The organism is Pseudoalteromonas sp. OF7H-1, from assembly GCF_022347825.1.
Classification (GTDB): Bacteria; Pseudomonadota; Gammaproteobacteria; order Enterobacterales; family Alteromonadaceae; genus Pseudoalteromonas; species Pseudoalteromonas maricaloris.
The window spans coordinates 115,343-173,013 of record NZ_JAKRFX010000006.1 but is presented as its reverse complement, the minus strand read 5'-3'; the positions used below and the strand labels follow the sequence as shown (position 1 = coordinate 173,013).

Annotated in this window: 54 protein-coding genes (1 of these 54 cut by a window edge); 38 read left to right on the top strand and 16 right to left on the bottom strand. The window is 42.7% G+C overall.

Going from position 1 to position 57,671, the window contains the following annotated elements:
• The 8 genes from glnS to MHN30_RS09720 form a co-directional block, all read left to right on the top strand.
• Nucleotides 1–1,639 carry the 3' portion of a glutamine--tRNA ligase gene (glnS, locus tag MHN30_RS09755; RefSeq protein ID WP_130164115.1) on the top strand. The gene continues 26 nt to the left of window position 1, outside the view, so 1,639 of the gene's 1,665 nt are visible here — the last part of the coding sequence; its start codon lies beyond the left edge, outside the window; the stop codon is at nucleotides 1,637–1,639.
• A 56-nt stretch (nucleotides 1,640–1,695) separates the two neighbouring features.
• A complete protein-coding gene (locus MHN30_RS09750; protein WP_239359388.1) occupies nucleotides 1,696–3,522 on the top strand; it encodes a serine/threonine protein kinase in 1,827 nt (608 codons plus the stop codon).
• Between the two features lie 76 nt (nucleotides 3,523–3,598).
• Nucleotides 3,599–4,072: a DUF1203 domain-containing protein gene (locus tag MHN30_RS09745; protein WP_130126367.1), complete on the top strand. Its 474-nt coding sequence runs from the start codon at nucleotides 3,599–3,601 to the stop codon at nucleotides 4,070–4,072.
• A 143-nt stretch (nucleotides 4,073–4,215) separates the two neighbouring features.
• Entirely contained in the window at nucleotides 4,216–5,490 is a 1,275-nt protein-coding gene (locus tag MHN30_RS09740; protein WP_239359387.1) for an RNA polymerase sigma factor, read from the top strand.
• A 131-nt stretch (nucleotides 5,491–5,621) separates the two neighbouring features.
• A complete protein-coding gene (locus MHN30_RS09735) occupies nucleotides 5,622–6,467 on the top strand; it encodes a YciI family protein (protein ID WP_239359386.1) in 846 nt (281 codons plus the stop codon).
• 285 nt (nucleotides 6,468–6,752) lie between these two features.
• Nucleotides 6,753–7,142 carry a YciI family protein gene (locus tag MHN30_RS09730; RefSeq protein ID WP_045988513.1) on the top strand — a complete coding sequence of 130 codons (390 nt, stop codon included), beginning with the start codon at nucleotides 6,753–6,755 and terminating at the stop codon, nucleotides 7,140–7,142.
• 14 nt (nucleotides 7,143–7,156) lie between these two features.
• Complete coding sequence (locus tag MHN30_RS09725; protein ID WP_239359384.1) at nucleotides 7,157–7,510, top strand: DUF1428 domain-containing protein; 354 nt, start codon at nucleotides 7,157–7,159, stop codon at nucleotides 7,508–7,510.
• 54 nt (nucleotides 7,511–7,564) lie between these two features.
• Complete coding sequence (locus tag MHN30_RS09720) at nucleotides 7,565–8,194, top strand: glutathione S-transferase family protein (protein WP_222240485.1); 630 nt, start codon at nucleotides 7,565–7,567, stop codon at nucleotides 8,192–8,194.
• Between the two features lie 90 nt (nucleotides 8,195–8,284).
• Here MHN30_RS09720 and fur read toward each other — a convergent pair whose 3' ends face one another.
• The 5 genes from fur to MHN30_RS09695 all read right to left on the bottom strand — a co-directional run bounded on the left by fur (nucleotide 8,285) and on the right by MHN30_RS09695 (nucleotide 10,731).
• Complete coding sequence (gene fur / locus MHN30_RS09715; RefSeq protein ID WP_010372691.1) at nucleotides 8,285–8,731, bottom strand: ferric iron uptake transcriptional regulator; 447 nt, start codon at nucleotides 8,729–8,731, stop codon at nucleotides 8,285–8,287.
• A gap of 103 nt (nucleotides 8,732–8,834) precedes the next feature.
• A complete protein-coding gene (gene fldA / locus MHN30_RS09710) occupies nucleotides 8,835–9,362 on the bottom strand; it encodes a flavodoxin FldA (protein WP_010604714.1) in 528 nt (175 codons plus the stop codon).
• 14 nt (nucleotides 9,363–9,376) lie between these two features.
• Entirely contained in the window at nucleotides 9,377–9,655 is a 279-nt protein-coding gene (ybfE, locus tag MHN30_RS09705; RefSeq protein WP_010372698.1) for a LexA regulated protein, read from the bottom strand.
• Nucleotides 9,655–9,876: a DUF2788 domain-containing protein gene (locus tag MHN30_RS09700; protein WP_010372701.1), complete on the bottom strand. Its 222-nt coding sequence runs from the start codon at nucleotides 9,874–9,876 to the stop codon at nucleotides 9,655–9,657. Before MHN30_RS09700 ends, ybfE begins: the two co-directional genes overlap by 1 nt.
• A gap of 87 nt (nucleotides 9,877–9,963) precedes the next feature.
• Nucleotides 9,964–10,731 carry an alpha/beta fold hydrolase gene (locus MHN30_RS09695; protein WP_239359383.1) on the bottom strand — a complete coding sequence of 256 codons (768 nt, stop codon included), beginning with the start codon at nucleotides 10,729–10,731 and terminating at the stop codon, nucleotides 9,964–9,966.
• 136 nt (nucleotides 10,732–10,867) lie between these two features.
• Between MHN30_RS09695 and seqA the strand changes: the two genes are divergently transcribed.
• From seqA to MHN30_RS09665, 6 genes are all read left to right on the top strand, one after another.
• Nucleotides 10,868–11,416, top strand: coding sequence for a replication initiation negative regulator SeqA (seqA, locus tag MHN30_RS09690; protein WP_222240481.1), 549 nt, complete (start codon nucleotides 10,868–10,870; stop codon nucleotides 11,414–11,416).
• 13 nt (nucleotides 11,417–11,429) lie between these two features.
• Nucleotides 11,430–13,067 (top strand): phosphoglucomutase (alpha-D-glucose-1,6-bisphosphate-dependent), encoded by a 1,638-nt coding sequence (gene pgm, locus MHN30_RS09685; RefSeq protein ID WP_239359382.1) that lies wholly within the window; start codon nucleotides 11,430–11,432, stop codon nucleotides 13,065–13,067.
• An 82-nt stretch (nucleotides 13,068–13,149) separates the two neighbouring features.
• Entirely contained in the window at nucleotides 13,150–14,184 is a 1,035-nt protein-coding gene (gene astE, locus MHN30_RS09680) for a succinylglutamate desuccinylase (protein ID WP_239359378.1), read from the top strand.
• A 351-nt stretch (nucleotides 14,185–14,535) separates the two neighbouring features.
• On the top strand, nucleotides 14,536–15,753 hold the full coding sequence (locus MHN30_RS09675) for a thiamine pyrophosphate-dependent dehydrogenase E1 component subunit alpha (RefSeq protein WP_039495931.1): 1,218 nt from the start codon (nucleotides 14,536–14,538) through the stop codon (nucleotides 15,751–15,753).
• A complete protein-coding gene (locus MHN30_RS09670; RefSeq protein ID WP_010604720.1) occupies nucleotides 15,753–16,730 on the top strand; it encodes an alpha-ketoacid dehydrogenase subunit beta in 978 nt (325 codons plus the stop codon). Before MHN30_RS09675 ends, MHN30_RS09670 begins: the two co-directional genes overlap by 1 nt.
• 9 nt (nucleotides 16,731–16,739) lie before the next feature.
• Nucleotides 16,740–18,311 carry a dihydrolipoyllysine-residue acetyltransferase gene (locus tag MHN30_RS09665; RefSeq protein WP_239359376.1) on the top strand — a complete coding sequence of 524 codons (1,572 nt, stop codon included), beginning with the start codon at nucleotides 16,740–16,742 and terminating at the stop codon, nucleotides 18,309–18,311.
• Between the two features lie 723 nt (nucleotides 18,312–19,034).
• On the opposite strand, the gene MHN30_RS09660 is transcribed toward MHN30_RS09665, so the two are convergent.
• The 8 genes from MHN30_RS09660 to MHN30_RS09625 form a co-directional block, all read right to left on the bottom strand.
• Nucleotides 19,035–22,103 (bottom strand): TonB-dependent receptor, encoded by a 3,069-nt coding sequence (locus MHN30_RS09660; protein WP_222240473.1) that lies wholly within the window; start codon nucleotides 22,101–22,103, stop codon nucleotides 19,035–19,037.
• Between the two features lie 355 nt (nucleotides 22,104–22,458).
• The gene (locus tag MHN30_RS09655; RefSeq protein ID WP_039495925.1) at nucleotides 22,459–22,707 is read right to left on the bottom strand and encodes a lipoprotein; all 249 of its coding nucleotides are present in this window, start codon (nucleotides 22,705–22,707) and stop codon (nucleotides 22,459–22,461) included.
• A gap of 12 nt (nucleotides 22,708–22,719) precedes the next feature.
• A complete protein-coding gene (locus MHN30_RS09650) occupies nucleotides 22,720–23,544 on the bottom strand; it encodes a CsiV family protein (protein WP_222240471.1) in 825 nt (274 codons plus the stop codon).
• Nucleotides 23,541–27,014 (bottom strand): transcription-repair coupling factor, encoded by a 3,474-nt coding sequence (gene mfd / locus MHN30_RS09645; protein ID WP_239359374.1) that lies wholly within the window; start codon nucleotides 27,012–27,014, stop codon nucleotides 23,541–23,543. Before mfd ends, MHN30_RS09650 begins: the two co-directional genes overlap by 4 nt.
• Nucleotides 27,015–27,030: 16 nt before the next feature.
• Entirely contained in the window at nucleotides 27,031–27,921 is an 891-nt protein-coding gene (locus MHN30_RS09640) for a carbon-nitrogen hydrolase (RefSeq protein ID WP_239359372.1), read from the bottom strand.
• Between the two features lie 5 nt (nucleotides 27,922–27,926).
• Nucleotides 27,927–28,964, bottom strand: a complete 1,038-nt coding sequence (locus MHN30_RS09635; RefSeq protein WP_130126344.1) for an agmatine deiminase family protein — start codon at nucleotides 28,962–28,964, stop codon at nucleotides 27,927–27,929.
• A gap of 114 nt (nucleotides 28,965–29,078) precedes the next feature.
• The gene (locus tag MHN30_RS09630) at nucleotides 29,079–29,645 is read right to left on the bottom strand and encodes a PilZ domain-containing protein (RefSeq protein ID WP_128728098.1); all 567 of its coding nucleotides are present in this window, start codon (nucleotides 29,643–29,645) and stop codon (nucleotides 29,079–29,081) included.
• A gap of 66 nt (nucleotides 29,646–29,711) precedes the next feature.
• Complete coding sequence (locus MHN30_RS09625) at nucleotides 29,712–31,580, bottom strand: methyl-accepting chemotaxis protein (protein ID WP_165384097.1); 1,869 nt, start codon at nucleotides 31,578–31,580, stop codon at nucleotides 29,712–29,714.
• A gap of 164 nt (nucleotides 31,581–31,744) precedes the next feature.
• On the opposite strand from MHN30_RS09625, the gene MHN30_RS09620 reads away from it, so the two are divergent.
• Complete coding sequence (locus MHN30_RS09620) at nucleotides 31,745–32,704, top strand: DUF4382 domain-containing protein (RefSeq protein WP_239359370.1); 960 nt, start codon at nucleotides 31,745–31,747, stop codon at nucleotides 32,702–32,704.
• Between the two features lie 85 nt (nucleotides 32,705–32,789).
• Here MHN30_RS09620 and ald read toward each other — a convergent pair whose 3' ends face one another.
• The gene (gene ald / locus MHN30_RS09615) at nucleotides 32,790–33,911 is read right to left on the bottom strand and encodes an alanine dehydrogenase (protein ID WP_010372751.1); all 1,122 of its coding nucleotides are present in this window, start codon (nucleotides 33,909–33,911) and stop codon (nucleotides 32,790–32,792) included.
• A gap of 139 nt (nucleotides 33,912–34,050) precedes the next feature.
• Here ald and lrp point away from each other — a divergent pair, with 139 nt between their 5' ends.
• From lrp to rmf, 7 genes are all read left to right on the top strand, one after another.
• Nucleotides 34,051–34,530: a leucine-responsive transcriptional regulator Lrp gene (lrp, locus tag MHN30_RS09610; protein ID WP_010372754.1), complete on the top strand. Its 480-nt coding sequence runs from the start codon at nucleotides 34,051–34,053 to the stop codon at nucleotides 34,528–34,530.
• 114 nt (nucleotides 34,531–34,644) lie between these two features.
• A complete protein-coding gene (locus tag MHN30_RS09605) occupies nucleotides 34,645–37,254 on the top strand; it encodes a DNA translocase FtsK (RefSeq protein WP_239359368.1) in 2,610 nt (869 codons plus the stop codon).
• Nucleotides 37,254–37,892: an outer membrane lipoprotein chaperone LolA gene (lolA, locus tag MHN30_RS09600; protein ID WP_069020658.1), complete on the top strand. Its 639-nt coding sequence runs from the start codon at nucleotides 37,254–37,256 to the stop codon at nucleotides 37,890–37,892. The genes MHN30_RS09605 and lolA overlap by 1 nt, the downstream gene beginning before the upstream one ends.
• Nucleotides 37,885–39,225 carry a replication-associated recombination protein A gene (locus MHN30_RS09595; protein WP_239359366.1) on the top strand — a complete coding sequence of 447 codons (1,341 nt, stop codon included), beginning with the start codon at nucleotides 37,885–37,887 and terminating at the stop codon, nucleotides 39,223–39,225. The genes lolA and MHN30_RS09595 overlap by 8 nt, the downstream gene beginning before the upstream one ends.
• A gap of 2 nt (nucleotides 39,226–39,227) precedes the next feature.
• Nucleotides 39,228–39,608 (top strand): fluoride efflux transporter CrcB, encoded by a 381-nt coding sequence (crcB, locus tag MHN30_RS09590; protein WP_239359365.1) that lies wholly within the window; start codon nucleotides 39,228–39,230, stop codon nucleotides 39,606–39,608.
• A 7-nt stretch (nucleotides 39,609–39,615) separates the two neighbouring features.
• A complete protein-coding gene (serS, locus tag MHN30_RS09585) occupies nucleotides 39,616–40,911 on the top strand; it encodes a serine--tRNA ligase (RefSeq protein ID WP_130164097.1) in 1,296 nt (431 codons plus the stop codon).
• A 488-nt stretch (nucleotides 40,912–41,399) separates the two neighbouring features.
• The gene (gene rmf, locus MHN30_RS09580; RefSeq protein ID WP_010372771.1) at nucleotides 41,400–41,570 is read left to right on the top strand and encodes a ribosome modulation factor; all 171 of its coding nucleotides are present in this window, start codon (nucleotides 41,400–41,402) and stop codon (nucleotides 41,568–41,570) included.
• Nucleotides 41,571–41,648: 78 nt separating this feature from the next.
• Here rmf and fabA read toward each other — a convergent pair whose 3' ends face one another.
• Nucleotides 41,649–42,164 carry a 3-hydroxyacyl-[acyl-carrier-protein] dehydratase FabA gene (gene fabA / locus MHN30_RS09575; protein WP_010372774.1) on the bottom strand — a complete coding sequence of 172 codons (516 nt, stop codon included), beginning with the start codon at nucleotides 42,162–42,164 and terminating at the stop codon, nucleotides 41,649–41,651.
• Nucleotides 42,165–42,404: 240 nt separating this feature from the next.
• Here fabA and MHN30_RS09570 point away from each other — a divergent pair, with 240 nt between their 5' ends.
• From MHN30_RS09570 to MHN30_RS09495, 16 genes are all read left to right on the top strand, one after another.
• Nucleotides 42,405–43,259: a 6-carboxytetrahydropterin synthase gene (locus tag MHN30_RS09570; RefSeq protein WP_130164096.1), complete on the top strand. Its 855-nt coding sequence runs from the start codon at nucleotides 42,405–42,407 to the stop codon at nucleotides 43,257–43,259.
• Nucleotides 43,252–44,076: a M23 family metallopeptidase gene (locus MHN30_RS09565; RefSeq protein WP_099029095.1), complete on the top strand. Its 825-nt coding sequence runs from the start codon at nucleotides 43,252–43,254 to the stop codon at nucleotides 44,074–44,076. Before MHN30_RS09570 ends, MHN30_RS09565 begins: the two co-directional genes overlap by 8 nt.
• On the top strand, nucleotides 44,073–44,507 hold the full coding sequence (locus tag MHN30_RS09560; protein WP_010372783.1) for an acyl-CoA thioesterase: 435 nt from the start codon (nucleotides 44,073–44,075) through the stop codon (nucleotides 44,505–44,507). Before MHN30_RS09565 ends, MHN30_RS09560 begins: the two co-directional genes overlap by 4 nt.
• Nucleotides 44,508–44,790: 283 nt before the next feature.
• Nucleotides 44,791–45,156 (top strand): response regulator, encoded by a 366-nt coding sequence (locus MHN30_RS09555; RefSeq protein ID WP_010372787.1) that lies wholly within the window; start codon nucleotides 44,791–44,793, stop codon nucleotides 45,154–45,156.
• A complete protein-coding gene (locus MHN30_RS09550; protein ID WP_010372790.1) occupies nucleotides 45,153–45,734 on the top strand; it encodes a chemotaxis protein CheX in 582 nt (193 codons plus the stop codon). Before MHN30_RS09555 ends, MHN30_RS09550 begins: the two co-directional genes overlap by 4 nt.
• Before the next feature lie 2 nt (nucleotides 45,735–45,736).
• The gene (locus MHN30_RS09545) at nucleotides 45,737–47,035 is read left to right on the top strand and encodes an ATP-binding protein (protein WP_239359364.1); all 1,299 of its coding nucleotides are present in this window, start codon (nucleotides 45,737–45,739) and stop codon (nucleotides 47,033–47,035) included.
• Between the two features lie 325 nt (nucleotides 47,036–47,360).
• Nucleotides 47,361–47,876: a chemotaxis protein CheW gene (locus MHN30_RS09540; protein ID WP_010604740.1), complete on the top strand. Its 516-nt coding sequence runs from the start codon at nucleotides 47,361–47,363 to the stop codon at nucleotides 47,874–47,876.
• A complete protein-coding gene (locus MHN30_RS09535; protein WP_239359363.1) occupies nucleotides 47,876–49,063 on the top strand; it encodes a methyl-accepting chemotaxis protein in 1,188 nt (395 codons plus the stop codon). Before MHN30_RS09540 ends, MHN30_RS09535 begins: the two co-directional genes overlap by 1 nt.
• An 8-nt stretch (nucleotides 49,064–49,071) precedes the next feature.
• Nucleotides 49,072–49,437: a response regulator gene (locus MHN30_RS09530; RefSeq protein ID WP_010604742.1), complete on the top strand. Its 366-nt coding sequence runs from the start codon at nucleotides 49,072–49,074 to the stop codon at nucleotides 49,435–49,437.
• A gap of 10 nt (nucleotides 49,438–49,447) precedes the next feature.
• Nucleotides 49,448–49,732, top strand: a complete 285-nt coding sequence (locus MHN30_RS09525) for an STAS domain-containing protein (protein WP_130164093.1) — start codon at nucleotides 49,448–49,450, stop codon at nucleotides 49,730–49,732.
• Nucleotide 49,733: 1 nt separating this feature from the next.
• Nucleotides 49,734–51,710, top strand: a complete 1,977-nt coding sequence (locus tag MHN30_RS09520) for a chemotaxis protein CheA (protein WP_239359362.1) — start codon at nucleotides 49,734–49,736, stop codon at nucleotides 51,708–51,710.
• A 14-nt stretch (nucleotides 51,711–51,724) separates the two neighbouring features.
• Nucleotides 51,725–53,959 (top strand): methyl-accepting chemotaxis protein, encoded by a 2,235-nt coding sequence (locus tag MHN30_RS09515; RefSeq protein WP_239359361.1) that lies wholly within the window; start codon nucleotides 51,725–51,727, stop codon nucleotides 53,957–53,959.
• An 11-nt stretch (nucleotides 53,960–53,970) separates the two neighbouring features.
• Complete coding sequence (locus tag MHN30_RS09510; RefSeq protein ID WP_010604746.1) at nucleotides 53,971–54,771, top strand: CheR family methyltransferase; 801 nt, start codon at nucleotides 53,971–53,973, stop codon at nucleotides 54,769–54,771.
• A complete protein-coding gene (locus MHN30_RS09505; protein ID WP_239359360.1) occupies nucleotides 54,765–55,265 on the top strand; it encodes a chemotaxis protein CheD in 501 nt (166 codons plus the stop codon). Before MHN30_RS09510 ends, MHN30_RS09505 begins: the two co-directional genes overlap by 7 nt.
• Nucleotides 55,265–56,317 carry a chemotaxis response regulator protein-glutamate methylesterase gene (locus tag MHN30_RS09500; RefSeq protein ID WP_130164090.1) on the top strand — a complete coding sequence of 351 codons (1,053 nt, stop codon included), beginning with the start codon at nucleotides 55,265–55,267 and terminating at the stop codon, nucleotides 56,315–56,317. The genes MHN30_RS09505 and MHN30_RS09500 overlap by 1 nt, the downstream gene beginning before the upstream one ends.
• Nucleotides 56,318–56,371: 54 nt before the next feature.
• Nucleotides 56,372–57,223 carry a lysozyme inhibitor LprI family protein gene (locus tag MHN30_RS09495; RefSeq protein WP_239359359.1) on the top strand — a complete coding sequence of 284 codons (852 nt, stop codon included), beginning with the start codon at nucleotides 56,372–56,374 and terminating at the stop codon, nucleotides 57,221–57,223.
• Between the two features lie 34 nt (nucleotides 57,224–57,257).
• Here the strand turns inward: MHN30_RS09495 and MHN30_RS09490 are convergent, their stop codons facing one another.
• Nucleotides 57,258–57,647 (bottom strand): hypothetical protein, encoded by a 390-nt coding sequence (locus MHN30_RS09490; RefSeq protein WP_239359358.1) that lies wholly within the window; start codon nucleotides 57,645–57,647, stop codon nucleotides 57,258–57,260.
• Nucleotides 57,648–57,671 lie beyond the last annotated feature (24 nt).

Below are 57,671 nucleotides of genomic sequence, written 5' to 3'. Positions count from 1 at the left end.
AAACTTTATTCGCAACATTATTGATGCGGATCTTGCCAGTGGCAAACATGCGTCCACGCACACACGTTTTCCACCTGAGCCAAATGGCTTTTTACACATTGGCCATGCTAAATCAATTTGCTTAAATTTTGGTATTGCCCAAGATTATCAAGGTAAGTGCAACTTACGCTTTGACGATACCAACCCAGAAAAAGAAGACATCAATTACGTTAAGTCGATCCAACAAGACGTACAGTGGCTAGGGTTCGAATGGGATGGCGAAATTTGCTATTCATCAAATTACTTTGACAAGCTCTATAGCTACGCAGTTGAGCTAATCGAAAATGGCAAAGCGTACGTTTGCTTCTTGTCGCCTGAGCAGGCGCGTGAATATCGCGGCACGCTGACTGAGCCTGGCAAAAATAGCCCTTATCGTGACACTTCACCTGAAGAGAACTTAGCCTTATTCGAAAAAATGAGAAATGGCGAGTTTAAAGAAGGGGAATGTGTTCTTCGTGCTAAGATTGACATGGCAAGCTCATTTATGGTGCTTCGCGACCCTATCATCTATCGTGTACGTTTTGCACACCATCATCAAACCGGTGATAAGTGGTGCATCTATCCGATGTATGACTTTACGCACTGTATTTCCGATGCGCTTGAAGGGATCACGCATTCACTTTGTACATTAGAGTTCCAAGATAACCGCCGTTTGTACGACTGGGTGCTAGATAACATCAGCATCGAGTGTCATCCGCAGCAAATCGAGTTTTCTCGTTTAAACCTTGAATACACGGTGATGTCGAAGCGTAAGCTCAATGACTTGGTTGTTAATAACCATGTTGAAGGGTGGGATGACCCGCGCATGCCGACAATTGCAGGGCTTCGTCGTCGTGGTTATACACCAGCTGCAATTCGCGAATTTTGTAAGCGCATTGGCGTAACCAAAATGGACAACATGGTTGAAATGGGCATGCTAGAAGCGTGTATCCGTGACGACTTAAACGAAAATGCACCACGCGCAATGGCGGTACTTGACCCTGTTAAGCTAATCATTGAAAACTTTGATGCAGATAAAGTTGAAATGCTACAAGCGCCTAATCACCCAACATTAGACATGGGTGAGCGTGAGCTACCGTTTACCCGCGAAGTCTACATTGAACAAGAAGATTTCCGCGTAGAAGCGAACAAAAAGTTCAAGCGTTTGGTGCTAGGTAAAGAAGTGCGTCTTCGTAATGCTTATGTGATTAAAGCTGAGCGCATTGAAGAAGACGAAAACGGTAATATTACGACAATCTATTGTAGTTACGACCCTGATACTTTGGGTAAAAACCCAGAAGATGGTCGCAAGGTGAAAGGCGTAATTCACTGGGTATCTGCTTCACATTGTATTGAAGCGCCAGTGCGTCAGTATGACCGCCTATTTACTGTGCCAAACCCAGCGGCTGCTGAAGATTTCACGGAAGTGTTAAACCCAGACTCTTTGGTAACCATTGCAAATGCCAAACTTGAGCCAGCGCTTGCAAACGCTAAACCTGAACAAGGTTATCAGTTTGAGCGTTTAGGTTACTTCTGTCGTGATAACAAGTCAGAAGCGCTAATGTTTAACCAAACTGTTGGTCTACGTGATTCGTGGGCTAAGATAGAACAGCAAGGTTAATACCCAATGAGGTCGGCTAATGCCGACCTTTTTTATTGCTTTTTCTGCGTACAATTATGTCTGAAAAATCCATCCAACACTTCTATATCAACGAACAGCAGTCCATCTACTTACTGTCTCATCATGATGCAAAAAAGCACCGTCAATGGCTGAATATCTGTAAAAAACAATTGAGCCAACTTGGCTATAAACATGTTGAGGTAATTGGCTCCGGTGCATTTGGCTTCGTATTTGCTGGTACAAGTGATATGGGGAAAGACTGGGTGTTTAAATTTTCTCGGATCACACTTGCCCAAAGTGTGCGTGATAGGCTTGAAGATGAAGGCTATATGTTGTCGCAAATTGACAACCCGATGGTGCCAAACTTCTATGCCTTCGAGCGAGTAAAAAAGCAAGGCATTTTAATGATGGAGCGTGCCCCTGGTGAAGACTTAGAAAAGATTTCACTCAAAAAGGGCCGTTTTAAAGCGCATGAGTTGGTGAGCCTCGCGCTAAAACTCAGGAATGTGTTGGTTGATTTGCGTGAGCGTCGCAATGGCATGTCTCCTCAGCCTATCGTTCATGGAGATATTAAGCCATCCAATATCGTTTGGGATGAAGCTTCCGATGGTTTCTCTTTGGTTGATTGGGGAAGCTCTGTCTATGCTCAGGTGGACGTGTATGGCGAGCCTATCGCGAGCAATATCATGGATTTGATGTCATCTGATGTAAGTACGACTAACGCTCGGATGGGAGATGTGTACTTTATTGGCGATGAGCAAATGTCGGGTGCACAATCTTCTCCTCGCTTCGATGAACAAGGCGTTGCATCGACGATTTATGCACTGGCTAGTGCACAATCATGTCGCTTTGGTGCTCAGGTCATTCCTGCTAGCGCTTTGGGGCTGCCAAAAGTATTTGCGCAGGTGCTGGATGGCATGCTTAGCAAAGACAAAGCAACGAGGGATAATGCAGGGGATTACTTTGTTCGTAATATGCCAGCAATGGCAAAAATGTATTTACCGGATTTAACACTGTCAGAGAAAAAATCCCGCATTCCTTTTTGGACTTACGAAACCACAGTTAAGCCTGAAACAGTCGTCTACAGCTCACGCAAGCAGTTTTTGCGTCGTGCTGACGATAAACACAATCTAAGAGACGTAAACGACGCGCAATTAGATAGATACTATAAAGAGTTTTTGTTTGATACCGGCGATACCGAGAAAGCCTTTTTGGCCTCAATCAGCAGACTGGCAAAATACCCGGTCGTTGGTGGTCTCAGTTTTCACTGGAAAGACACGCAAGTATTTGTTGAGTCGAGTCTTATTTTACATGATGAAACATTAAGCCTTGCATTTAAAGACGCGTTGAATGCCACCGTAATGATTGCGCAGGGGATCAAACAAAAAGGCTTGTTTAAATGCTGTTTGTTCGACGCGCGACAAACCATTCAATTGACTCGTGATGGCACCGGTGCGTTCCAATTTGACCATCTGCCAGAACTCGAGTTTAGCGTTAGCGATATTTCGAGCAATGAAATTACACGCCCGCATTCATACTTTGAAGACGGCAAAGATCCAGACGAGCAACTGCAGCTGCCCAGACAGATAATTCAATGCGTGTTCGAGTTAAATCAGATCCATCATACAGGTTGCATCATTTTTGAATCGTTGCAAGATAGGATGAAAATTCATTATTACTACCGGCTACTTGATGCTAACAAAGAGGCGCAATTTAAGGCGCTACTGACTCGGATCATGCAATATGCGGTTAGTATTCAAGATTATGGCGTAGCAGGGTTTATGAAGCTGCCCTATAAAAATACACGTGAGTTTGCTTTATGCGACCGTCAGCCTGACTTTTTCTTTCCCAAAAACCCCAAAACATTTGTTGTTAACACTTAGGTGTTAGTACCACTTCTGGCCAGTCATTAACTACTAGTTCTTTACACTAATTATAGTGAAAGCAGGAGTGGTAAACATGACAACACAATTTCAAATTAACGCGATTGACTACAAACAATTTAAGCATTTATTTTCTTTAAGTGATGAAGAGCTAGCGGCATTACATGCCAAGAAGCTCGTCGTTGACGCTAAACCCGGCTACCCTTGTCGCGTTTCCCTACAAGAAGCCGAGATTGGGGAGGTGGTGTTGTTATTACATTATCAGCACCATACTACTTTATCGCCATATCGCTCTTCTGGGCCTATCTTTGTGAGGGAAAATGCAGTACTGGCAGAGCCTAAAGTAAATGAAGTGCCAGAAATCTTGCAAACCAGATCACTGTCCATCAGGGCCTACGACAGCTTGGGTGTAATGATTGAGGCGCAAATAGTAAAAGGAATGGAAATTAAAGACTGCCTCCATACCATATTTGACGACCATAAAATCGAATATGTGCATATTCACAATGCAAACCCCGGTTGCTTTAATTGCATCGCGAGCAGAGTATAGGAAAAAGAAGGTGGATCTGCCCAGGCTAAAACCAATCTGCTGAGTCTTTCAGAGTGATGGTGTCAAGTTGAGGCTCTTGCTGATTTATGAAATAGTGACTATACCAATTCAAATGGCGATAACCTAGTTGACGAAGGAAAGTGATGAGCAATCAACTTGCTTGCGATAGCAATGCTATTCGTAAGTCTATAGAAGTGCTGTACAAGCAAGAAAGCCGGAAAATTTACGCCACACTGATCCGCCTTCTAGGTGACTTTGAGTTAGCGGAAGAAGCATTGCAAGACGCGTTTAATGTGGCGTTAAAACATTGGCCTACTCAAGGCATGCCAGAAAACCCAGTCCCTTGGTTAATTTCTACTGGTCGCTTTAAAGCGATTGATGCAATACGTAAACAGCAACGTCAAAGAGAAAAGCTAGAAGTTGCTGCTACTGAAGTGGAGGGGGTTTCTGACATCGCAGGCCAAGCTCAAGAACAAAGCGCTAATGCAATTGAAGACGACCAATTGCGGTTAATTTTTACTTGCTGCCATCCGGCTATTGATCCAAAAGTACAAGTTGCGCTTACTCTGCGGGAGGTCTGTGGACTAACAACAGAAGAAATTGCCAGTGCATTTTTGGTGTCTAACACAACAATGGCACAACGAATTGTGCGCGGCAAAGCGAAGATCCGTGATGCCCGTATTCCGTTCGAGCTGCCAGACGACACTGACTTTAACAACCGACTTGATGCGGTGCTGACAGTTATCTATTTGGTCTTTAATGAAGGATATTCAGCAACACAAGGCGAACTTGCAATACGCAGTGAGCTGACTTCGGAGGCCATCCGTTTAACTCGTTTACTTTATTCTCTAACGCCAGATCCAGAAGTGGCGGGGTTACTCGCCCTGATGCTCCTGAATGATGCAAGAAAGGCGGCGCGCACCAATGCCTGTGGCGACATTATTTTACTGGAAGATCAAGACCGAAACCTTTGGAGTAAAGGTATGATTGCAGAAGGTACGCAGTTGGTCGCTGAAATAATGCGCGCCGGTGAATATGGCTTTTACACCATTCAAGCGGCTATCTCTGCGACTCATGCAGTTGCGACAACCGCAGCGGCGACAGATTGGTCACGGATTGTTGAATTATATGCTCAGCTACACCAAGTAAGCCCGTCTCCTGTTATTGAGCTCAACCAAGCGGTTGCAATCGCTATGAAAGACGGCCCAGATGCGGGTATTACCATTATAGAACGGCTATTTGAGCACAAAGAAATGCAAAGGTACCACTTGGCTCATGCGGCTTATGGCGAACTATTATCTCGTGCTGGCAGAACGGCTAGTGCGATTAATGCATTTAAAACGGCTCTCAACTTAACAACGCAATTACCAGAGCAAAGAATTCTCAAACAAAAGCTTCTCAAGCTCGGTGAAAATTAATTAAGAAAATTTTCCTTACTTTGTCGATCTCTAGAGAATGCATTCGACTAGATTGTATAGAGCACTTTATATATTAACACCGCAGGTAACCTTTGGTTATCCAGCTCTATTTAACAACAGGAGAATTGACGATGAAAGTAATGGTGATTGTAAAAGCGAGTGAAGGGTCTGAAGCAGGGGAGTTACCAACCGCGGAATTAATGGCTGCGATGGGAGAATTCAATAATGCATTAGTTGATGCTGGAATAATGACTTCTGGTGATGGTTTAAAGCCGAGTAAAGAGGGAGTTCGCGTTCGTTTTAAAGGCGAAGAGCGCATAGTAACTAAAGGACCTTTTGCAGAGACTAATGAGTTAATTGCAGGTTATTGGGTATGGGAAGTAACATCAATGGAAGAGGCGCTAGAATGGGTTAAGCGCTGTCCTAATCCCATGAATGAGGAATCTGATATTGAAGTTAGACCGTTTTATGAAATGGCTGACTTTGCAGATATCGATCCCAGCGGCGAAATCCTCGAAGACGAAGAACAATTAAGACAAAAGATTGCGATGCAAACTGCACATGTTTGCAATTATTTGTTTTTTGCAGGGCGTACCGAAGAGGCACTTGAATACTATCAACAGCATCTATATGCCAAAGTCGGTCTGCTTATGCGCTTTAACGAAAGTCCAGATCCTATCCCTGATGGTGCGATACCAGAAAACTTTTCAGATAAAGTAATGCACTGTGAGTTTAGTATTGGCGATATGAAGATTTTTGCATCTGACGGCTGTGGTGATGATGCTCCGTTTGCAGGATTTAGCCTGTCTATAACCATTGATTCTGAACAAGAAGCTCACCGGGCATTCAATGCTCTAGCCGATGGTGGCACGGTCAGAATGCCATTACAAGAAACATTTTGGTCCCCCCTTTATGGTCAAGTCGTTGATAAATTTGGTGTTGCGTGGATGGTGATGTTACCTAGTAATACTAATTAACCTGAGCTGCGGATAATTAATGCCTTTCTAGCAGCCAGTTTTAGCGCTAACTGCGTTGAATTCACTTCCAATAGCCAGCTATTGGTGCGTAAATTCGCCTTGTTTTCCCTAAAACTCTCTGGCTAGACAAGGAAAAAACTAAGTTGTGCTTTAGCAACAATGAGTTGGAACATTCCTTATCCAAACCTCAGGTTAATTAACTTTGAGCACGGAATAGCTAAGTGAAAGCGAGCAGCAAAAGACGCTCGCTATTCAGATACTAATTAATAAGGAGCTGGACACACTATGAAATATGTCGCTTTGGTTTATTACGATGAACAAGCAATGGAAAAGCTCTCACAAGATGAATGGGATGCACTTAACCGTGAATGCATCGCGTGCGGGGAATCATTAAAAGAGCGCGAGCAAATGATAGGGGGTAATGCGTTACTCTCAACTCAAAGTGCGACAACACTACGGATACGAGCGGGTAAAGTTGATATTACCGATGGCCCGTTTGCAGAAACTAAGGAGCAGCTTGCGGGATTTTATTTACTCGATGTTAAAGACTTAAATGAGGCCATCCAAGCGGCTAGCAAAATTCCGCCTGCACGCTATGGCAGCATCGAAATTCGGCCTGTTCGCGAGTTGCAAGACGAGAACAATGTCAGCTATGAAGCACAAAGACGAGAATAATAGAGGGGTCAAAGATGAGTTATATTGATGGTTTTGTATGCGCCGTACCCACCAATAAGCGCGAAGAATATCAAACGCACGCCAGTAAAGCGGCAAAAGTGTTTAAAAAATTTGGGGCAGAACGCGTTGTCGAGGCATGGGGGGATGATGTTCCTGATGGAACGCTTACCTCTTTTCCACTGGCTGTAAAGTGTAAGCCCGATGAAACAGTGGTGTTTTCCTGGATCACTTGGCCTTCAAAAGAAGTCCGTGATGCTGGAATGGCAGAAGTATTTAAAGATCCTATTTGCGATCAAGAAGCTAATCCAATGCCGTTTGATGGCAAAAAGCTTATCTATGGTGGCTTTAAGACCATAGTAGAGTGTTAACCTTAGTTATTAAATTGGGCTGAGTTATCAGTCCAATTGACATGGAGCTGATATATGCCGAACTTTACCATTACCACGTTTGATTGGGTGCCTGAGCTGCCAAGAGGGTATGTCAGGGACATTCGCTTGCGCTGGGCGCTAGAAGAGGCGGGCATACCCTATGATATAGAACTTAGCGCTTTCAATGAACGAGAAAATACGCATTATTTACATCAACCATTTGGCCAAGTTCCTTGGCTTAGCCATGAAGATAAGGAAATATTCGAAAGTGGTGCTGGTCTGTTATACATCGCTGAACATAGCGATGAATTAATATCCACAGAGAATAGGTCATCGGTAATACAGTGGTTATTCGCCGCGCTCAACTCTGTAGAAATGGCAACTCTTCCATGGACAATTTTGAAATTTTCTGGAGATACTTTTGAGAGTGATGGCAGCAAAGCGATAGAGCGATTTTTACATAGTCGCTTGAAACACATGAATGAATATCTTCGGGGAAAAACTTGGTTGGCTGAGCAATTTTCTGTTGCAGACATCGCGATGGCTGATGTACTTCGTTTGGTCGATAGGTTTGATGGGCTAAAACAATATAGCTATTGCCGAAAGTATCTAGAGACTTGCGTTTCTAGAGCTGCTTTTAAAAAAGCATACAAAGATCAGCTGGAATTGTACTCTACGATATAGTGACCATATAAATGGAAGGAGGTGTTTATGCAGCAAATTAAAAAAGCCAGCAATTTGCTGGCTTAATGCTTAAATTGGCGAAAAGGTAGGTTAGTTACCATTTTCCTCAGCGTACTTTTTGCACGCTTCTTTATCTTCACACTCACCGTATAGATATAGTGAGTGATTTGTTAGCTTGATGCCATTGCTGTTCGCGATTTCTTCTTGGCGTGTTTCAATAACGTCATCTTCAAATTCGACAACTTTGCCACATTTTAAACATACCAAGTGATCATGGTGCGTGCTGCCAGACAGCTCGAAAACAGATTTACCGCCTTCAAAGTGGTGACGTGTTACAATACCAGCATCATCAAATTGGTTTAGTACGCGATATACCGTAGCTAGGCCAATTTCTTCACCTTTGTCTAATAAGATCTTGTACACATCTTCTGCGCTGATGTGTTGATTATCAGGAGACTGAAGGATCTCTAAAATTTTGATGCGTGGAAGCGTTACTTTTAAACCAGCCTTTTTAAGCTCTAAGTTGTGATCAGTCATTAAATCTGTCTCAATCTGTTAGTTATAATTTGTCTTAGGTCAATATTCACGACGCTATACCTAAGAATAACTTGCTCGGGCAGCAAGTGCAAAGCAAATGGAATTAATCTTCCAACTCGCTTAAGCACATTTCATCATATACTTGTGCGCACCATTGTTTAACACGTTGCTCTGTTAGCTCAGGTTGGCGGTCTTCGTCTATCCCAAGGCCAACAAACTTACCGTCTTCAACCACAGCTTTTGATGCTTCAAAGTCATAACCGTCAGTAGACCAGTGACCAACTACAATCGCACCGCGTTCAGTAACAATGTCATTAACCATGCCCATCGCATCGAGGAAGTATTCAGCATAATCTTCCTGATCGCCACAGCCAAAGATTGCAACTAGCTTGCCTTCAAAATCGACTTCTTCAAGCTCAGGGAAAAAATCATCCCAATCACACTGTGCTTCGCCGTAATACCAAGTTGGAATGCCGAATAGTAGTAAATCGAACTCAGCAATCTCTTCTTTACTGCTTTTAGCAATATCTTTTACGTCTACGAGCTTTTTGCCCAGCTCTTTTTGAATCATTTTAGCAACGTGCTCTGTATTACCAGTATCACTGCCGAAAAAAATACCTACGCTTGCCATTAATTGCTTACCTTCTATCTATTAACCGCTAACTTTTCTTGTAAGATGGTCTCGATGAGTGCACTTCGACTAATGTTTTGCGACTCTGCCATATCACTTAGCGCTTGATACAACTCTGATGAAACCTTAAATTCTACCCTTTTTAGGCCACGAGCACGATCTCTCTTTATTTGATTGCGCTTGTTAACCTTTAACTGCACTTCTCGTGGCAGTGGATTTGTCTTAGGACGTCCGGGACGTTTTTCATTTTCAAATAGGTCGATAGTCGTTCTATCTGTTTCAGCCTTGGCCATTATCCAACACCTGCGCCTTGCCAAAACACTTGGATCAAGCCTTTTGCTATAAATCCAGAGCAACCTAGAAACAACACCAGCCAAACGATATAGCGTCCGAACTTTGGCACGTCACCTTTTTTCAGTACGTCCTGAATCGCCATACCGATGAAAAAGAATATACCAGCTAGCGCAAACCACAGCCCTAGCGTTTCAAATTCATTTATAAATTGACTGACCATCTGAGCTCTACTCAATACTTAAACGGCGGCTACTATAACATAACCTAAATGCATAAATTAAGTTTATAACGGTAAATTCGATTCGTTTTATTGAAGAAAATCAATAATTGAGCGATTTACCGCTTCGGGCTTTTCTGCATGTAACCAGTGACCCGCACCTTGTATTATTTTTGCTCGCGCATTTGGGAAAAAACGAGCGATGGCATCCCTATGCTCAGGTTGGATGTAGTCAGAATTATTCCCTTTAATGAACAAAGTATTGCACAAACAGGAATGAGTTTCATTAATATTTGATGTGATTGTATCGTATTTTTCAGTAATTACATCTAAATTGAAACGCCAAGCAAGTTTGCCTTCTTCATTTTTTGCCAAACTTTTGAGCAAAAACTGACGCACGCCGACGGTTTCAATATACTGCGACATGATAGTATCTGCTTCACTACGACTTGAAACATCACTTTTTTGCACTTCGTTCAGCGCAGCAATTATTGCATCATGTCTTGAGTGATAATCAACAGGTGCAATATCTAATACGACAAGTTTGTTGATGCTTTCTGGGAATAACTGGGCGAATTGCATTGCCACTTTACCACCCATCGAGTGACCAACGAGGTGTATTTTTTCCAGTTTTAACTCATCCATTAGTGCTTTGATGTCATTTGCCATTATTGGATAGGACATTTGCTCATCATGAAAAGAGCGACCGTGGTTTCTCAAATCGACGTTAATCACATTGAAATGTTCAGCAAGTGCTTTTGCCACCACATTTACATTTTCCAAAGAACCAAATAGTCCGTGCATAACAAATACACTAGGTTTGGCTTGGTCGCCAATTTGTTGATAGTTTAACTGCATAAATCCTCCAAATTTGGCGCTAATTGTGACATTGAAGAGTAAAAATGCAAAGCCATAGAGTAATAAGTTAAATTTGGATATACTAAGTGACAATTGAAATGAGTTGCTCCTAATTAGCATAGATGACAGGAAACGCATGAAAAAGATAGAAATAGATGACGAGCTATATCAATACATTGCAAGTAACACACAAAGTATTGGAGAAAGTGCTTCTGAGATTTTACGTCGTTTATTAAAACTTACTTCTGGGACAGAATCTAAACCCGTCGCACAGCAGGAAGAAAAACAAGTACAAGAAATTGCAGCTGAGTCACAAACAAAAACACCAAGCCAACCTGTAAAGCCAGCAGCGAATGTCTTTAATATTCTAAATAAAGAAGAGCTCGCCATGCAAAAAGGTGTAGTCGGGCGCTTTTTGTTTATCTTATCGGCGCTCCATCGTACACATAAATCCGAATTTAATAGTGTGCTTGAAATTAAGGGCCGCGATAGAATTTACTTCGCTACGAGTAAAAATGCACTACTCGAAAGTGGTAGCAGTATGAACCCGAAAAATATCGCAGACAGCGAATATTGGGTGATGACAAATTCAAATACGACTAGAAAGAAAATGATGCTTCATGAAGTAGCTAAGGTGTTAGGTTACACAGATGAAGCTGCCGAGAAAATTAGAGACTACCTATAAGTAAGGAAATCTTATGGCGATCCATCCGCAAGCTGGCAAAAAGGTATCGAAAGAATTATTGGTAAATGTACCTAAGCTGGTTTCATCGTACTATTTAAATGAGCCTGACTTAGAAGCGCATCCAGAGCATTGTGTCGCCTTTGGCACAAGTGGCCACCGAGGTTGCTCACTTAATTTTAAGTTTAATGAGTCGCATATTCTGGCCATCACTCAAGCGATCTGCGATTACCGTAAAAACAACAATATTTACGGTCCGCTTTTTCTTGGTAAAGACACTCATGCGTTGTCGGAAGCCGCTTTTAACTCGGCTATTGAGGTCTTGGTGGCCAACGAAGTGCAAGTTATCACACAACAAAATGATGACTACACACCAACCCCTGTGATCAGCCATGCGATTGTCTCGCACAATTTAACCAATCCGCACGAGCTTGCAGATGGCATTGTGGTGACGCCATCACATAACCCGCCAGAAGATGGCGGGTTCAAATATAACCCCCCAAATGGTGGACCGGCCGATACCGATGTCACCAAATGGATTGAAGATAGAGCTAATCAGCTACTACTCGAAGATTTGGTTGAAGTTGAATTATTCCCGTTCGCGAAAGCGAGAAGATCTGGATTTATCAAGTATGAAGATCTGCTCACACCATACGTTCAAGACTTGGGTAATATAATTGATATGGAAGCTATTGCTCGAGCTGGAGTTAATATTGGTGTGGATCCTCTTGGTGGTTCAGGTGTTAATTTCTGGCCTGTGATCGCCAAACACTACGACTTAAAGTTAACGGTTGTAAATGACGTCGTCGACCCAAGTTTTGCCTTTATGCCACTTGATAAAGACGGCAAGGTGCGCATGGACTGTTCATCACCTTATGCAATGGCTAATTTGATAGCACTGAAAGATGACTACGATATCGGTATTGGTAATGACCCAGACTTCGACAGACATGGCATTGTCACACCTGATGGCCTGATGAATCCTAATCACTTTTTAGCGGTTGCAATTGACTACCTCATTAAACACCGAGGCTGGAAGAGCTCAGTAAAAATCGGTAAAACATTGGTATCTAGTGCCATGATTGACAAAGTGTGTGGTGCAAACGGCCGAGAAGTTTACGAAGTGCCAGTTGGCTTTAAATGGTTTGTAGACGGGTTAGCAGCTGGAGAGCTCGCATTTGGCGGTGAAGAGAGTGCTGGTGCTGCGTTTTTAAGAAAAGACGGCACAACATGGTGTACAGACAAAGACGGTTTTATTATGGGGTTACTTGCCGCTGAGATCCTAGCTGTTACAGGTAAATCGCCATCTCAGCAGTATCACGCTTTTGAACAAGCATTTGGCGCGCCTGTATACAAGCGTATCGATGCACCCGCAAATACCGAGCAAAAAGCAAAGCTTAAGGCATTAAGCGCGGACAATATTAAGGCGGACAGCCTAGCAGGTGATAAAATTACTCAGATATTAACCAATGCCCCTGGTAACGGCGCGGCTATTGGTGGCCTTAAAGTCGTTACCGAAAACGGTTGGTTTGCGGCGCGTCCATCGGGCACTGAAGATATCTACAAAATTTATCTTGAATCATTTAAAGGTGAAGCGCATTTAGCTGAACTTGAACATGAGGCAAAGACATTGGTTGACTCAGTGATTAGTTAACAAAAAGCTTCTACAAGCCATACTCCTCGTATGGCTTTTTTGTATCCCAATGCGGATTATTCAACAACATCAATTTGGAATTATGACGTACTTAGCAGAATTAAAACAAAGCGGTGACTTTCTTACTATCACAAGAAATAACGAATTTACACTTGAACCCGTAAACTTCACTTTAGATAACGGTACCTTGGTGGAAGTCCATGATACCGGTGTGATCCAGTTTACGCCTGCAGGTGAAACAACGAAAGATATTGTGCTATCGAGCGCTGTGCACGGCAATGAAACCGCGCCAATTGAGATATGTGATGAGCTTATCCAACATATTATTACTGGCAGATTGACATTGGCTCAGCGGGTGTTGTTTATTTTTGGCAACCCGAAATCCATTAATATTGGCCAGCGTTTTGTCGATGAAAATCTAAACCGCCTATTTAACGGTGCACATAATCAAGAAACAGATAATCCCGAAAAGGTCCGAGCACAAAAATTAGAGGGTTACGTTAGGCGCTTTTTTGAACAGGGTGGTAACGAGCGCTATCGTTGTCACTATGACCTTCATACTGCTATTCGGGGGTCTAAAAACGAGAAGTTTGCAGTCTATCCATTTTTACATGGTGAGCCGTGGAAGAAATCACAGCTGCAGTTTTTATTGTCATGCGGTGTCAATACCGTATTAATGATGCGCTCGGCGGCGACAACATTTAGTTATTTTTCTTCTTACCAGTTTGGGGCCGATGCTTTCACTATTGAACTTGGGCAGGTGAAGCCATTTGGTGAGAATAACATGGCGAGCTTTGCAAAAACCAAGGAAACTTTAAAAGCATTAATTAGCCAAGAAAAGGTAGAATATAAAGAATTTAATGCAGATGAGTTCGAGCTATTTACCGTTCATCGTACTATCAATCGTACTCAAGCCGAATTTTCTTTTCCATTCCCTGATTCTGCAGAGAATTTTACAGGCTTTTCTAAAGGTGAATTACTTGCGAAAGACGGAGATAAGCAGTATTTCGCTGAGGTTGAGGGCGAAGCTATTATCTTCCCAAATGCCAATGTTGCTTTGGGGCAACGTGCATTACTAACCGTTGTACCGTTAGAGGTTGATGAAAACTTCATATAAATCATAGATGTAAAATTCTACTTTCCTTCGTATCAAAATCTTTCCAAAAACATTGATGCATTTTCACGGTTATTCATCTAGGATTAGTTGAATAACCGTTTACGTTAACGTAAAGTTGAAACGCTTTAATTTAATTTACTTACTTAAATCGCAAATATTATTCAGTCTTTGATAAGTTGTTAGACCAGTTATTCATACTAACCACAAATGTGATCAAGACCAATTAACACAATCATAAATGCGAGGTGAGTTAAGACTCTTTTCGTCTTACGCAATCTGAAGCCAGATCTCGTATGAGAAAGTCGGGTTTGAACTCCGTAAGTTTGTTATGACAACAAGAGAAGGTAGGTTATGACTAACCCCAATAATATATCCTTAAATATCAGCCACGCGCTGGAATTTATAGATGGTCATGCACTCAATATCCCTACATTAAAGATTTTAAGTGACCAAGGCGATGTTTTAGACGGTGCAACAGCACCAGATATTGATAAAGAAACGGCATTAAGAATTTACTCTACAATGCGGTTTATTCGTTTACTTGACGAGCGTATGCAAGGTGCTCAGCGTCAAGGACGTATTAGCTTCTACATGCAATGTCTTGGCGAAGAAGCTGCTGTTACGGCAAGTGCTGCGGCGCTTAAAGAAGATGACATGATCATGGCTCAGTACCGTGAGCAAGCCGCAATTCACTATCGTGGTTTTTCGCTTGAGCAGTTCATGAATCAGTTATTCTCGAATGAGAAGGACTTAGGCAAAGGCCGCCAAATGCCTGTGCATTATGGTTCTAAAGAATTACATTACCTGACTATTTCGTCGCCGCTAGGAACGCAAATTCCTCAAGCAACGGGCTATGCGTACGGCCAAAAGCTAAAACACATTGATAAAGAAACCGGTGAGCTAACGTCTGAAATTGATAACGTCACGATTTGCTATTTTGGTGAAGGTGCAGCGTCAGAAGGTGATTTCCACGCTGGTCTAAACATGGCAGCAGTGCATGGTTCACCAGTCATCTTCTATGCACGTAATAACGGTTATGCGATTTCAACACCTGCGGATGAACAGTTCAAAGGTGATGGTATTGCCGCTCGCGGTGTTGGCTATGGTATTAAGACCATCCGTGTGGATGGTGCCGATGCGCTTGCCGTTTACGCCGCGACACAAGCCGCGCGTAAAATTGCAGTTGAAAACGGTGAGCCTGTGATGATTGAATCTATTGCATACCGATTGGGTGCGCACTCAACTTCTGATGATCCGTCTGGTTACCGTACTAAAGATGAAGAAGCTGAATTTAAAAATAGTTGCCCGGTAAATCGATTTAAGCAATGGCTTCTAAAACAAGATTGGTTGGATGAAGCCCAAGATGATGCGGAAAAAGAGAAAATCCGTGAAGATATCTTGGCTGCATTGAAGGTTGCAGAGAAAGTACAAAAGCCTGCATTAGAAGATCTGGTCTCAGATGTTTATGACACGCCAATTCCATCGCTGCAGAAGCAATATGATGAATTGAAAGCGCATATTAAAGCTTATCCAGACGCATACCCAGTCACAGCAGGGAGAATTAAATAATGGCTAAAATGAACATGCTACACGCCATTAATTCGGCGCTAGATATCACGATGGCGGAGCATCCGCAGGCTTGTATTTTTGGTGAAGATGTTGGCTACTTTGGTGGTGTATTCCGTGCAACTTCAGGCCTTCAAGAAAAATACGGAAAACATCGTGTTTTTAATACACCATTGACTGAACAAGGTATTTTGGGTTTTGCCAATGGTCTTGCTGCGTTTGGTGCCCCTGCGCTTGCTGAAATTCAATTTGCGGATTATATCTTCCCGGCATTTGACCAAATCGTGAACGAGTCGGCCAAGTTCCGTTATCGCTCAGGTAATGAGTTTGATGTGGGTAACTTAACAATTCGTACGCCATACGGTGGTGGTATCGCAGGTGGTCTATATCATTCACAATCGCCAGAAGCTTACTTTGCGCATACACCTGGTCTTAAAATTGTAGTACCGCGTAACCCGTATCAAGCAAAAGGCCTACTGCGTGCTGCCATTAAAGACGATAACCCGGTTATTTTCTTTGAACCTAAGCGCTTATATCGCGCTTCTGTTGGTGAAGTGCCTGAAGAAGATTACAGCATCGAGCTTGGTAAAGCCGAAGTGATTAAAGAAGGTACTGACATAACGCTATTGGCTTGGGGCGCGCAGATGGAAATCATCGAACAAGCGGCGCAAAAAGCTGAAGAAGCGGGTATTAGCTGTGAAATAATCGACTTAAGAAGCATTCTTCCTTGGGATATGGACACGGTAGCCAAGTCCGTGGTTAAAACAGGTCGTTTGGTCGTGAGCCACGAAGCGCCAATCACGAATGGTTTTGGCGCTGAGATTGCAGCAACCATACAAAAAGAGTGTTTCCTGCATTTAGAATCTCCAATTGAGCGAGTTTGTGGATTAGACACGCCATATCCTCTAGCACTTGAGAAAGAATATGTGCCAGATGCACTTAAAGTGTTCGCCGCTATCAAACGTTCTATGGAATTTTAAGGATAAGTTATGGCTAAAGAATTTATCTTACCAGATATTGGTGAAGGCATCGTAGAGTGCGAAATCGTCGAGTGGTTGGTGGCTGTTGGTGACGAAGTAAAAGAAGATCAACCTATTTGTGACGTAATGACGGATAAGGCACTAGTGCAGATCCCCGCAGTACATGACGGTGTGATCACTAAGCTGCATTACGAAAAAGGTGAAATTGCAAAGGTGCATGAACCTTTGTTTGCAATGGATGTTGCCGGCGAGCAAGCTGCTCAGCCGGAGCAATCAGCACCTCAATCCTCGCCAACAACTTCAACCAGTGCTGTACTAGAAGACTTTATCTTACCAGATATTGGTGAAGGCATTGTTGAGTGCGAAATTGTTGAATGGCTTGTCGCTGAAGGTGATGAAATCAAAGAAGATCAGGCCGTTTGTGATGTAATGACTGACAAGGCGCTAGTGCAAATTCCAGCCAAGTACGATGGTATTGTTGAAAAACTCTATTATCAAAAAGGTGAGATAGCACAGGTGCATAGTCCGCTATTTCAAATGAAGTTGGCGTCATCTCACGCCGGAAAATCAGACGATCCAATCGCTGATGTCCACAAGCCTAAAGAAAGTAATGCACAAGCTGCTACTGCAAACGATGATGCTACGCGCAGTTTGCCGAAAAATGGTAAAGCAATTGCCTCTCCGGCAGTACGCCGCAAGGCGCGCGAAGTTGGTGTTGACCTCTCTGAAGTGCCTGGCTCTGGTAAAAATGGTCGCGTTTATAAAGAGGACATCGAACATTTCCTTGAGCACGGTGTAGGTGGCGCTTCAACCACGAATGAAGCTAGCACCACGGTACAGCCTCAAACGCAAAAGTCGGCTCCTACTTCAGAAGGTGGTAAAAGAGTTGAGCCTCTACGTGGTATGAAAGCGGCGATGGCCAAACAGATGGTGGCCTCTGTTTCGACGATCCCACATTTCACTTACTGTGACGAGATTGACTTAACCGATTTAATTGCCCTTCGTGGTGCTTTGAAAGAGCAATATGCCAAACAAGGCGTGAAGCTGACGATGATGCCATTTTTTATCAAGGCGTTGTCACTCGCTATCAACGAATTCCCAATTTTGAATGCAAAAGTAAATGATGACTGTACGGAAATCACTTATTTTGATGACCACAATATTGGTATGGCGGTGGACAGCAAGCTGGGTCTTCTTGTACCAAATATTAAATCATGCCAAAGCAAATCGATTGTAGAAGTTGCCCAATCTGTTACTGAACTGACAGAAGCGGCGAGAGAAGGGCGTGTATCGCCTGATTCACTGAAAGGCGGTACTATCTCAATCTCAAACATAGGGGCGATTGGCGGTACTGTTGCGACACCGATTATCAATAAACCTGAAGTTGCTATCGTTGCACTTGGAAAAGTTCAGCAGTTACCACGCTTCGATGGACAAGGTAATGTGGTTGCACGCTCTATCATGCAGGTAAGTTGGTCTGGCGACCACCGTATTATTGATGGCGGCACGATTGCACGCTTCAATAATTTATGGAAAACCTTCCTAGAGGAACCCGCTAAAATGATGATGGCAATGCGCTAATCCTTGTTTTTGCTAGTTTCTACTTGTTGTAAAGGGCCTTTACGGCCCTTTTTTATTTGTAAAAATTTAACAGTAGTAAGCGGTAATATTCAAATTTTTTAATTGGAAATTACTGTGAAAGTTATGCTGAAATTGTGTCAATGCAATAGCTGAACATGATTTGGCCGATAAAAATAGCCATTCAATCAATTATAAGGCTTTAAAACTAGGTAAGTTTCACTGATTGAATTACTTGGATTGATTGGCACACCATCTCTGATGTGCGAGACAATTCTTTACAAGGTTGCATAACTCCAAATACCTGCAAGTTATATATTTAACCCTAAATCTTACGTAGTTCAATTTGATTAGTGAATGTGAATTACTTCCCATATACTTCGTTGGAATTGTACTTTGGGTGTAGTAGGTGTGTAGCTGGAAGTCTTATACCAATGCGCTTAACTAAGTGCTCTATTTTTAGGCGAGAGGATCTTGTTAATAACACCGCTTCCGCATCCTGCTTACGCCAAGGTACCTACATCCTGTGGGAAGGCGAAAATTTTGCTATTTAGTTGTTCTAAATGAGAAACTTTTAACGCAGTTAGCGTCAGATTTGCTCCTTCAAATTGAGCAAGTATTAAGTTGTACTGTTAAGATCTCTGTTCATGGGAGCAAAAAGAAGCCTTAAAAAGATGCCATTTCACTCATGAAATGGCATCTAGATTTATAACGCACTAAGAAATTTTAAAACTTGTACGTGAAACCAGCGCTGAATACGCGGCCATAAGTGTATCTAGCAACTGATAGCTCACGAACACTTGGGTACCAATCGAATAGATTATCCACTCGGAAACGCACAACGGCATTATCATTCAGGTAATATGAACCACCTAAAGTATATAAAGTCTGTGATTCGATCTTGTTATACGGATTACCGTTTTGATCGATATAATCATAGAAATTAGTAGAGTCGTTGTTGCGATTACCTTCACCGTAGTACTCAACATCAAAATACACGTTAATGTCTTCGAGAGTATAGTCAAATCTTAAATCACCACGCCAATCTGGGTTGGTGTATTCACCTGTATTGTCTTCGAAGTCGAAGCCGGTATTAGATTCAGCGTCCTTTTTAAGGTTATATAGACGTGAACGAATACCTAACTCACCAGAGTTTTCAGGTAGTAATCCACCAATAAGCGGATATTGGTGCAATGGACGCTTGAACATGACCTCATATTCATATGTCTCGAACTCTTGAAGTGCAGCATTTACATAACCAGATTCAAACGCTTTATCAGCAGGGATCTGGAAATCTGTGCCTCGTCTAAATTTACCACAGAACTCATTCGGGTAATTAGTAGAGTCGTAACATGCATTTAAGATGTCAGTTAGAGTAAAGTCAACAATCGCGTCTTCAATATCGATCTTTATATAATCAATTTTAAAGCTGAAGCCTTCAAACCACTCTGGAGCATAAACAAGTCCAATGTTTAAACCTTCTGCTTTTTCGCTTTCAAGATTTACATTACCGCCAGTTGTACCAACCCTTGACGCATTTCCTGATACCGCCTTATAACCATCTGGTACACCAGCAGCTTCACAGTTAGCTCTTCTTGTCGCTGGGCTTGGACCTTTATCTATATTATTGATATCACATGGATCTGTGCCGAATTGAGAGTCTTGAATTACTGGTAAAAATAGTTCGGTAACAGACGGTGCTCTAACGGTTTCTGAATAGTTAGCTCTAACCATTAGGTCACTGATTGGTTGGTAATTTAGACCTACAGCCCAAACATTGTCTTTACCCGCTGCATCATTGTCAATTCTACGGAATGAAGCGTCAACGCTCAGCGTATTTACAAGTGGAATATCCATGTCACTTGAAACTAGCGGTAGACTGATTTCTGCAAATAAATCTTGTGTAGTATACGAACCTGAAGTAGATGCATTAGCCAAACCACTGTTTAACACATTTGTGCCATCTTCACTAAAGCTTGCTTTTTCTGTACGTCTTTCGTAACCAAATGCTGCAGCTAAATAACCTGCAGGTAATTCGATAATATCACCTGTGGTGAACGCTTGAAGGATATCTTGTTCAACACGTGAATAACCCATTGCAGGGTAGGTGATATAATCAAGAACTTCTTGAGAAGCAGGACCAAATGGGTTGTACGCAACGCACTTGCCAACTTCACCCAGTACTGATTGGGTTTCTGTTACACCAAAACCGCTAGTCGTATATTTGTCGTGATAGCCGTCAACATAGTTGGCTTTACAGTCAATAGCGCCATTGTTGAAACCTACATCGATAGCCGCTAAGAAGCGATTTTCGTTGATGTTAAAGTCTTGAGAGAATATTTTGCTTACACCCTGTTGATAGAAAACATCCCATTTCCATTCGTTTTCCCCCAGTTCAAAATAACCATCAAAGCCAATTTTTATACTTCTTACATCAGATTCATTGGTAATCTTACGTTTACCCAATGAAGTCCAAGCTTTATGCATATAAAACTCACCTGGACCACCAAGGTAGTTCTCAAGGCGATTCCTTGTTTCACTTGGTAAGTAAACATAGTCAGTGTCGAATTTAAGTGCGGCACCAAGACCACTGAATAGACCAGAACTATATTTGTTTGGCTGGTAGCCTTCATTTACCGCATCTGATGAGTTAAAGAAACCTAGTACAGACATGTTGACATCATCTGTAAGCTTATAATTACCTGATATAGTAAAGTTGTAACGCTCAAAACCTTCTCGAGCAGTGTTAGATTCAGCAAGATCTAAGCCGTCACCACCAGAAGACCAAACAGCATTACCTGTAGGTGTTCCTGTGTTGAACGGGATTAATTGTCCGTTACCACTTGGGTCAAATTGTAAAAATGAACCATCTGGCCACGCACCTAAACCCACATTAACTACCGCTGTCGGTCCTGGAGTGATAAGACCAGAGTTTGATAGAATTCCAGCTCTACCATTTGGGTATAAACGACGTTGACCTGTAACAGGGTTGCCATCGGCATCAACTACCGCGTCAGATCCCAAAGGCGTATAACCACTCCATTGATCAACCCATGATGGTAATTCGGATGCTAAGATACTCTTCTGATCTTGGTATTCAAAACTAAAAACTAAGTTGCCTTTATCTTCATTGAAGTTTCCGCCAAATAAACCGCGGAATGACTTATCGTACTTACCCGCTTCATCATAATTCGTTACGTCAGCTGAAAACTCGGCACCTTCATAGTCAGTCTTTAAGATAAAGTTTACAACACCTGCAACCGCATCGGCGCCATAAACCGGTGCACCACCCACTTTAACTACTTCTACTCGCTCAATAAGAGAAACCGGGATATTGTTTATATCTACCTGACTACCTGGTGCACTACCGCCACCTACAGGTGAGTTACTTGAAACAAAACGTGAACCATTAACTAGAGATAAGGTACGTTGAGAACCCAGTCCGTACAAATTAACGGTACTTTGACCAACCCCTTGGGAAGCGGCTTCTTCGTTATTTGAAAGGTTTGCTGTCGCTGCAAGCGCGATACCTGGGACTTCCTCTAACACTGATGCTAAGTTAGTTGTACCTCGTTTACTTATATATTCAGAGTCAATTGTTTCTATAGGTTGTGTTGACTCTAGATCAACTCGAGAAATACGTGAACCTGTTACTTCTATGCGCTCAACTAAGCGATTTTCTACAGCTTGATTTGCGTCTTGTTCTTCTGCGTATACTGCTGGAGATACCGCTGCGATTGTCGCACTTACGGCTAAAGCCGCTTTGATCGACGATGAGAGTGTATTGATTTTCATAATTATTCCTATTTTTTTAGCATATCTATGTATGCAATAGCGACTATATTTAGATTAATTACAAATTTACACACCCAATTGATAATTTACTTTTTCAAAATTAAATTGTTACATTTTATACTTTGAAGCTGGTTTTTACGTGTTTTTTTGGTTTTTTGTTACCAATTGTTAAATCTATTGTTGTTGTATTGGGGAAATTAAAAGTGGGTTGTATTGATTGGTTTACGAATTCAATATTTGTTTAAAGAGAGATAACTTATTTGACACTAATTTTATAACATTATTTAACTACAGAATGATGGAATGCATGAGACTCAATCAATTTATTATTGAGTCTCGATAACGAATTTAAGGTTTATTCAATTCCTTTCTTTGAATAAAGAGTTACTTTATCGGAAAGCAGCGTTACTTTAATGTGCTTGTTTTCGCTTCCCCAAATGCAATTGGTGTGTAGCGTTTTTTCTTCACATTTATCAGCAGAGCCAAGAATGTTCTCAACTTCAGCTTTGTCCATGCCTACTTCTAGCTTGTTGTAGTTTTCCAAACTTACTTTAGAACAGCCGACTAGGGTGAGTAGCGCAGCAGCAGTTAGTAATTTTTTCATAGGGTTGCCCGTCTAATGTTTGTATTTTCTTATTTGAAAGATGACCCCAAGTTTAGGGTGATCTAAGTAATGTATGTCGCCGCTATACACGCGTGTATATTGGGACATACGAGCAGTACGAATGTCGTTGCCGTCTTCGTACTTTAAATCTAAATCTGTGGTCACGTAAAGGTAATGTCTCACGTGAATTTTAATCAAGCCTTCAAGCTGCCAATGCACTTGATCTTTTGATTCTTGAATATTAAAACGGTTCGATAGTGACGAAAACTGATCGTCATTTTCTATTACGCTATAACTGGATGGTGACTCAAACTGTTTGCCAGCAATAATTTCGATATTAGGCGCACGTTTGTTACTTTGTTCAGGGAATCGCCAACCAGTGTGCAACAGTGGCTTGAGTCCTTTACGTTTTAACTCGGCAATTTTGTTAGAAAAATTAAACTGTGACTCATTCAATAAATAAATTGAGTCCATATGTTCTTGTGGCTCAACTTGCGGTGAAAGAGGCAAAGTGCCGAATTTTTCAACATAGTTTGCCTCTGGGTCGCAAGAGCTGGAGCGCGCACCCGACGTTAATCCACGAATAAAATCGTGCTCAGCAAACTGCTCACTGCCTTCTAAGCATAGTTTATAGCCGGTGGTATTAAAACCGTCGAATAATAGTGACTTGATGTTTTTTTGATTGAGCGGCTCAGGTTCAATACTAAAGTCTTCTCGCAAAGAGAAACTAGGCTCTTGCTCAAATGCTATCATTTCTACTTCAAACCAACGGGTGGCATGTGCAGACGCGCTACTTACCAAAGCCGCTAGGATGGCCAGACTTTTTATTGTTTTCATGCTACTGCCTTTTTCTCAAAGTCATCAATCATCGCATTGACCAGTTTTAATCTCTCTTGGCCATTTTTCTCTTCGATCAGGAACTTCAGTTTATTCGCGCCTTCCATTCTATAGGTTGACGGGCTACTTTGTATCAATCCTATGATGAATGTTGGGTTAACTTTTGTATGACTACTGAACTCGAAGAAACCACCTTTGGGGTTTGCTTCGACCTTGTTAATGCCTAGCTGGGTTGCTTTTAGTTTAACAGACTGCACCGCAAAGAGGTTTTTCGCCGCATCTGGCAGCAGCCCAAAGCGGTCGATTAATTCGATTTGCAGCTCATCAAGCTCCGCCAGCGACTTTGTGCTAGCAATGCGTTTATACATGCTAAGGCGAATATTTACATCATGAATGTAATCATCCGGTAGCAGTGCTGGGAACTTAAGATCAACCTCGCTTTGCTGCTGAAGTAGGTTATCGAGTGTCGGCTCTTTACCATTTTTTAAAGCTTCAACTGCTTGTTCTAGCATTTCCATATACAGTGTGAAGCCAACGGTTTGAATTTGACCGCTTTGGTCGTCTCCCAGTAACTCACCCGCACCACGGATCTCTAAATCGTGGGTGGCGAGAGCAAAACCTGCGCCTAAGTCTTCGAGTTGCTCAATGGCCTGTAATCGTTTGACCGCGTCTTTAGTTAAGGCTTGGCTATTCTTCGTGAGTAGGTATGCGTATGCTTGGTGATGGCTTCGTCCTACACGGCCGCGAAGCTGATGTAACTGTGCCAATCCGAGTTTATCGGCTCTATCCATTATGATGGTATTAGCAGAGGGGATATCGATACCGGTTTCAATAATGGTTGTACACACAAGCACGTTATACTTTTGGTGGTAGAATTCGCCCATTAGGTGCTCAAGTTCTTTTTCACGCATTTGTCCGTGGGCAGTGGTGACGTTGGCTTCTGGCACGAGCGCGGAGATATCAGCGGTGATTTTATCTATCGTCTCGACGTTATTGTGGAGGAAGTAAACCTGTCCACCGCGCTTGATTTCACGCAAAATTGCTTCGCGGATAAGCTCGTCGTTGCGCTCTCGCACAAAGGTCTTTACTGCTAATCGTTTGGCTGGCGGTGTCGCGATAATAGAGAGATCACGCATACCACTCATTGCCATATTCAGTGTACGCGGAATTGGGGTAGCGGTAAGGGTAAGAATGTCGACATCCGCTCTAAGCTGCTTAATCTTTTCTTTTTGCCTCACACCAAAGCGGTGTTCTTCGTCAACAATCAACAAACCCAAATCGGCGAACTTGATGTTTTCTTGAATAAGCTTATGGGTGCCTATTACAATATCAATTTTGCCTTCTTCAAGTTTTTGTAACGTCTCTTTTTGTTCTTTCGCTGAGTTAAAGCGCGAAAGCACACCGACTTCAACAGGCAGATCGGCAAAACGGTCTTTAAAGTTCTCGAAGTGTTGTTGGGCAAGGAGTGTAGTTGGTACTAAGACTGCCACTTGTTTGCTATCGTTGACGGCAACAAATGCTGCGCGCATGGCCACTTCGGTTTTACCAAAGCCAACATCACCACAAACGAGTCTATCCATTGCTAGGCTTGATTGCATATCTGCAAGTACGGCTGTGATTGCATTGCGTTGATCGTCTGTTTCTTCAAATGGGAAGCTATCAGAAAAGTCTCGATAGGCACTCGCATCTAGCTTAAATGCATATCCCGGCTTACTTTGGCGTTTTGCGTATATGTCTAGGAGTTCAGCAGCAACATCTCTGACTTTTTCAGCCGCTTTGCGTTTTGCTTTTTCCCAGGCGTCATTACCCAGTTTATGAAGTGGTGCAGAAGCTTCTTCACCTCCTGAGTAACGACTGAGCATATGAAGCGAAGAAACTGGCACATAAAGTTTAGCGTCATTGGCATAGATGATAGTCACAAACTCGGTAGCAATACCCGCTGCATCTATGGTTTCCAGCCCTAAATAGCGGCCTACACCATGATCTAAATGAACAATAGGTTGACCTTCTTTTAACTCAGCGAGGTTTCGGATCAGGGCATCTTGCCCTTGTTCGTATTTATGTTTACGGCGGCGCTTTTGGGAGATCTTAACACCTAAAAGCTCTTGCTCGGTGATGATAGACAGCGATTGTTTATCCAGAAGTTTCACACTGGTAGCAAGTGGAGTGACGACCACACCAACATCTGAGTCGCTAGAGACAAACTCTGCAATGCGTTTATAAGGCTTAAGCTTTAGCCCTGTTGGTTTTAATAAGGTAAGCAGTGACTCTCGCCGGCCCTCTGATTCAACACTGAATAACACCCGAGACTTTTGCTTTTTCTCAGCAGCGATGTAATCGAGGATTTTTTGATATGGATTAGCTTGTTTATGCTCAATGCGAACATCGTCGATTAATTCAGCTGCGACATTGTTATTGCCCGCTTTGGTTCCTAGCATCGCTTGACTAAGCTTTATTCGAGAGAAGCCATTAAGACCTTCAAATAAGGTCTCAATTGGCTGATATAGCTTGGCTGGTGAAAGTAGCGGGCGAAGAGGGTCAACCCGGCGACTTTCGTAGCGTTTAGATACGTCTTGCCAAAAGGTTTGCGCCGCAGCTTCAATGTCGCCAAAAGGCATAAATACGGTATCTTCAGGCAAATAGTCAAACACTGTCGCCAATGAATCAAAAAAGAGCGGCAAATAGTACTCTATACCCGCAGGCCAGTTTCCTTTACTAACTTGCATATAGATGCTGTCTTTTTCACTACTTGCGCCGAACGCTTCGCGGTAATTAATTCTAAAGCGTTCAATGTCCTCTGCATTGGTTGGGAATTCGTGCGCCGGTAATAAATCGATAGCATCAATCTCATCATTTGAGCGTTGGCTTTCGATATCAAAATGACGAATTGAGTCTAACTCATCATCAAAGAAATCTAGTCTAAAGGGGAGTGGGCTACCCATGGGGTATAAATCGATAATGGAGCCTCGAACAGCAAACTCACCATGTTCCATTACCTGCTGAACATGACGATAACCCGCTTGAGTTAAGGTATCACGCAAGCTTTGTGCGTCTACTGTGTCACCTTTTTTTACCTGAAGACTCATGCCGTGGATAAAGCTAGGTGGTGCGGTACGTAGCATCAGGGTTGAAACAGGAATGATGAGTACGGATTGCTTTTCCTGTTTGAGTGTATTTAGCGTTGCAAGACGCTGAGAAATAATGTCTTGATGTGGTGAAAAGTGATCATAGGGTAATGTTTCCCAGTCAGGAAACATCATGACAGGCGTGTCTTTTAAAAGATACGCCAGTTCATGCTCAAGGCGAAGTGCAGAAGGTGTATCGGGGGTGACCAGTACAACTAAGTTGTCGTGTTGTTGGATGTGCTCACTCAAACACAGTGATAAGCTACTGCCAACCAAATTACCCCACGAAATTTTATCCTTGTTTGATTTTACCCAAGGTAAATTGTTCCATTGCACATTCGCCATTGATTACTCCTATTTATTAATCGCGATAAATTTTGCAAAGATCCTGATAGTGTTCGATTCGTCTGTCTCTTAAGTACGGCCAGATGCGACGAACAGATTCACTGCGTGCAATATCAACATCAACAACCGAGACTTCCTCAGCTTCTTCAGATGCATGCAATAACATTTCGCCTTGTGGACCGGTAACAAAAGAATTGCCCCAGAATTGAATACCTTCACTTTGACCTGAAGGGTCTGCTTCATGGCCAACACGGTTAACGCTAATCACAGGTACTCCGTTAGAGACTGCATGTGCACGCTGTGCAATTATCCAAGCATCTCGTTGACGAATTTGCTCTGCTTTGTCATCGCGAGGATCCCAGCCGATTGCCGTTGGGTAGATTAAAAACTCAGCGCCCGCCATTGCCATCAGGCGTGCACCTTCTGGGAACCATTGATCCCAACATACCAGTACGCCTAATTTGCCTACAGAAGTCTGAATTGGAGTAAAGCCCATGTCGCCAGGTGTGAAGTAAAACTTTTCATAAAAACCTGGGTCATCAGGAATGTGCATTTTACGGTATTTGCCAGCAATCGTACCATCAGACTCAAGTACAACTGCGGTGTTGTGATAAAGCCCTGTTGCACGCTTTTCAAATAACGACGCAACGATGACAACATTAAGCTCTTTTGCAAGTGCGCCTAGTGAGTCTGTGCTTGGGCCTGGAATGGTTTCCGCTAAGTCGAAGAGATCGGTGTCTTCAGTCTGGCAAAAATACAAGCTGCGGTGCAATTCTTGTAACACGATAAGCTTAGCACCCTGACTTGCCGCTTTTCGGATACCGTCACAGGTTTTCGCAAAGTTGTTTACGAGATCTGTAGAGTTGCTATGTTGAACAATACCAACTTTGATGTTTTTTTCAGTCATGGTACTTACCTTAAAAAACCTTTTGGTAACTGCATCGTAATACAGTGCAGGCTACCGAATTGATGGATGATTGGTAGGCAGTTAACGCCAATTACCGTTCTTTCTGGGTGGGCAAGAGAGACTTTGTCCAGTGCTTCTTGATCTTTGTCGTCGCCATAGATAGGTACTAACACCGTTTTATTCAAGATCAGATAGTTTGCATAGGTTGCAGGTAATCTCTCACCCTCGTTATCAAATTTAGCGCTAGGCCAAGGTAAACTAATCAAACGGTATGGATCGCCATTTGGGGTGCGGAATGTGCGTAGCTGCTGTTCCATTTTATTGAGAGCATCATAGTGCTCGTCTGATTTGTCGTCGCACTTTACATATACCAAGGTGTTATCCGGTGCAAAACGCACTAACGTGTCGATATGACTATCCGTATCATCACCGGCTAAGTATCCATGATCTACCCACAGGAATGACTCAGCACCCAACTCTTTTTGCAACAATAGTTCTAATTCGGTTTTACTTAGATGTGGATTGCGATTTGGGTTCAACAGACACTCTGAAGTAGTCAATAGGACATTGGACTCGTTGATCTCAATACCGCCGCCTTCAAGTACCACGTCAACTTTTTCAAAGGTACAGTTTGGGTTGAGGACCTGTTTGGCTAGCTGCTGATTGATCTTATTGTCTAAATCCGCAGCAAACTTGTTACCCCAACCCGTAAAGGTGAAATCTTTAATACATAGATTTCCTGTACTTGTTTGCGTCGTAAGTGGACCGTGGTCACGGGCCCAGGTGTCATCGCAAGGCGTCACAACAAAGTGACACTTGGTTAAGCTAACCTCAGCTGCGCCGAGTAGGTTTTCGATATGCTGTTTTAACGCATCATTATGCGCCACGATAACGACTTCTTGAACTTGGGTAATATGTTGGCAAAGTGCAACGTACACAGGTTCAACGTCACTGAGAATGTCGCTCCAATCGGTATCAGAATGCGGCCAAGTAAGCATGATAGCGTCTTGTGGTGCCCATTCTGGGAGTAAAGTAAAACTCATTAAATCATCACCATATAATAATAAGCCTATAGTTTATCATTAACCTCAGGTGTGTCAGTAAGTTTTGTGAAGATAATTGAGCATTTAAAGAAGGCACTTAATGCGTTAAATGCCTTATTGGTCTTTTTGCTGCTTTAGCTTAAGTTGTCTGGTCTGGGCGTGTAAGCTCGCCCGTACGAGCAACTCTTGATCCGCTTCTCTAATAGCGGTAAAGGCGAGGGTGAATTTACCATCTTGCTTGGCAATGACTTGTGAGTAGCAAAAGATAGCACTGGCTTCATTGCGCAAAAATATTTTAGTTCGTAACGATTGTCCGACCTCATAATCTGCTTCTAACGTTGCGGTCAGGCCGCCGCCGCCGTAGCTGTCACAAAATAGATGGCTGTCGTCAGGCTCTTCGGTTGCGAGAATATGGCTGATAATTAAATCAATCTTACGTGATTGCGCCTGCAAATAAGCTGCTAACTCATTGGCAATATCACCCAGATTACGAAGTGGTCGCAGGGCATTAAGATCTAACTCATTAATTTCGTTCGCGAGTTTAAATAGCGGCGGAATTGCAGCTTCTAATTGATATTCGTTTTCTGGAACCATATTGTCATCAACCGGGTAGAGGTTGATCTGAACCTGTTCAGCTATCTGAAAATACTGTTCAAATAATTCCTGCAAATTCGCTTTCATGTTTTATCTCTTGGCATCGCGCCGCTTTACAACTGTCTCTATAGTAACGGTTTAGTTTACCGATAATCAAACTTTGAATTGCTCAAGTAGTTGTTCTTGGGTTGTTATCTTTTCTACTTGAGACTGCATGGTGGCATCTACGCTCTTAGCTTCGCTATACACCGATTCGGAAATACCACGAATTGATGAGCTACTGCTATTCACGTTATTTACAATATCATTTTGCTCATTCAGCATATCAGCAATGCGGGAATTCAAATCGACAATATGGCGAATGGCACTACGCATATCTTCAAGCGCGGCTCGAGTTTGCTCTGCCTTTTCAACCGTTTTATCGACATAATGTTGGCTTTGCTTCATTACAGTAACCGCGCTTTCTGAACCTGACTGTAGTTGACTTATCATTCCACGGATTTCAGTTGTGGCTTCTTGTGTTCTTTGTGCAAGCGATCTCACTTCGTCAGCAACGACGGCAAAGCCGCGGCCAGACTCACCGGCCCTTGCGGCTTCAATGGCAGCATTGAGCGCTAGGAGATTGGTTTGCTCAGCGATGCTGTTGATAACCGATAATATTTGCTCAATAGCTGTAGACGAGCTTTCTAACTCCGTAACTACGGTCATTGCCGAACTGATTTGATTAGATAGCTCTTGAATTGTCTCCGTTGTTTCTGCAACGATTTTTTCTCCTTGGCGAGCAACTTGATCGGTGGTTTTAATTGCTTCAGCGGCTTCATGGGCAGATTGTGTTACTTGATGTTCAGTTGTAGACATGTGTGTTGTTGCTTCATCAAGGACTTTGATACTCGCTAATTGCTCTTGAATGGAAAGTTTGGCTTTATTTGCAACTTTAGATGTTTGTTGAGCATCGTTTAAAACTTCATGGCCTAAACCCTGAATATTCGCTATTAGAGACTGTAAGCTACTGGTAAAGGCATTAAAATTTTGCGCCAGTGCTGCAAATTCGGGTTCATGCTCGGTATTTAATCGTACGGTTAAGTCCGCATTACCGCGTGCGATAGCAGCCATGGCGGTGTTGATTTCATCAAGCGGCTTTAATAATAAGCTAATTACAAAAGAAAGTAGTACAGTCGCGAGTGCCACAGAAATAAAGGCAAATATGGCTGCATCTCTTTGCAGTCGTGAAAGTGCAGCAAAAACGGTGTCTTCATCCAGCATCACCCCTAAATACCAATCTAAGCCTTCGACCTCTTTAAACTGTACTAATTTGTCTTCGCCATTTACTTCAACGTATTGGATATTTTCTGAGATACTTATGTCACCGAGAAATGTACGAGAAGACTTACCATTTAGTTTTACATCAGGGTGTGAGATAGTCGACCCGTCTTTACTCACCATAAAGGCAAAACCTGCGTCGAGCAGGTTGAACGAGTTAATCATTTCGCCGAGTTTTGCCAAACTAACGTCGTAAAAAATCGCGCCGTTGAATTGGCCTTGTTTAAACACTGGTGCACCGATTGATACCACAATTTCGTTACTTACTGCGTCAGCGTAAGGCGCTGTGATAATGAGCTTTCGTGCAGTTTTTGCGTCGGTATACCAAGGTCGCTTTCTCGGGTCCCAGTTTGCACCAGGGTTCCAATTTGGATCGCTAGCGACATATTTTCCTGTTTGCTCTTCACCATAACCTATCAGTAGGAAAGAGGTTGTGAGCTGTGGCTGCGAGAGGATAGGAAAGGCTGCGTCTAGGGTGTCAGTGGAAGCCACGAGATTGGTAGCAAGCGCGGCGAGATCGGTTGCTCCTTTCATTTGCGCAGTGACAGTGTTACCAATTCCTTGAATTATTTCATTCACACTTTGTTCGGCTTGTGCTTTGATTGCTGATTGCACGGAAATGTATTGAATAACAGATAAGATCAGTAATGCTGCAAGCAGCACAAGCGCAGAGACGGATACGACTTTGTGTTTAAACTTCACGGCCACACTCCAATAAGTTTGATACATTAAACTTATGACATTTAATAAGAAAATGCCAAATCTTCTGCGTTGATTTGAAGGTATTTCAAATTATTGCGTTTATATTAATTATTTATTCATGGTGCAATTCCTATTCTCTAAAACTTAGAAGAGGAGAAAACATCATGTATAAACCAGCTTTAACAGCAATTGCCTCGGCAATGATACTCGCTGCATGCGGTGGCGGTTCAGGTTCTGACTCAAACGACAACAACACCACGCAACCAACCGAAAAAACCACCGTAAGTGTTGGTGTGTCAGATGCTGCTGTGAATAATCTTGCAGAGGTAAACCTTGTTATTCAACGGCTGACATTTAGAGCATCTGGAAAAGAAGATGTCACATTTGATACCTTGGATGCACAGGGTAATCCAATGAAAATCAATCTGCTTGAATATACGGGTGATGATATCTATTTGGTTGTAAATGACCAAGAGATCGATGCTGGTGATTATGAGTGGATCAGAGCCGATGTTGTAAACGGTAGTGCGGGGTCTAATTTTGATTTAACCTCTAGCGTGCGTTTTTTAGATGGTAGTCAAGCACCATTAGCCGTAACCCGTAAAGGCAACGATGGTGTAGGTGAAATCCAACTCAATAACTTCTCGTTAAATGAAGGTGAGAACCAAATCGTATTGGAGTTTGACTTAAATAAGGCGCTGTTGAAGCGCACAAATGATGACACCGTTTATCTAAAACCAACAGCTGTCCGTTTGGAAAATCTGTTAACCAGTTTCGAGATTGAGGGCATGGTTAGCGAGTCTGTGAAAAATGCATGTATAGCAGATAATGCGGACCTAGCTCCTCTAGTCGGAGAGTACAAACACGTTGTTTATCTTTATAAAGCGGATGTTGCAGTGCCTAGCGACATCAGTGATGAAGGTTCAGCGCCAGTAGCAACCGCAAACTTAGATGCCGAGAGTGAATATGAGATAGCATTTATTGGTTCTGGAGATTACAAAGTAGGGTATTCGTGCTTAGGTCATTTAGATGATGCCGAAACGATAGATGCAGATTTTAGTTTGTATCAAACAAAAGACGTTACGTTAACGCAAGATACAGAAGTCAATTTCGAGACAAACTAATACCAATTAGTGTTTTAAGCGAATTGGTATAACAGCAAACAAAAAGGGCTTCAATTGAAGCCCTTTTTACTACTTAAATTCAAAATTAAGCATTTTCTAGTGCAGCACGCGGGTCAACATATTCCATGTTGAAGCCTTCTGCCACTTCTTTACACGTTACTTGACCTTTCAGAACGTTTAAGCCGTCCATGAAGTGTTTGTCATTTAATAGCGCTTGTTTGTAGCCTAAGTTTGCAAGCTTGATGATGTACGGAAGCGTTGCATTGTTAAGTGCAAACGTTGAAGTACGTGGTACAGCACCAGGCATGTTAGCTACACAGTAGTGAACTACGTCATCAACAATGTATGTTGGTTCTGCGTGTGTAGTCGCTTTAGAAGTCGCTATACAACCACCTTGGTCGATTGCAACGTCAACAATGGCAGCACCTGGCTTCATCGCTTTGATGTGTTCTGCAGTTACAAGCTTAGGAGCTGCTGCACCAGGAATTAGTACGCCGCCGATCACAAGATCTGCTTCTAGTACGTGCTTTTCAAGTGCATCAGCCGTTGAGTAGATAACTTTAGCTTGGCTACCAAACTGTGCATTTAGTGAACGTAGTACGTCGATGCTACGGTCAAGGATAGTAACGTCTGCGCCTAGACCTACCGCCATTTGAGCTGCATTACGACCAACCATACCACCACCGATCACAACGACTTTAGCTGGTTCAACACCCGGCACGCCACCTAGCAGCATACCACGGCCTTCGCGTGACTTTTCAAGCGCTTGAGCACCTGCCTGAATTGACATACGACCAGCAACTTCTGACATTGGCGCTAGCAGTGGAAGACCACCACGCGCATCAGTTACCGTTTCGTATGCGATACAGATAGCACCGCTCTTGATTAGATCTTCTGTTTGTGGAAGATCTGGTGCTAGGTGAAGGTAAGTAAATAGGATTTGATCTTCACGTAGCATTGCGCGCTCAACAGCTTGAGGCTCTTTTACTTTAACAATCATATCAGCAGTAGCAAAAACTTCTGCCGCTGTGTCTAAAACTTTAGCACCAACTTGAACATAATCTTCGTCAGTAAAACCAATGCCGATACCAGCATTTGTTTCAACAACGACTTCGTGACCGTGATTGATTAGTTCACGAACGCTCGCAGGAACCATACCAACGCGGTATTCGTGGTTTTTTATCTCTTTAGGTACACCAATAATCATAATATTCGCCTCAACATAAGAACGGGGTAAAATTTTTGACTATTATATTTACCTATAGCCAGTGTGTCTCACTGTTTTAATATTTAAATGTAGTGATATACTCTGAATTAATGAATCATTCAGGATAAAAAACTACACTATGTATCAACAACTAGACAGAATCGACAGAAAGATTTTAGTCGAACTTCAGAAAGATGGCAGAATTTCCAACGTAGAATTAGCCAAACGTATAGGATTGAGCGCTACGCCTTGCTTGGAGCGCGTTAAAAAGCTGGAGCGAGAAGGATTTATTCGAGGTTATAAAGCCGTAGTCGATCCTGCTAAGCTTGGGCAGGGACTTTTAGTGTTTGTTGAAGTGACAGTGAATAAAAACTCGCCTGATGTGTTCGATAGATTTAATCAAGCAGTAAAGCAGCATGACGAAATTATTGAATGTCACCTTGTGTCCGGTAGTTTCGACTATTTATTAAAGACACGAGTGACCGACATGTCAGAATATCGAGGAGTTTTAGGAGAAATTTTACTTAAACTGCCAAACATCAGTGAAAGTCGCACTTTTGTGGTCATGGAAGAAGTAAAAGGAGAAGAAGGAGAAGTAATAAAACCTTGTGCACCTTGAGGTATTTCTTGGTAAGGTGTAAGTATATACAGCAATACTAACGCAAATCACTAATTTGCTGACGTTTTGGGCTTTTATAGTCCAGAAAAGAAACAGAAAAAAGGTTTAATTACAATGCGCTTAAATGGTGTGCAACGCCTCTTAGAGACAGGTTTGATTGTAAGCACGGCTGCAGCAATATTTATGTTGTGTGCGTTGATAAGTTTCGACCCAGCCGATCCTGCTTGGACTCAATCCGGTGAGTACGTAAAAGTAAACAATATAACGGGTGCTGCCGGAGCTTGGCTGGCAGACATTATGCTGCTGAGTTTCGGTTGGCTGGCGTTTTTGATCCCAGCGGCGCTGCAGTTTCTTGGTTATCTACTGTTTAAAAAACCGCATAAGCTACTGCAACTCGATTACACCACGTTAGGTTTACGCCTTATTGGCGCGACGCTGTTTATTACCTCTGCGAGCGCAATCAGCAGCATCAATTTCGATGATATCTATAATTTCTCATCTGGTGGGGTAGTAGGGGATGTGGTTGCTGGTGCAATGATGCCTGCCTTTAACTTTACCGGTACTTCTATACTGTTACTGTGCTTTTTCTTTGCCGGAATGACATTACTTACCGGTGTATCTTGGGTTGAATTTGTTGATTATTTAGGTGAAAAGGTACTCGCCGGTTTTAGATGGTTACGCGATAGGCTGACAGCAGAGCGCAATATAGAGCAAACGCAGTCAGTTTCACAGAAACCTGAGGGTGCTGGCACCAAAACGGATAGAGTAGAAAGTGAGACACCAATAATAGCTACCGAGCGAAACGATGATCATGAGCAGGCTCTCCAGCAGCAAACCGATACTGAAATTAATATAGATTTCGATGCTGAAGAAGAACCCAGTGGACTTGGTAAATTAAAAGATAAATTGTTCCGCAAAACTAACACTGAATCTACACCTCAAACTTCGTCTGCACCGCACTCTGATCTACAAGAGAAGAGAGAGCCGTCGGTGTTCGATGAGCTAGATGATATTCTAGAGCAAGAAATCAACTTTTCAGCGATAGAGGATGAGCCACTAGATACTGTCGCGGCTTTAAATGCCTTGGATGAAGCACCAGTACACGAAACCAAAGTAGTTTCTCCGGCAAGGCCTCTTAAGCCTAAAGTACCTGAAAAGGCGGCCAATGGTTATCAGCCTCCACCAAGCGCAAAAGAGCAATTTGAAGCGCTTCTAGAAGCTCAGCCACCTGCGGATCCATTGCCTTCATTAGATTTGTTGGATAGACCTGACAAGGCTAAAAACCCAATCTCGCAAGAAGAGTTAGATCAGGTTTCGCGGTTGGTTGAAACTAAACTATTAGACTTCAACGTACAGGCGCAGGTAGTTGGTGTGTATCCAGGTCCTGTCGTTACGCGTTTTGAGTTAGATCTCGCGCCGGGCATTAAAGTTGCTAAGATCACAGGTTTAGCAAAAGACTTAGCGCGTTCATTATCTGCAGTCAGTGTGCGTGTAGTTGAGGTTATCCCGGGCAAGACGTATGTGGGTTTAGAGCTACCTAACAAACACCGTGAAATCGTGCGTTTGTCTGAAGTGATAGGCGCCCCTAAGTTTGAACAAAATCCATCTCCTTTGACTATGGTGCTTGGTAAAGATATCGCAGGCCAACCGGTCGTTGCTGATTTAGGCAAAATGCCGCATTTGCTGGTGGCCGGTACCACTGGTTCTGGTAAGTCAGTGGGCGTTAATGTCATGATCTTAAGCTTGTTATATAAGTCGCCGCCAGAAGATGTGCGAATGATCATGATAGATCCGAAAATGCTTGAGCTTTCAGTTTACGAAGGTATCCCACATTTATTATGCGAAGTGGTTACCGATATGAAAGAGGCAGCAAACGCGCTACGCTGGTGTGTGGGGGAAATGGAACGCCGTTATAAGCTGATGTCGGCACTCGGTGTTCGTAACCTCAAAGGTTACAATCAAAAGATTAAAGACGCTAAAGAAGCGGGTCATCCAATTTTAGATCCACTCTTTAAAGATACAGACGGTATGGCGGATGAACCACAAGAGCTAGATAAATTACCGAGTATCGTGGTCGTTATAGACGAATTTGCCGACATGATGATGATTGTTGGTAAAAAAGTAGAAGAGTTAATTGCACGTATTGCACAAAAGGCGCGAGCGGCAGGCATACATTTAGTGCTGGCAACACAGCGTCCATCAGTAGATGTTATTACGGGTTTGATCAAAGCGAATATACCAACGCGAATGGCGTTCCAAGTATCAAGTAAGATTGATTCACGTACAATCTTAGACCAACAAGGTGCGGAGAATCTGTTGGGTATGGGTGACATGCTCTATTTGCCGCCAGGAACGAGTGTTCCGGTTCGTGTACATGGCGCGTTTGTTGACGATCATGAAGTACATGCGGTAGTGAGTGACTGGAAAGCAAGAGGCAAACCAAACTACGTAGAAGAAATTCTATGCGGTGAAGCGACTGAGGATATTTTACTACCAGGCGAAGCACCGGAAGGTGGGGATGAAGAGTCTGACCCACTTTATGATGAAGCCGTTGGGTTTGTTATTGAAACAGGCAAAGTGTCTGTTTCGAGTGTACAACGTAAGTTAAGGGTTGGTTATAACCGTGCCGCTCGATTAGTTGAGCAAATGGAAATGTCTGGAGTGGTAAGTGCTCCTGGTCATAATGGTGCACGAGATGTATTGGTAAAAGGTGGAGCCAATTAATGAAAAAATTTAAGCAAATTGCGTTGCTAACGGTATTATCAAACCTCTTTATTCAGCCTGTGTGGGCTGATGAGGCAGCGATGCAAAGTCTAAAAGGAAGACTGGCTGAATTAACCAGTTTTCAAGGTAAGTTTGAGCAAATCGTTAAAGATCAAGAAGGCAATGAGTTGCAAACCGGCGAAGGGGCGATAACCTTAGCGCAGCCACTAAAAATCCGCTGGCAACAAGAGATGCCGGATGACACTTTATTTGTATCAAGCGGAGCAACAACCTATTACTACGATACGTTTGCTGAGCAAGTGACCATCCTAGATACGACTAAACTTATTGATACTACGCCATTTGTGCTACTTACGACCCAAGAGGACAGTCAATGGTTGAAGTACAACGTAGCTCTTAACGGTCAAGAATATCTGATCACGCCAAAAAACAAAGTAGACTCGCAGGTAGAGCAATTAACACTGCGTTTTGATGATAAAAATGACGGCTTAGCATTATTGAAAGTGAACGATATTTCAGGTCAAGTCTCTACGTTTAGCTTTAAGGAAAGCAAAGTCAATGTACCAGTAAAAGAGAGTTTGTTTGAGTTTACAATTCCACAAGGAGTGGTCGTAGACGACCAAAGAGGCAGTGACTAGTTTAGGGTTTGATTTTACACCAGATGTACGACCGTTGGCCGCAAGAATGCGGCCAACCTCGTTAGAGCAATATGTCGGGCAGAGTCATATTTTGTCCAAAGGCTCTGTACTTTATCGTGCGATTGAATCTGGACGCTGTCATAGCCTGATCCTTTGGGGGCCACCCGGGGTGGGTAAAACCACCCTTGCTGAGATCATTGCCAACTATGCGGATGCAGAGCTTATTAAGCTTTCCGCTGTTAGCGCGGGAATTAAAGAGGTTCGTGAAGCGGTCGTCGATGCTAAAAACCGATTAGCTCAGTTTGGCAGACGTACGCTGTTATTTGTTGATGAAGTACATCGCTTTAACAAATCCCAGCAAGACGGATTTTTACCTCACATTGAAGATGGCACCTTTATTTTTATTGGCGCGACCACTGAAAACCCTTCTTTTGCACTGAATAACGCGATCTTGTCTCGCGCGCGTGTCTATACCTTACAATCGCTTGTAGAGGACGAACTAGGTCAAGTACTTAAAGATGCGTTGTCCCGCGATGAACAGCTGTCGAAATTAGCTATCACCATTGATGACAGCGCGCTTGAACTCATCGCCAAAGCAGCTTCGGGAGATGCAAGAAAGGCACTTAATTTGCTGGAGCAGGCGGTTGACTTAAGTTTTGAGCCAAACTCAAACACTCATTTGGTGAATGAACTTGTACTAAAACAAGTGTTGCCCAGCCAATTATCAAGTTATGACAATAAGGGCGACCTATATTATGACCTAATCTCAGCGTTTCATAAGTCAGTTCGTGGCAGCGCACCAGATGCGGCACTTTATTGGTATTGCAAAATACTAGCAGGCGGAGGCGATCCGCTCTATGTAGCAAGGCGATTGCTGGCGATCGCCACGGAAGATATCGGCAATGCAGACCCAAGAGCGATGCAAGTTGCGTTAAATGCTTGGGATATATTTCATCGTGTTGGGCCAAGCGAAGGAGAGCGTGCGATAGCACAGGCAACGCTTTATCTTGCAAGTGCGCCAAAAAGTAATGCGGTCTACATGGCTTTCAATCAAGCTAAACGTGATGCTGCAAGTGATCCGAATTACCCCGTACCTGAACATCTCAGAAATGCACCAACAAAGCTAATGAAAGAGCTCGGTTTTGGCGAAGAATACCGTTATGCGCATAATGAACCAGGCGCCTTTGCCGCCGGAGAAAATTACTTCCCTGAAGCCATTCAAGAGCGACAATATTATCAACCCACAGACAGGGGACTTGAGAAACAAATCGCTGACAAGCTCAACTATCTACGGACGCAAAATGCACAAAGTAGCATCAAGAGGTACAAGTAGCGATGCTGATACACTATTTCACAATTGCGCTAGGTGGAGCGTTTGGTGCAATGTTACGCTTTTTTATCAGCGATATGTCGATAAAACTCTTAGGTAAGGGATTCCCTTTTGGGACGTTGATCGTTAATATTCTTGGTTCATTATTGATGGGTGTGCTTTACGGTTTAATTGAAAAAGAAGTTATTTCGGTTTCACCATCTAAAACGTTGATAGGTATTGGCTTTTTAGGTGCTCTGACTACTTTTTCTACATTCTCAATGGATTCCTTGTTGTTACTTCAACAAGGGCAATATGTGAAAATGGCGTTTAACGTCACATTAAACGTGGTGGCGTGTATCTTTATGGCCTGGGTTGGTCTCTGCCTCATCATGCAAAAAGGTTAAAAAAACAATGTTAGATTCTAAATACTTTCGTCAAGACATCGAGGAAGCTGCTGCGCGTCTGAAAAAGCGTGGTTTTGAACTCGATGTTGCTAAGATCACCGAATTAGAAGAAAAGCGCAAAGCGCTACAAACCAAAACTCAGGAATTACAGAGTGAGCGTAACAGTTCCTCCAAAGCGATTGGTCAAGCTAAAGCGAAAGGGGAAGACGTTCAACCTTTACTAGATGCTGTTGCAAACTTGGGCGATCAATTAAGTGCGGCAAAAGAAGAGCAAGACAAAATTCTTGCTGAACTTAATGACTACGCAATGTCGTTGCCAAACCTCCCTGCTGAAGAGGTACCTGCAGGTGTCGATGAGTCTGAGAATGTTGAAATAAGCACTTGGGGTGAGCCAAAGCAGTTTGATTTTGAAGTTAAAGATCATGTTGACCTTGGCGAAGCGCTTGATAAGGGTCTCGATTTCGAAACTGGTGTTAAGCTAAGTGGTTCTCGCTTTACAGTGATGCGCGGTGGCGTAGCACGTATGCATAGAGCACTTGTACAACTAATGCTGAATACGCACACTGAGCAAAATGGTTATACCGAAATGTATGTACCATATCTTGTGAATAAAGCGAGCTTGTTTGGCACGGGTCAGCTTCCTAAGTTTGCAGAAGATTTGTTCCATACAGAAGCATTATCTGAAGACCAAGATGGCTTTAGCCTAATTCCGACGGCAGAAGTACCATTAACTAACTGCGCTCGTGATGTTATTTACGACGAAAAAGAGCTGCCGATTAAGATGACGGCGCACACGCCTTGTTTTAGAAGCGAAGCAGGTAGTTATGGGCGTGATACGCGCGGACTTATTCGTCAACACCAGTTTGATAAGGTTGAACTTGTCCAGCTTGTAAAACCTGAAGATTCTATGGCAGCGCTTGAAGAGTTAACAGGCCATGCTGAGCAAATTTTACAAGCACTTGGCTTACCTTACAGAAAAGTGGTGCTTTGTACAGGAGACATGGGTTTCGGTGCGACGAAAACGTACGATTTGGAAGTTTGGTTACCAGCGCAAAATACCTACAGAGAAATCTCTTCTTGTTCAAACATGTGGGATTTCCAAGCGCGCCGTATGCAAGCGCGTTTCCGCCGTAGTGGTGAGAAGAAGCCAGAACTACTTCATACTCTTAATGGTTCTGGTTTAGCGGTAGGTCGTACTCTAGTTGCGATTTTAGAAAACTACCAACAGGCAGATGGGTCAATTATTGTGCCTGATGCACTAAAACCATATATGGGTGGTGTAGAGGTTATTAAAGCAAGCTAAGATAGTACTGCTTAATTGAGCTTTGCTCGATTTAAAAACTCAAGTTATTGAAAAGAGGTTGGATTCGTCCAGCCTCTTTTTATTACTATATTATGAATGTTTTTTTACAGAGAAATATAGAAAAACAAGATCTTCAACCTATAATTTACGTCTTGAATATCTAGGTATCTACATAAAATTAAAATAATTATGCTTTTTGTGCTCAGCTGTACAAGAATTACATTTCTGATCATTGCATGACTCGCTGAGATGTGATTTATTGAAGGTATGGGTTTGGCCAAATCTCATCGGTAAGTAGCACATCTGTATGAAATACGATGTCGCTCGTGTTTAACTTTTCTCAATAAAATCTTTAATTTAAATTGTTAGTACGAATTGTCATTATATCGCAAGTCAATATCTTCGTTTTGAATGACGTTCGCTTAAGTTTGAACTACACAGTATTAGAAACGCTAATGCTGATCGAGAAAAAGGTGAGGATATTACCTATGAAGAGACAGAAAAGAGACCGTTTAGAAAGAGCACATTCACAAGGATTTAAGGCAGGATTAGCCGGTCGGTCGAAAGAAAATTGTCCCTATCAACAAGTAGAACACAGATCAGAATGGTTAGGCGGATGGCGAGAAGCGATGGATAATCGCAACATCTTTAAAACCTGATACCGAATTTTAGGAGAGCAAAGCCCCAGATGGGGCTTTGTGTGTTTTTAAAGCTATAAAACGATAACAGCGAAAAAGTTAAAATGCGCTGGTATCTTGGAAAAGTCCTACTTTCAAATCTTTTGCTTCATAGATCACGCGACCGTCAACTTCGACGATGCCATCTGCTAGACCCATAAATAGCTTACGTTTGATAACGCGCTTCATTTCAATGCGATAAGTCACTTTTTTAGCCGTCGGTAAGATTTGACCCGTAAACTTCACTTCGCCCACACCGAGTGCACGACCAAGACCAGGACCACCAGACCAACCAAGGAAGAAGCCTACCAATTGCCACATCGCATCCAACCCTAAACAACCAGGCATTACTGGATCACCTTTGAAGTGGCAGTCGAAGAACCACAGATCAGGGTTTATGTCGAGTTCAGCAATAATTTGACCTTTACCATGCTCACCACCGTCATCATTAATTTGAACGATGCGATCCATCATTAGCATGTTGTCGCTAGGTAGGCGGCAGTTGCCTTCACCAAACATTTCTCCACGACCACATAAAATAAGTTCTTCTTTTGTATAGCTGTTCTTCGGTTCCATAAATCTTCTTCTTAGCTTGCAAATTGACGCTACTTTAGCGTACAGATGTACGCTAAACAACTCCGAACAGTTAAAAAGCGTACGGAGACTTGTAAATTTTGCGCTAAAGATATGTCTATTTGATTAAATTTCAAAAAATTGAAGAGATTAAATGCAAATCAGTTCCAATTAGGGGCGATTTATAATGTGAAAATCATTATAATCGGGGATGATTTTTTAGCAGGCTATTTTAGGTGATCTATGATCCTTTTTGTTGACTCTTTGACCGTAATTGATTTTTCGTACCTTTGCCCACGTCGTGGTGCGGTAGGTGAAAGCTGGATCACCGATATTGTGTTGCATGGTGAGCTAAACGAAGAGTCTATGGTGTTAGACTTTGCAAAAGTTAAAAAGCAAATCAAACGTATTATCGACGAAAAGCTGGACCACAAATTAGCGGTACCCAGCGCACTTGCGTGTAATGCAAAACACAGTGAAGGCCGATTTGAATTTGATATGCAATTTGATGGAAATCACTTAGCCATGAATGCACCGGAAGAGGCGGTGTGTGTAGTGGAAGGGGATGAAATCAATGAAGCCAATGCAATTGCTTACCTTAAGTCTGTTATTATGCCGCATATGCCTGACAACGTGAAAGATTTAGATATAACACTGCGTCCAGAGGCCGCAACAGGCTTCTATTATCACTATAGCCATGGCTTAAAGAAACATGATGGCAACTGTCAGCGTATTATTCATGGTCATCGTTCATTGATTGGTGTGAAGCTAAATGATATCAGCATGCCTAGAATACAAAAACAATGGGCGGATAAATGGCAAGATATTTATCTTGGCAGTGAAGAAGACTTGATTGATCCTAGTTTGCTTCAGTATGTAACCGCTCAAGATGAAGATTATGCATTCGCGTATACCTCGTCGCAGGGATATTTTGAGTTGGCGATCAGCAAATCACGTTGCGATATATTACCTTGCGATACAACAGTTGAATGTATTGCGGACTATCTTGCAGGCCAAATAAAGGCGCAAAATCCACATGATAAGGTTGAAGTAAGAGCATACGAAGGGGTTGGAAAAGGAGCGATTGCGTATGCTTAAACGTGCAATTGTCATATTGCTTGCGAGCACCACATTATTTGCTGAGGCGCTTGAATTAAAAGGTAACCTGACACAAGGTGGCTTGGTCGTCGGTAAGCTTGAAAATGCAACTGAGATAAAGCTAAACGAAACAGAATTAAAGCGCTCTAAAGATGGCTATTTCGTGTTTGGTTTTGGCCGTGATGCTGAACTTAACCACATCTTGAGTTGGCAGTCTGATGATGGTCAAAAGCATCGCCAAGCGATAGTGATCACGAAAAGAGATTACGATATAGACAAGATCACGGGAGTGGCGAAAAAGTATGTTTCGCCACCAGAGTCGGTGCTAAAGCGCATACGTGAAGAAGCACAAGCCGTGTCAAAAGCAAGACAAGGCAATTCGGATTTATTATTCTTTAAAGACCCTGTTTTCAGACCTGCGAAGGGCCGTATTTCAGGTGTTTATGGTAGCCAAAGATATTTTAATGGTGAGCCAAAACGACCACATTTTGGATTAGATATCGCAAACAAAACGGGTGAACCGGTCTTAGCGCCGGTATCGGGTAAAGTAGTGTTTGCAAATCCAGATCTTTATTACAGTGGCGGCACTTTGATTATCGATCACGGTCACGGTATTACTTCTACGTATATCCACCTTAGTAAACTGGATGTTAAGGTTGGCGATACGGTAAAAACTGGCGATAAAATCGCTGAAATTGGCGCGACGGGCAGGGTAACTGGCCCGCATTTAGATTGGCGCTTTAATTGGTTCGGGGAACGACTCGATCCAGCTCTACTTATGAAAGATACACTAGCGGATAAAGCAGTACAAAAATGACAGACGAACAAAGACAAGCCATTGTTGAGCAACGCATTAAAAGCTCAATCACACACGTAACAAAAACCGTATTCCCAGGCCGTACAAACCATCACAACACCTTATTTGGTGGTGACGCACTGGCTTGGATGGACGAAGTTGCCTTTATTGCTGCAACGCGTTTTTGTCGCAAACCTTTGGTAACGATTTCGTCAGACCGAGTCGATTTCAAAGAGGCAATTCCTGCTGGTACTTTTGCTGAATTAGTATCGAAAGTAGTGCATGTTGGTAATACCAGCTTAAAGGTTGATGTTGAAATCTATCTTGAAAGAATGCACAAAGATGATAAACACTTAGCAATTACCGGTAGTTTTACCTTTGTTGCCGTAGATGACAATCATAGGCCAACTCCTGTGGTTTGTGACAAAATGCTAAACGGCTTTGATAGCTAGTTTTTCGCTAAGATTTTATTTTTAAAATCTCTAAAGCAAATATAGGGCTAAGCCCTATATTTAATAGATTAAAAAGAACACATCATACAAATCTTTTTAAAATTGCTATTCGTCAAGAACGGCTAAAACCATTCATGATAATTAATCGAGCCATCATTTGTTATTCGAATCGAGTTTCCTTCATTCAGAGGACAAATGAGTCACTTTTTACTCATAATTTTTTGACAGTCAAAAAGCCAAAGACCATACTTTTTACCAATATAGTGAAATAGGAGTGGTGCTCATGGCAATTCCAGTAACCGTTGCAGACGATTCTATGATGTCGAGAAAGGCTGTGCTTAGGGCAATACCTGAAGACTGGGATGTCGAGGTCAGTGAGGCAAAAAATGGCAAAGAAGCATTGGTGATGGTTGAGCAGGGCAAAGCTGAGGTGTTATTTTTGGATCTAACTATGCCAGAAATGGATGGTTTTGAAGTTCTTACGCATCTACACGAACACCACGCAAAAACCGTGGTAATCGTTATTTCCGCCGATATTCAGCCCGAAGCGAAGAAGTTGGTGGATAAACTCGGCGCATTTCGCTTTTTGCAAAAGCCACTACAAAAAGAAGAGTTACATAACACGCTACAAGAGCTAGGTTTATTATGAACATGCCACTCAGTGAAGAGCAAAGGGATGGCTTGCAAGAGCTAATGAATATATCCATGGGCCAGGCAGCGAACTCTTTAGCTCGATTAATTGAAACGAAAATTAGCTTATCTATCCCTGAAATTACTTCGGTAAGCCCAAATCAACTCAATGAGATCTGTAATACCGCACATGTTTACAGAACGAGGCAGTCATTTTTAGGGGAAATTAAGGGTGAAGTCATTAATCTATTGTCACCACAAGGCTTACAAGAAATAGCCGAGCTTATGGACTACGATAGTCCACTCGATGACTCTGATCTCAATGAAGTCTTATTAGATTTGTCTAACATTTTGGCTGGCGCATGTTTAAACGGCTTCTCTAGTCAGCTAGAGCTTAAAACCTCATTGACTATGCCGACTATTTATAAACATCAACTATCCGACGACATTGCTGAGTGGAAAACCACATTAGTAATGAAAATTGCATTTATAATCGAGTCTATTGCTTTTGATTCGAGAGTGATTATTTGTTTAGATGAAAACTCCATTAAAACAGTGATCCAAAAACTTAATGCCATGCTTGGAATAGAGGACTGACTGTGTTTAGCGAATTGCAGCGTTACATTCCGGTTGGAATTTGTGTCCTAGACCAAGCACATACGGTGGTTTTTGCGAATGATTTTTTGAAAAACCGGCTACCGGATAACACTCCCAAAAATATTGAGGGCATGTCCATCGATGAGGTATTTCCTGAAGCTGCAAAAATCATTAAGCGGAAATTGAAGAGTGTTTTTGCTTTAAAAGCAGCAAGTTTTAGCTACTGGGAGCATCGCCCTCACGTGTTTGAACTTAGCAGCAGCCGTCCCGTTACTGGCGATGAAACTTCAATGTATCAGAACATTCAATATGTGCCAATTTTTGAGCATTCTGAAGAAGTGAAAAAGGTATGCGTGATCATACAAGATGTGACGGAGCTTGCGAGCTATTATCAAGAGCAAAAACGTCTAACCGAAGCATTAGAGATAGAAAAGCAGGAGTTAAAAACACTCAACCTTAAGTTAGAAGCTGCACAAAACCAATTACTACAGTCTGAGAAAATGGCAGCAATTGGTCAACTTGCTGCTGGCGTGGCGCATGAAATCAACAATCCAATTGGTTTTGTGAATTCCAATATTCAAAGTTTAGAAGGCCAGGCTAGCGGACTGTTTGCGATGCTCGATTTTTATGAATCGAATTTTAGTAGACTTGCTGACAGTGATTTAGCACAGCAGGAGCAGCAGCTCCAAAATCAGCATAGTATCGACTTTTTAAAGGAGGACGTACCTGAATTACTGCAAGAGTGCTTAGAAGGGCTGGACCGAGTTTCCAAGATAGTTGAGAGTTTAAAATCCTTTTCTCATGTTGATAATCAGGAGTGGCAAGAGGCAGATCTCATTAAGGGGATTGAAAGTACGCTTAAAATAGCCAACAACTCAATTAAGTACCATGCGGTTATCAACAAAACTTACTCGCTTGATGATGAAGTGTTGCTATATTGTCAGCCGATGCAGATTAATCAGGTATTTTTAAACTTAATCATCAATGCTGCACAGTCGATAGAGTCAAGCGGTACGGTAACTATCTCTATCGAAGATAAACAAAACGAGGTGATTATTGCCATCCAAGACACAGGCAAAGGGATCCCAGCTGAGGACATCAATAAAATTTTTAATCCATTTTTTACCACCAAACCTGTTGGTCAAGGTACTGGCCTTGGGCTGTCTCTATCATATAGTATCGTCGCCAAGCACAAGGGTCGCATTCAAGTTGACTCACAAGTCGGTGTAGGCACAACGTTTACAGTATCCTTTCCTAAGCTCAGCGAAGCAGATTTCTCCGACGAATTTACGGATAAGTAATTAATCAAACCCAGTTCATAATAAAATTAGCCTTCATTAGGTTAGCGTTTCTTTGCAATTCATGTACTTCCTTATTGCTTTTGTTCTGATTATCCAGTTTTCAATCAGTTGGCTTTAGCTTTCTGCCACAGGTTTCGTTGTCAAAAAATCCACTATAAATCCGTCACCGCGGTAACACTTAACACTAAGGAGTTATTTGTAACCACCTGTTTTTAAACTTATTTTTACCACTCAAAAATAGTTAAAATAAATTATTGCTCAAATTTTGACAGATAATAAATGTGAGACTAAAGTAACATATAAGACAAATGAGACGGGGCGAAAAATGCAAGCGATCACAGAAAACACACAGTCATTGCAATATCTCACTTTTCAGTCAAGACAGGATTGCTATGCAATTGAGATCCTTTCAATAAAGGAGATCATTGAATTGGGCTCCGTGACAAAAGTCCCTTTGATGCCTGAGTTTATTAAAGGAGTGATTAATTTAAGAGGCTCAGTTGTACCCGTTATCGATCTGTCAGCTCGGCTTTGTGGAGAAGTAATAGAAGTTGGCAGACGAACCTGCATTATCATTTGTGAATTCAGTATTTCTGACAACCTCATTGAGATGGGTGTCATTGTTGACGGCGTTAATGAAGTCATAGAAGTTGACGCAAAAGATCTAACCAACTCACCTCAGTTTGGCGCGCAAATCAGAGCTGACTTTATCGCTTCCATGGTAAGACGCGGAGATGAGCTACTCATCGCGCTAGACCTTGAAAAAGTTCTCTCAGTTGAAGAGATGGCTGAGCTGATAGAGTTAAGCGAGCGTGGTAGTCACCTTGGGGAGTCAGCATAATGCAGATACTTCCAATTAATGAGCTAAAGGCAATCTACAAGTACTACATTAGCGCTGCGGTGTTGCTAAGCCTAGTATTGTCTCTCACGCTATTGCTCAGTGTTCGCGTTGATATTTTGTCGCTATCTTCTGTGCTCATCACCAGTGCACTCTTAGCGGTAACGTTAAGGCAGCGTCACTTAACTGCAAAAGTAATTCTTGATTGTGAGACATTTGCTAGTTATTCAAGTGAGATGCAAGAGCATTGCGAGGTAGAGCAGCACAATACAGAATCTGTAGCCGCGATTTTAGAAACTGTTATTAACCAGGTCTACAGTATTAAAACCTTGGGTAATGACTCGGTTTCAGGGCTCACCTTGCAGTTTTCGGAGCTAAGACAGGCACTAAATAACACTATCGAATCGGCACGAGGTTCTGTAGAAAATTTTGGTGATGATGAACACTGTTTTGCCAAACACAGTCAAGAAGAACTCAATGAAGTCCTGCACAGTTTGCGTGTGGCTCTTGGTTCAAAACTCGAGGTCGTCAATTCCAATCAAGCTGTAAGCCATGCCGCCAAGGAATTAACTGAGCAAACCAAATCCATTCAAAAAATATCAAAAGAGATCACGTTATTGTCACTCAACGCATCAATTGAAGCTGCAAGAGCGGGGGAAGCCGGTCGGGGGTTTGCCGTGGTAGCGGAAAGGGTGCGTGAGCTTTCGGATATTACCTCAGAAGCTGCAGAGCTTATTATTGAAAAGATGAACGGCTTAACCAATGCCGTTGCTGACAATACTGAAAAGCTCACCGAATCACAGGCACAAGACGTTACGCTTATGGATGACGCTGAATTACATATCCGAAAAGTACTCAATGAGATGGCGACGGTCGCTAATGAGCTGACGCAATCGGTACATGGTTTAGATGATACCGCAAGCAAGATAAAAGCGAACGTCGACGACGCGATAACCGATTTTCAATTTCAAGATAGAGTGAGCCAAAAGCTAGAACACATTTGCAAAGGGCTTACTTCATTAGTCTCGCTATACAGGACAGAAGGTGAGCTAGGCGAGGAAGGGTTGGCTGCATTACAGCAAGAAATGTTCAACTCTTACACCATGAAAGAAGAAAGGGAATGTCATGTTTCAACCACTGAAAATACGTCTCAACACGACCATGTTGAAGACGAAGTAACATTTTTCTAGGAGGTCTTATGACTAAGAAAATTATGATAGTAGATGATTCGGCTTCAATTCGTCAGGTGGCAAAAATGACACTACTCGCTGAAGGTTATGAAGTCATTGATGCCTGTGATGGTCTTGACGCAATCAACAAGCTAGATGAAGGCAAAATCAACCTGATCATTAGTGACTTGAATATGCCAAACATGGATGGGCTGAGCTTGTTGAAGAAGGTAAAAGAAATGGGCCAATATCGCTTTACGCCTTTTTTGATGCTAACCACAGAATCGGGCTCTGATTTCGTGAGTCAAGGTAAGCAAGCGGGAGCAAAGGCTTGGATGATAAAGCCGTTTAAACCCGAAAAGCTGATTAATACCGTTTCACGTATTTTGGCTTAGGAGCATAAATATGAGCAACTTAACCATTGTGCTGCCAGAAGTATTGACCATTTATGAAGTGAGCAAAGTGGCAGCAAAATGGCAGCTCATGTTAAGCGATGACACGACGGCGATAGCAATTGATCTTAGTGAGCTGTTGGAGGTGGACGCTGCAGGCTTTCAATTAGTTGTAGCACTCGCACAGTGTTGTACGGAAAGGCCATTATCTGTGATAGGTGTCGATGAGCATCACTCACCTTGTGCCTTATGGCTACTCAATACCTTAGTTGCATCAAACTGCGCGCAAAGGAGGTAAGATGGTTGATTTATCCGAAATTCAAGCGGTCTTTATTGAAGAAGCCAAGGAGTTGGTACTTCAATTTGAAGAAAGTCTCTTGGCAATGGAGTCTATACTGCCAAATAGTGACGACGAGATCATAAACGAGGCGTTTCGTGCTGCACATACCATAAAAGGCTCAGCCGGTGTTGTTGGCTATGACCATATTGTCGATTTTACGCATTTTGTTGAAGCAACAATGGAGCTTCTTCGTGATCACGCGCTAAATCCTTGCGAAAAACTGATTTCGACTTTGCTCGAATGTAATGACCATATAAATGCGTTAATTAAGTGCTTAGAGTCAAACGAAGATTTTCCTCAGGCGTTGACCGATGCTGAAGCTGGGCTGCTAGAAAGTTTAAAGTCATATAGTGGTTTGCAAGACCAAGCCTCAAGTGAGCAAACCGTTGTCGAAAATCAAGAAGCAACGCAGAGCTTTCGAGTCTCAGCGCAGTTTTATAAGGCCTGCATGGTGGATGGTTTTGATCCACTCTCGATTATTCGCTACATCGAAAGTAAAGGTAGTATGGTAGAAGTAGATTGGCTAATTGATGAGGTACCTGCGCTTAACGCGGTCACACCAGATGAACTAGAATTATGCCATTTTAGAATGCAGCTAGAGATACATCACTCTACGCGAGAAGATATTGATGAAGCATTTGAGTTTATTGCTGCAGAATCAAATATTGAGATAGCCCCAATTGAAGATGATAAGCCAACGCCAACACTTGTCAAAACTGATAAACAGCCCACCAAAAATAACAAAGTCAAACCAAAGAATCCCGAGCGGATGATGAAAATACCGGCGCAGAAGCTAGATGAATTAGTCAATGAACTTGGCGAGCTGGTTATCGTGTCTGCGGCACTCGAAGATCACACCAAAACAATACGCGACTCGGCCCTTACCGAAATTGTTGAGCATATTCAACAACTCGTTAGTGATGTGCAAAGCAGTACACTGCAACTCAGAATGGTACAGATAGGCGAAACGTTTAATCGCTTTAGCCGTGTTGTACGCGACACCTCAAAGGAGTTGGAAAAACAGGTTTCTTTAGAAATTATGGGGGCTGAAACCGAACTAGATAAATCAATGGTTGAAAAGATAGTCGACCCTCTTACGCACTTAGTTCGCAATGCCATTGATCATGGTATGGAGTCACCAACACAACGAGCGGACAGTGGAAAGCCCGAATACGGTACGTTATCACTCAAAGCCTTTCATGATTCGGGCAGTATTGTAATAGAGATCAGTGACGATGGACGCGGGCTAGACAAAGAAAAAATTAAAGAAAAAGCAATTCAGCGTAATCTGATCTCACCTGATACTGAGCTTACCGACAAAGAAATTGCTAACTTAATCTTCGAACCAGGCTTTTCCACAGCCGAAAAAGTATCAAATATCTCGGGACGCGGTGTTGGCATGGATGTGGTGAGAAAAAACATTGAAGCGGTACGTGGAACGGTGAGTGTTGAATCTGTCGAGCACCAAGGTACGTGTTTCCAACTCAGGTTGCCGTTAACCATGGCCATTATCGATGGTTTTATGGTGAGTGTTGCTGATGCTAAGTTCGTCATTCCACTCGATATGGTTACAGAGTGTATTGAACTTCCGCTTGGCAATGGGGCAACTCGTCAAACCGATTACATTAATCTGCGCGGTACAGTGCTGCCATTTATTCATTTGAGTCGTATTTTCGACTTACCCACGAACCCTAAGATCAGACCAAGTATTGTCGTTGTGAAGTACGGTCAGTTGCGAGCAGGCATCGTCGTCGATCAGCTGTTAGGTGAGTTTCAAACGGTCATCAAACCACTTGGTGCGTTATTTGAAAAGATGTCGGGGATCAGTGGCTCAAGTATTTTAGGGTCAGGAGACATTGCGCTCATTCTTGATGTACCAAAGCTTATTCATGATTTTGCTCATGAACCTGAATCTAGAAAATTAGCTAACTCTTAATAAGGGGATACATAATGGGAATTTTACCAGCAATCTTTGACAAACAAGTTAATCAACTGTCGAAGGCAGTCGTAAACGCGATTGAACACTCAGATCTTACCCAAGTAAACCCCGCTTTATATGAAGGGGAAGCCAAAACACTTGCGACCAATGTATTAAGTTTGCTTAAAGGCAATGCAGAATTAGAGGCTATCGAGACTACAGGCACATTTGCTGCTCTCCTAGATGGTGCTGGTCGGATTGTTCATCAAAGCAATCAATTTACCCAGCTTATTGCAAATAACGCACAAAGTGATGGTGGATATATAACTGATATGCTGTCGCTGCACAATAACTTTTCCGAGCTGATAGATAAGACCACCAAAGTTAATATGCCAAGCGGATCTTATCAATTAGAAATCATGAAATTGACACAGCCCATTGCTAACTGTAGTTTCGTGGCTAAATTAATCAGCCAATCGAGTTTGAGCGCTGGAAGTAATAGCGGTTTTTATAAACAAGCCATGGATTACAGTACCGCTTGTATTATGCTGGCTGATGAAAATTACGACATTGTTTATATAAATCGTGCCATGCGAGACATGTTACTCAGGTTAGAAACTGCGATCCAAAGCACGTTACCTACCTTTTGCGTTGACAAACTGGTGGGAGGAAGTATCGACCAATTCCACCGTAATCCAAGCCACCAGCGCACTATGTTAGCGAGTTTAAGCTCTACGCACGTTGCAAGACTCGGGTTTGGTGAGCACAGCTTGGAGCTCATGATCACCCCCGTATTTGATGAAAGCAATAAGCGTATTTCTACTACGGTTGAGTGGAAAGACGTAACTGATGAAAAGCGCAAAGAGCGCTTGTTAGAAGAAGAGTTTGGTGTTGCCTTCCAAGCGGTAGCTTGCGGGGAATTTGACAGACGCATTGAAGCCAGTGAGTTAGAGGGATCGATAGGCAGAATTGCAGAGGCATATAATAAGTCGATGGAAGTGCTGGAATCGGTACTTGAGGACAATTTTGCCGTGCTCAACGCAGTGAGTGAAGGTAACTTATCATTAAAGCCCAAAGTACAAGCACAAGGGCTTTTAGGTGAGCTGGCGCAACGTACAGCCAATCTCACCGATGTGTTAGATACTTTAGCGACCGATATCGTCGAGTTGGTTTCGCAAGCGGTCAAAGGAAACATCCAAAATCGCGCAGACACCTCAAACTATGCCGGCGCATTTAAAACCATGACTGATGGTCTTAACGAGGTATTGGAAGCGACTGAAAAACCGATTCAAGAAATTGCTAACGTCATGGAGGGGTTAAAAGAAGGTCGCCTTGATGTTGAGATTACAGGAAGCTATTCAGGTGTCTATGACGAGTTGAAGCAAAGCGTCAATAGTACAATCTCCAGTTTAAGTCGCATTATTTGTGATGTTCGTTCTAACTCTGAATCGCTAGCGCAGGCATCAACTGAAGTCTCCTCTACAGCACAGTCATTGGCACAGAGTGCAAGCGAACAAGCCTCGTCAGTTGAAGAGACATCAGCCTCGGTTGAACAAATGACGGCATCCATTGCCCAAAATGCAGAAAACTCCAAAATCACCGACGGTATGGCATCAAAAGCTGCGGGTGAAGCACAAGAAGGCGGTAGCGCCGTGGAAGAGACCGTATCGGCCATGAAACAAATTGCCTCTAAGATAGGTATTGTTGATGACATTGCTTATCAAACGAATCTGTTGGCACTGAATGCTGCCATAGAAGCGGCTCGAGCTGGAGAGCATGGTAAAGGGTTTGCTGTGGTGGCTGCAGAAGTCAGAAAGCTTGCTGAGCGATCTCAATTTGCAGCGCAGGAAATATCTCAGTTAGCATCTGGCTCAGTGAGCAAAGCCGAGCGGGCAGGCAGTCTACTTGCTGAAATCGTACCTGCGATTGGTAAAACCTCTGATTTAGTACAAGAGATCTCCGCAGCGTCAGACGAACAAGCTGCGGGTGTCGGCCAAATCAACGACTCGATGAATCAAATCACCCAGCTAACGCAGCAAAATGCGTCATCGTCAGAAGAGCTTGCAGCCACCGCGGAAGAAATGTCCAGTCAAGCAGAGACGCTTACCCAGCTCGTCGCCTATTTTAAAATCGGAGACATTGAAAGCCAAAGCAAAATGCGCGTGTTAGAAGGAGGCAAGCCGCAAACAGAAGCACAACCCGTCGCCGAGCGAAAAGAAGCTAGTGCTGGACAAGCTCGCTCAAAAGAGCACTTTGAACAGTTCTAAGGAGGTGCCACATGATTGGGGACTTTATTAGCGATCAAGAATTTACCTGTATTGCTGACTTCTTCAAAGCCGAATCAGGAATACATCTTAGGGATCATAAAAAGAACTTAGTCTGTGGACGACTAAATCAAAGACTGAGGATTTTAGGATTAAGTAGCTATGGTGAGTACATTGAGTATCTAAAGATACCCAATAACAAAGGTGAGCGAAATATGTGCATCGACTTGCTGACTACCAATGAAACCTATTTCTTCAGAGAGCGTAAACACTTTGAAAAGTTAGCAGAGCTGTTTACCACTTACTACCAAAAGTCTGCACCAGATATTTGGTGTGCGGCTTGCTCTTCTGGCGAGGAAGCATACACCTTGGCCATGTGCACGCAGGAGCATTATGGTCACGGGAATTGGGTGGTGCGTGCCAGCGATATTTCTGAGCGGATGCTGGATTTAGCGAAAAAGGCAATTTACCCCTTACATCGTGCTAAAAACATTCCTGACGAATACCTAAGGAAATACTGTCTAAATGGCGTCGGAGAGAAGACCGGCTATATCATGGTGAATGATGAGCTCTATCATAAAGTTAATTTTTTCAAAAATAATCTACTTGTGCCTTATATCGGTGGTAAAGCTGACATAATATTCCTCCGTAATGCACTGATCTATTTTGAAAAAGATGAAAAGGTAAAAATCCTAGAAAATATTTATAGGGCGATGCCGAAGCAAGGTTTTTTGTTTTTAGGACACTCTGAGAGCTTAAATGGCGTGTATGACAAATTTGAATCAATCGCCCCTGCGGTGTATGCAAAATGTTGATGCCAAGCAGAGACGTTGAATCAATATTTTTGCAGCCGGGTAGTTTGGCGATTGAGTCATTTCGTCCAGCAACGCTCAATACCTTACTGGGGTCCTGTGTTTCATTTGTTTTAGTGTCTAAGCAGCACCAACTAGTTGTTGTGAGTCATATGCTATTGCCAACCACAGAAAAGCTGAATGACGATGAGCCCGCTAAATATGTCGATAAGACTTTTTCGTTGGTTCGCCAATATTTAAAGCGGTCTAGTATCCCTGAGAATTGTGTGGAGATTAAGCTTTTTGGTGGTGGAGAGATGTTCAAAACGTCTTGTTCAGAGACTGTCGGTATGCGAAACATCGAAATGAGTCATAAGCTGATTGACGATTATGGATTTAGGCTTGTCGCGCGCGATGTTGGTGGCCCTTATTATCGGAGAATTCAAGTGGATCTCAAGGATGGCGCTTGCCGGGTAGACCGTTTTCATGTTGCGTTATCGAGTAGGAGAGCAACCTGATGTCGAATAAAATTTCCGTCTATATTATCGATGACTCTGCTGTGGTAAGACAAACGGTCACTGCGATGTTGGAGTATTCGCCTGAAATCTGCGTAACTAAGGTGTTTAGCAACCCTGTCTTGGCGCAGCCTAGCGTGTTGGCAGAGCCGCCAGATGTAATTATTCTTGATATAGAAATGCCACAGATGGATGGCATTACCTTTTTACGCTGGCTTATGGCCAATAAACCTATCCCCGTGATCATTTGTTCATCGCTAACAACCACAGGTGCTCAATTGTCGGTAGAGGCACTCTCTCTTGGCGCATTTGAAATCTTAACTAAACCAGAGTGTGGCTTAAAATCATTTCTTGAGTCTCAACGCGAGCAATTTATTAAAGTGGTTAAGCAAGCGAGATTCTACAGACCAAAGTCTTCTACGGAAGACATAAACCGTGCGCCTGCTATCAATGTCGCAATGAGCACTACTAACCTTGCCATTAATACCACTGATAAAGTGGTAGCCATCGGCACTTCGACAGGGGGGACGCAAGCGCTTGAGTACATATTTAGTCAATTAGAACCCGAATTGCCTGGTATTGTGGTGGTACAACATATGCCAGCCAACTTCACTAAAGCCTTTGCTCAAAGGCTAAATGATATTTCAAAATTAAGGATTAAGGAGGCTGAGCATAACGAACGCGTACTGGCTAACCATGTGTACATCGCGCCAGGAAGCCATCACCTTCAGCTTGTTCGTCGTGGTGCATTCTATTACACTCAGCTCAAAGATGGGCCGCCAGTGCAGCGCCATAAGCCTTCGGTCAATGTATTGTTTCAATCTGTTGCGAAGCAAGTTAGAAGTAATGCTATCGGATTTATATTAACCGGAATGGGCGCAGATGGTGCATTTGGTTTGTTAGAAATGAAGAAATCGGGGGCGAAGACTTATGCACAAGATGAAAGCTCCAGCATTGTATTTGGAATGCCAAAAGAGGCCATTAAGCTAAATGCTCACAGTAAAGAAGTGACTCTAGCGGATGTGCCGACGACAATAACTCAATGCTTTTCATAATGTTGCTGTTTTGGTAAGCGCAACTCTTGTCTACACGATTAAAAGGAAATTAGCTTGAAAGCGGCCATATTAACCCGTAATTTTTATCATGGATTGGCTGTAGTTATAGCCATCACTCTATTTGGATGTGCGTCACAAAATAGGACAGTTTTAACACCCACCGAGAAATTGAACGTTGAAGCGTTTCACTGTGGCGAGCAGTGGATGACAGAGGTCGATGATCTTTTAATAAGTGGCGATGGTAGCGGGCATGGTCCTGATCTTGGCAGCCAAGAATGGCAATCGGTCATTGAGTTTAAACTTGGTGTAAGAAGTTACTCGGATAAGCCTGACCGTAGCACGCAGGATTGGTGTCGCTATATTGACGAGCACTTAAAACAACATACCCTACATACGCCTTCATTCGCTTGTAACGAGGTAAGAGCAGGAAGCATGGAAGCCGATATTTGTAACAGTGCGGCGTTGTCTCGACTGGATCGCAGGCTCAATTCTGTGTATGAAAAAATTGTAAAAGAGCCGCATTCGAAGCAGCTTCAAGCCGAGCAAATAGGGTGGATAAAAGGGCGCAATGCGTGTTGGAAATCTAGCGATATCACGCATTGCTTGAAGCAGTCGTATATTCACCGTATTGCCGAGCTTGAGGCTCGTTTTGCATTAGTGACTAGCTCCGGGCATACGACGTATCTCTGTAACGATAAGTTATTATCCGTTTTTTACTATGATACTCAGCCACTAAGCATGGTCGCAGAATTTAATGACAGTGAAAAGCTGATGTTCATCGATAACTCCGCCAGCGATATTCATTACCGCGCTGGCGATTATCACCTTAAAGTACAAAGTAATGTAGCAATATTAACTTGGGGTTATTATCAACAGCCCATCCTGTGCAAAGTTACAGTAGACTAAGTTTAGAAGCAGATTAGCGCTTCGAGTTGAAGCGTTAATCACTGGTTGAATGATAGCAAATCTTGTCGAGCATCATGATAATAAACGAGTCGTCTTTTGCTTTTCCTAAGAACTCCATAGCGTTAAATTCAAACGTCCCATCAGATTTGACTTCGTATTGAAGAAGAAAATCAAACTTTTCGCCTTCTTCTTCTACATAACCATCAATATTTATGTAGTTTCTGCCCCAATCGCTTGTGAGATAATCCCAAGTGAGTTCGGTAAAAAAATTATTCATAACTTGGCGAAAAGTGTAGTCGCTACACTCTTTAAACGGAGTGTCCTGCATTCGGTCAATTTCTAACTCAGCAGTATAATCGGCATAAGCTACTGATGAGGTGACTAAAAATCCAAGTGCAGCTAGGTTAAGTGAGAGCTGTTTCATCATTTTCCATTTTTATGTCCGACG

Excerpts from the sequence above, each read along its gene's own strand:
- MHN30_RS09750 (WP_239359388.1), top strand. The coding sequence starts at position 1,696 with ATGTCTGAAAAATCCATCCAACACTTCTATATCAACGAACAGCAGTCC.
- MHN30_RS09745 (WP_130126367.1), top strand. The coding sequence starts at position 3,599 with ATGACAACACAATTTCAAATTAACGCGATTGACTACAAACAATTTAAG.
- MHN30_RS09740 (WP_239359387.1), top strand. The coding sequence starts at position 4,216 with ATGAGCAATCAACTTGCTTGCGATAGCAATGCTATTCGTAAGTCTATA.
- MHN30_RS09735 (WP_239359386.1), top strand. The coding sequence starts at position 5,622 with ATGAAAGTAATGGTGATTGTAAAAGCGAGTGAAGGGTCTGAAGCAGGG.
- MHN30_RS09730 (WP_045988513.1), top strand. The coding sequence starts at position 6,753 with ATGAAATATGTCGCTTTGGTTTATTACGATGAACAAGCAATGGAAAAG.
- MHN30_RS09725 (WP_239359384.1), top strand. The coding sequence starts at position 7,157 with ATGAGTTATATTGATGGTTTTGTATGCGCCGTACCCACCAATAAGCGC.
- MHN30_RS09720 (WP_222240485.1), top strand. The coding sequence starts at position 7,565 with ATGCCGAACTTTACCATTACCACGTTTGATTGGGTGCCTGAGCTGCCA.
- fur (WP_010372691.1), bottom strand. The coding sequence starts at position 8,731 with ATGACTGATCACAACTTAGAGCTTAAAAAGGCTGGTTTAAAAGTAACG.
- fldA (WP_010604714.1), bottom strand. The coding sequence starts at position 9,362 with ATGGCAAGCGTAGGTATTTTTTTCGGCAGTGATACTGGTAATACAGAG.
- ybfE (WP_010372698.1), bottom strand. The coding sequence starts at position 9,655 with ATGGCCAAGGCTGAAACAGATAGAACGACTATCGACCTATTTGAAAAT.
- MHN30_RS09700 (WP_010372701.1), bottom strand. The coding sequence starts at position 9,876 with ATGGTCAGTCAATTTATAAATGAATTTGAAACGCTAGGGCTGTGGTTT.
- MHN30_RS09695 (WP_239359383.1), bottom strand. The coding sequence starts at position 10,731 with ATGCAGTTAAACTATCAACAAATTGGCGACCAAGCCAAACCTAGTGTA.
- seqA (WP_222240481.1), top strand. The coding sequence starts at position 10,868 with ATGAAAAAGATAGAAATAGATGACGAGCTATATCAATACATTGCAAGT.
- pgm (WP_239359382.1), top strand. The coding sequence starts at position 11,430 with ATGGCGATCCATCCGCAAGCTGGCAAAAAGGTATCGAAAGAATTATTG.
- astE (WP_239359378.1), top strand. The coding sequence starts at position 13,150 with ATGACGTACTTAGCAGAATTAAAACAAAGCGGTGACTTTCTTACTATC.
- MHN30_RS09675 (WP_039495931.1), top strand. The coding sequence starts at position 14,536 with ATGACTAACCCCAATAATATATCCTTAAATATCAGCCACGCGCTGGAA.
- MHN30_RS09670 (WP_010604720.1), top strand. The coding sequence starts at position 15,753 with ATGGCTAAAATGAACATGCTACACGCCATTAATTCGGCGCTAGATATC.
- MHN30_RS09665 (WP_239359376.1), top strand. The coding sequence starts at position 16,740 with ATGGCTAAAGAATTTATCTTACCAGATATTGGTGAAGGCATCGTAGAG.
- MHN30_RS09660 (WP_222240473.1), bottom strand. The coding sequence starts at position 22,103 with ATGAAAATCAATACACTCTCATCGTCGATCAAAGCGGCTTTAGCCGTA.
- MHN30_RS09655 (WP_039495925.1), bottom strand. The coding sequence starts at position 22,707 with ATGAAAAAATTACTAACTGCTGCTGCGCTACTCACCCTAGTCGGCTGT.
- MHN30_RS09650 (WP_222240471.1), bottom strand. The coding sequence starts at position 23,544 with ATGAAAACAATAAAAAGTCTGGCCATCCTAGCGGCTTTGGTAAGTAGC.
- mfd (WP_239359374.1), bottom strand. The coding sequence starts at position 27,014 with ATGGCGAATGTGCAATGGAACAATTTACCTTGGGTAAAATCAAACAAG.
- MHN30_RS09640 (WP_239359372.1), bottom strand. The coding sequence starts at position 27,921 with ATGACTGAAAAAAACATCAAAGTTGGTATTGTTCAACATAGCAACTCT.
- MHN30_RS09635 (WP_130126344.1), bottom strand. The coding sequence starts at position 28,964 with ATGAGTTTTACTTTACTCCCAGAATGGGCACCACAAGACGCTATCATG.
- MHN30_RS09630 (WP_128728098.1), bottom strand. The coding sequence starts at position 29,645 with ATGAAAGCGAATTTGCAGGAATTATTTGAACAGTATTTTCAGATAGCT.
- MHN30_RS09620 (WP_239359370.1), top strand. The coding sequence starts at position 31,745 with ATGTATAAACCAGCTTTAACAGCAATTGCCTCGGCAATGATACTCGCT.
- ald (WP_010372751.1), bottom strand. The coding sequence starts at position 33,911 with ATGATTATTGGTGTACCTAAAGAGATAAAAAACCACGAATACCGCGTT.
- lrp (WP_010372754.1), top strand. The coding sequence starts at position 34,051 with ATGTATCAACAACTAGACAGAATCGACAGAAAGATTTTAGTCGAACTT.
- MHN30_RS09605 (WP_239359368.1), top strand. The coding sequence starts at position 34,645 with ATGCGCTTAAATGGTGTGCAACGCCTCTTAGAGACAGGTTTGATTGTA.
- lolA (WP_069020658.1), top strand. The coding sequence starts at position 37,254 with ATGAAAAAATTTAAGCAAATTGCGTTGCTAACGGTATTATCAAACCTC.
- crcB (WP_239359365.1), top strand. The coding sequence starts at position 39,228 with ATGCTGATACACTATTTCACAATTGCGCTAGGTGGAGCGTTTGGTGCA.
- serS (WP_130164097.1), top strand. The coding sequence starts at position 39,616 with ATGTTAGATTCTAAATACTTTCGTCAAGACATCGAGGAAGCTGCTGCG.
- rmf (WP_010372771.1), top strand. The coding sequence starts at position 41,400 with ATGAAGAGACAGAAAAGAGACCGTTTAGAAAGAGCACATTCACAAGGA.
- fabA (WP_010372774.1), bottom strand. The coding sequence starts at position 42,164 with ATGGAACCGAAGAACAGCTATACAAAAGAAGAACTTATTTTATGTGGT.
- MHN30_RS09570 (WP_130164096.1), top strand. The coding sequence starts at position 42,405 with ATGATCCTTTTTGTTGACTCTTTGACCGTAATTGATTTTTCGTACCTT.
- MHN30_RS09565 (WP_099029095.1), top strand. The coding sequence starts at position 43,252 with ATGCTTAAACGTGCAATTGTCATATTGCTTGCGAGCACCACATTATTT.
- MHN30_RS09560 (WP_010372783.1), top strand. The coding sequence starts at position 44,073 with ATGACAGACGAACAAAGACAAGCCATTGTTGAGCAACGCATTAAAAGC.
- MHN30_RS09555 (WP_010372787.1), top strand. The coding sequence starts at position 44,791 with ATGGCAATTCCAGTAACCGTTGCAGACGATTCTATGATGTCGAGAAAG.
- MHN30_RS09550 (WP_010372790.1), top strand. The coding sequence starts at position 45,153 with ATGAACATGCCACTCAGTGAAGAGCAAAGGGATGGCTTGCAAGAGCTA.
- MHN30_RS09540 (WP_010604740.1), top strand. The coding sequence starts at position 47,361 with ATGCAAGCGATCACAGAAAACACACAGTCATTGCAATATCTCACTTTT.
- MHN30_RS09535 (WP_239359363.1), top strand. The coding sequence starts at position 47,876 with ATGCAGATACTTCCAATTAATGAGCTAAAGGCAATCTACAAGTACTAC.
- MHN30_RS09530 (WP_010604742.1), top strand. The coding sequence starts at position 49,072 with ATGACTAAGAAAATTATGATAGTAGATGATTCGGCTTCAATTCGTCAG.
- MHN30_RS09525 (WP_130164093.1), top strand. The coding sequence starts at position 49,448 with ATGAGCAACTTAACCATTGTGCTGCCAGAAGTATTGACCATTTATGAA.
- MHN30_RS09520 (WP_239359362.1), top strand. The coding sequence starts at position 49,734 with ATGGTTGATTTATCCGAAATTCAAGCGGTCTTTATTGAAGAAGCCAAG.
- MHN30_RS09515 (WP_239359361.1), top strand. The coding sequence starts at position 51,725 with ATGGGAATTTTACCAGCAATCTTTGACAAACAAGTTAATCAACTGTCG.
- MHN30_RS09510 (WP_010604746.1), top strand. The coding sequence starts at position 53,971 with ATGATTGGGGACTTTATTAGCGATCAAGAATTTACCTGTATTGCTGAC.
- MHN30_RS09505 (WP_239359360.1), top strand. The coding sequence starts at position 54,765 with ATGTTGATGCCAAGCAGAGACGTTGAATCAATATTTTTGCAGCCGGGT.
- MHN30_RS09500 (WP_130164090.1), top strand. The coding sequence starts at position 55,265 with ATGTCGAATAAAATTTCCGTCTATATTATCGATGACTCTGCTGTGGTA.
- MHN30_RS09490 (WP_239359358.1), bottom strand. The coding sequence starts at position 57,647 with ATGAAACAGCTCTCACTTAACCTAGCTGCACTTGGATTTTTAGTCACC.